Below are 44,227 nucleotides of genomic sequence, written 5' to 3'. Positions count from 1 at the left end.
TCAAAATGGTAATAAGAAGGCCGCTGCTTAACCCCTAAGCAGCTTAACTACGTGTCCACGATTTGCGGGCAACCCCAAAACCGACAAACGAGTCCACTACATCATGGACCCAATAACCGGCACCATCGCCTGGCTACACACCGACGGCACCTACCACATAGACCACCCGACAGGACCACTAGCCACCACAAACACACACTGGCACTACACCTGGAAACAATTCCTCACACACAAAAGAAACAAACACAACAACAAAAAATAAGAACCTATGATTCAGTACCGGAGTGGGGAATTGCGATGAAGTGCATCTAAACACGGACAAAGGTAAGGAAATTTCCAGATTCTTTGAATGTCGTTTAGCACTGTAGAATGGGTGCGGTATTTCTGTGCGAGTTCCAACCAAGAAAGGGTAGGACTGAATGTCGGAGCGCAACCAGCACGGCCGTAACGGCCGCGGACAAGACCGTCGGGGTCGAAATCCACGCAATTCGGGGGACCGTGTTTCTCGCGGAGGGGGAAAGAAGAAATCTTTCTCTCCACAGCGCTCTGGGTATAGGGAAGAGCGAATCAACCGGCGTATGACCGATCCGGATATTCCTGAAGAGGTTGATATCAATGACTTGGACCCATTGGTGCTCCAAGATTTGAAATCTCTCTCTAAAGAGAACTCGGAGGCCGTCGCCAAGCACATGATCATGGCGGCGACCTGGATGGACGATGATCCTAAATTGGCACTTCGACATGCGCGCGCGGCTAAGGACCGTGCGGGCCGCGTGGCTATCGCCAGAGAAGTTAATGGTATCGCTGCTTACCGTGCAGGCGAGTGGAAAGAGGCACTCGCCGAGCTCCGCGCTGCCCGCCGTATTTCTGGCGGACCAGGAATGCTTGCGGTTATGGCTGATTGTGAACGCGGGCTGGGGCGGCCGGAAAAGGCATTGGAGTTAGGACGCAGCGAGGAGGCCAAGGAGCTAGACAAAGAATCCGCTATTGAATTAGCGATTGTGGTGGCCGGTGCTCGCCTTGACCTCGATCAACCTGAATCAGCGGTGGTTACCATCCAGAGGGCACAACCTGACCGCAGCGATCGCGGAGTGAGTGCTTGTAGGTTGTCGTATGCCTATGCAAACGCTCTTCTCGCTGCGGGGCGCAGGGATGAAGCCCGCGAGTGGTTCGAGCACACTATCGCCATTGATGAGGGGGATTGGACCGATGCCGCAGACCGATTGGCGGAATGTAAATAATGAGTGTTTTGAGCAAACATGACGCCTTATTGCTGGACCTGGATGGAACCGTCTGGGAGGGCGGCCGTCCGCTAAGTAACGTAGTAGACGTTATTAATACGTGCGGCGTTCCCGCAGTATATGTAACAAATAATGCGTCGCGGAGCCCAGAAGCCGTCGCCACAATGCTGACGGATATCGGTTTGACTGCGGATTCTGGTGATATCGTCACCTCCGCCCAAGCGGTATTGCAGTTGGCCGCGGAGGAAATCCCGTCAGGTGCGAAAGTACTAATCATTGGCGCGGATTCTTTCCGGGACTTGGCCAAAGAGATGGGCTTTTCCGTGGTCTCGAGTGCTGATGATAAACCAGCAGCCGTCCTGCAAGGATTCGATAAGTCCGTTGATTGGGAACAGTTGACGGAGGGGGCGCTGGCTATCCGGGCAGGCGCGAAGTTTTTCGCCTCAAATTTGGATACGTCTCTTCCAATTGCGCGGGGGCTAGGCGTTGGCAATGGTTCCCTCGTTGCTGCTGTCCAGAAGGCGACGGGAGTAGAGCCCGTTTCTGCCGGCAAACCTGAACCAGCGATGTTCTTCCTCGCGGCCAAGAAGGCCGGTTCCAAGAAGCCATTGGCGGTGGGCGACAGGCTAGATACGGATATCGTTGGGGGTAACGCCGCAGCGATGAATACCTTCCATGTCTTGACCGGTGTATCGGGCGAGCTGGAGCTTATCGAAGCACCGGTGGAGGCACGGCCTAATTTTATTGGTGCAGGCATGCACGAGCTTTCATTGCCTATTTCGCAGGTGCGACCGGGACCGCAAGGAGAATTTACCGCGCGATGCGATGGGTATGATGTCCTATTGCAGGGGGGAAATGAATCCTCTACCTCGGTGCAAGCGCTGCGGACGGTCTTGGAAGTGGCGTGGTCGATGCCGGCACCGCCTCGGTATATTCAGCCGCGTAGCGAATTTGCGGAAAAGGTTGTGTCGAAATGGCGGTAAAGCCGCACGATTTTCGGGCCGTGAAAGAGCCTGAAGAGGTAGATTCGGAGATTTCGACAATTCTCGGCGAAGATGCGCAAACACTCGCAGAAGAAGTCGATCAACTGGACAGGGCGCATTCCGTATTGCGGAATGCTTTGCAGGAGAACTAATGCCACCACAACGCCGCAGGCTGGATGCAGAACTTGTGCGCCGAAAGATTGCGCGATCTCGTGAGCAAGCCCGCGAGATGATCAAGTCTGGCCGTGTGACGGTCGGCGGGTTCAAGGCAGAGAAGCCTGCAACTATCGTGGACCCTGAAGCCTCCATCAAGGTCGAGGAGTCTGAGGAAGACAAGTGGGCGTCTCGCGGCGCGCATAAGCTTTTGGGCGCACTAGCCACATTCGACGTCGACATGGCTGGCCGCATCTTAGATGCAGGGGCATCGACAGGAGGATTTACAGATGTGTGCTTGGCGTCTGGTGCGCGTGAGGTGCTATCCGTTGACGTCGGGTATGGGCAATTATTGTGGCGCCTGCAAAATGACGACCGCGTGACGGTTTTGGATAGGACCAATATCCGCACTATTAATCCGGAGATGACCAATGGCCTGTGCGATGGCATGGTCGGGGATTTATCTTTCATTTCCCTAAAACTGGTGCTGCCAGCAATTGTGGAGTGCATGAAGGACGGAGCGTGGCTGCTGCCGATGGTCAAGCCGCAGTTTGAGGTGGGCAAAGAGCGCATCGGTAGCGGCGGGGTGGTTCGTTCTCCGGAGATGCGCAAAGAGGTCACGCAGGACGTTGCTGAATTTGCCGTGTCTTTAGGCCTTAGTCTGCGCGGTGTTGTGGCTTCACCGTTGCCGGGTCCGAGTGGAAATGTGGAATATTTCCTGTGGCTGAAAAAGGACGGTATGTCCACGGACGTGGCTACAATGAAACAGATGATTGATACTGCCGTTGAAAAAGGTCCGCAGTAATGCGAGAGATATTGTTGGTTCCACATGCCAATCGCGCAGAGAACCTGCAGGCTACCTCCCGTGCAGCCGAGTTATTGGAGGAGGCAGGGATAACGGTTCGAGTTTGTGCGGACGAAACCGTCCTGCCAGGGCTACAGCACGTGCCGCATTCTGATGCTGCGGCGGAAGGATGTGAATTGGTTCTGGTTCTCGGCGGTGATGGCACCTTCCTGCGCGCGGCTGATATGGCACGCGCGGTTGATATTCCGGTCCTCGGAGTGAATCTAGGGCACGTAGGCTTCCTCGCGGAATGGGAAGTGGAGTCATTAGACCGTGCCGTCGCTCGCGTCATAGAGAAGAGCTACCGGGTGGAGGACAGGCTGACGGTGGATGTCTCTATTTCGGATGCTAACGGTCACCAACTGGCTAGCAGTTGGGCTTTGAATGAGGCCTCGGTAGAAAACCAGAACAGGTCGGGCGTGTTGGATGCGATTTTGGAGATCGACCGGCGCCCGGTCTCGTCGTTCGGTTGTGACGGCGTGCTGATTTCGACTCCTACGGGATCTACGGCGTATGCATTTTCTGCCGGCGGCCCAGTGCTGTGGCCATCGCTAGATGCAATCTTGGTCGTGCCGAATAATGCCCATGCACTCTTTACTAAACCTTTAGTGGTTTCTCCCAACTCTTTGGTGGCGGTGGAATCAACCATGCAAACCACACCGGCCGTAGTTATCTTGGATGGGTGCAGGGAACTTATTATGCCGCCGGGCGCCCGCGTCGAGGTGGTGCGCGGTAAGCGCCCCGTACGCTGGGTGCGGTTGGATGATCAGCCCTTTACGGATCGATTGGTCTCTAAGCTGCGGCTGCCTGTGGAAGGCTGGCGTGGACCGAAGGAGAAATAGTGCTTGTCGATATTTCTATCAATGATTTAGGAGTCATTCGCCATAGCTCTGCAGAATTATCGGAGGGCCTGACCGTATTGACCGGTGAGACCGGCGCTGGCAAAACCATGGTGGTTACGGGGCTTCGATTGTTGGCCGGCGGGCGTGCCGATGCCTCTCGGGTGCGCGATGGCGCTAAAAAAGCGGCCGTGGAGGGCCATTTTAGTTCCGCGAAGGAGAGCATCAGCCAGCTGGTGGACTCGGTGGGCGGTGAGCCAGATGAAAATGGTGAATTTATTGTCTCGCGCACGGTTTCGGCTGCGGGGCGATCGCGGGCGTATTTGGGAGGGCGAGCCGTACCGGCCGCCACGTTGGGAGATTTCGCGCGGGAGATAATTACCGTGCATGGTCAGAATGACCAATTGCGCCTCTTGGCCCCAGAGGAGCAACTCGCGGCCGTGGACCGTGCAGACCCGCAACTGGCTGGCGTTCGGGAAGACTATGCTGAGGCCTTTAAAAAGTGGCGCAGCCTGGCCAAGGACTATCGTCGGCGCACCGAGTCTCGTAGGGAGCTTGCCCAGGAAGCTGACCGCCTGCAATATGCCTTAGAGGAAATCAACGGTGTGGCACCCGAGCCAGGCGAAGACGCGGAGCTGGTGCAGTTGGTGCAGCGCTTGCAAGACGTCGACGGCCTGCGCGAATCCGCGCACACTGCCTTGGCAGCGATCGATGGTACTGAACAGCTTGATGAGGCTGCGTCTTCGCTGCTCGGGCGCGCGGGCTCGGCGCTGGTGGGATCCTCGGATAAACAGTTGGCGGATTTGGGCGAGCGCATCTCTGAGCTCACCTCGCAGCTAGGCGATATCTCGGCTGAGCTCGGCGGATACCTCGCGGGGCTGCCGGCGGATCCGAATCTGTTGGAAAAATCGCTGCAGCGCCAGCAGGATCTCCGAGCATTGACCCGGAAATACGCTAGCGATATCGATGGCGTATTGGCGTGGCGCGATGAGGCGGAGGCCAAACTGCAGTCGATGGATACCTCGACGGAGGTCCTCGAGGAGCTTAAGGCGCAGGTCAAAGAGGCCGAGCAGGAGATGAAGCAAAAGGCTGCGGAGCTTACGAAGGGTCGGCAGAAAGCCGCGGAAGCGCTGGGCAAGCTGGTGACTGAGGAGTTGCATGGATTGGCTATGCCCAATTCCACGTTGTCGGTGGAGCTTTCCACAGCCAAGTATTCCAAGACGGGTGCCGATGCCGCGGAGTTGCAGCTCAATGGGAAGCCGTTGGCCACCGCGGCCTCCGGTGGTGAGCTGTCTCGCGTCATGCTCGCCCTTGAGGTCGTGCTCGCCAGCGAAGACGGTGCGACCTTGGTTTTCGATGAGGTCGATGCCGGCGTGGGCGGGCGTGCGGCGGTGGAAATTGGGCGTCGGCTAGCGCGGCTGGCTGCGCATAACCAGGTTATCGTCGTCACCCACCTGCCGCAGGTAGCCGCGTATGCGGATGCGCATTTGCATGTCTCGAAGGATAAATTTACCTCTGGGGTAGCCGAGTTAACGGAGCAGGAGCGCGTGGAGGAATTGGCCCGCATGCTGGCTGGTTTGGATGACACGGAGACCGGGCGTGCGCACGCCCAAGAGCTTTTTGATCGCGCACAGAAGGAAGCTTCCGCGCGCCTTACCCAGCTGGCGGACTAAGCAAGGAACAATGGAGCCCATGGCTCTGTTTTCCCGTACCCCTGAGCAGCCCGGTGAGCATGCCGCATTGCGCGATTGCACGCCGGGTGCGAAAGGTCTTAAGAAGTTTTCTGCAGGTGATATCGCCGTTATTGATGCGGCGAATATTTCTCGGCCCGAGGCACAAACCCTGGTGGACTTACAGCCCTCTGCGGTGGTCAACGTCGCCAGGTTTTCTACCGGTTCCATTCCTAATTGCGGTCCGCACATGCTTCTCGATGCCGATATTGACCTTCTCGAGGGCCTCGGCGAGGGTTTTATCTCGGAGTTTAAAGACGGCAAAAAGGCGCGTATCGGCGAGGATGGAAAGGTCTACGTTGGCGATAAAGTAATCGGGACGGGGCAGAAGGTTTCCCGGGAGCGCGCAGACAAGAATTTCAAGGCGGCACAAAGCACACTCATTGACCACATGGAGTCCTATTTCGCAAGCTCCATTGACTTCATTAACTCTGAAGGCCCGCTGCTTATCGACGGCCTCGGTGTCCCCGCATCCGGTGCCGAGATAGCTGGCAGGAAGGTCATCGTTTTATCTCCCACCGAAGACCACCGAGCCCTGCTGAAAGACTTGCGGAATTTCATCCGGGAATATGAGCCGCTGCTCGTTGCGGTTGAGGAAGCCGCGGATTCCTTGCTGGAGCAGGGATATAAGCCTGACTTCGTTATTGGGGATCCAGCCAAGGTAAGCGATGAGGCGCTGCGCTGCGGCGCGCGCATCGTCGTACCCGCGGATCCAGAAGGCAGCGTGGAAGGCCTTGACCGCATCCAAGAGCTGGGTATTGGGGCCATGACGTTCCCGGCGGCATCGGAATCGGCCACGGATTTAGCGCTGCTCTTTGCGGATTACCACGGTGCGGGCCTCATCGTGCAGGCAGGCGGCGGCTTTGACCTCGATGATATTTTTGCCAACCGGGTGGCACCGTCTGCCGTCTTGTCTCGGCTGAAGGCTGGAACCAAGGCGGTTGATGCGGAGGCAGTAATCAACCTGTATTCCGCTCCGTCCTCGCACCTTGGTTGGCTATGGGCCCTCCTCAGCATCTTGGTCGCGATTGCAGCGATCATCTTGATCGTGGGCTTTGGCGGGAGCCAGGATTTCTTGAGTAATTTGAGCCAAACGTGGTCGAGCCTATTCTGAGCGGGGGTAGCAGTATGGCGAAAACGCAACTAATTACGGGCCTTGGACTCGGCGCGGCGGTCGGTGTAGCCCTCGGAGCCTTGGTGATCGCGCCCAACCTGACCACCAGCGTGGCCGACGATGACCCGATCCGTGCAGAACACCGCAAGGTGGTGCAAGAAAATAAGATCTTGCAGAATCAAAACGAGGCGAGCGATGACATAGTCAAGAACGTGGCACCAGACTTGGTGTCTGGGACGTTATCGCAGCGGCCAGTGCTGGTCATTTCCACCGATGATGCAAATAGCAGGGACCTGTCTGATATCACGAAGCTCTTAGAAGCCTCCGGGGCCACCAAGGCAGGAGAAATCAAGCTGAGCAAAGACTTCCTGCGCGGGGAAAGCAAAGACGATATCGTATCGATCCTTAAAGATAAGGCCCCGAAAAAGGCAGATCTTAAGGGGCTCGATAAAACCGTGGGAAGCTATGGCGGCGAGGCTTTGGGTGCGGCCTTATCCATGGACCCAGAAAGCACGGAGCCACTCGCAAGCGTGAAGGAGCGATCCGAGCTGCTGCGTGCTTTGCGCGATAAGGAATTTATTGATTATGAGGACGGGACCATCCTTCCGGCCCAGTCCATCATCATCGTCTCCGGCAGCGGGGTGCGCGGATATTATTCGGATACCTTGGCAGAGTTCGCCACCGCCTTGGACGAGGTCAATGGCAGCGTGGTACTGAGTGCGCGGGCCAAACAGACCCAAGATGAAAAGACAATAGAGCAGCTGCGCACCAAAGACCTGGATCTTTCTACCGTAGATGGCATTGAACGTGCGGTAGAGCGCATCGCCGTCATTTCCGCCGCCGAGGAACAGCTCAATGGGGGCAGGGGAGACTACGGTTCTGCAGAAAGCGCGGATTCCGCCCTACCTGAAGAGGAGAAAGAATAGTGGCCCACGATTTTCAAGTCTTGGATTCAGAGTTAATTTTTGATGCCCCTATCGTCGCCGTACGCCGCGATACGTTGTCCATGCCGGGAGGCAATACTGCGGATAGGGAAATCATTGAGCACCTGGGTGCCGTCGCGGTGGTGGCCCTAGATGAGGATCGGCGCATCGCGATGGTGCATCAGTACAGGCATAGCGTCGGCAAGCGGCTGTGGGAACTGCCGGCAGGATTGCTCGATGTGAAGGGCGAGGATGAGCTGTCCGGCGCGCAGCGCGAGTTGCAGGAGGAAGCCGGCCTGGCAGCCAAGGACTGGGAAGTTCTTACGGATATGGTGACCTCGCCGGGGTTTTGTGAGGAAGCCGTGCGGATTTTCCTTGCCCGCGACCTTAGTGAGGTCCCAGCGCTGCACGATACCGGCGATGAAGAAGCCGATATGGATTTTGCCTGGGTGGATCTAGACCAGGCGGTTGACAGGGTGCTGGGCGGCGAGATCGTTAACTCCGTCGCGTGCGCGGGTATTTTATCTGCATATGCCACGGTTGTTGGCGGGAAGCAGACGCGTTCGGTGGATGCGCCGTTTGATTTGCGCCCGACCCACATGGCTGCCCGCCGCAGCGGACCGGACCTGAAAAAGCAGTGACTGCCGCAAAGGACATAGCTCAGACCTGGTTGAATCACCTCGCCGTCGAACGCGGGGTTTCGGCTAATACACTGAGCAATTATCGGCGGGATATTCGCCGGTACGTGGACTGGCTGGCAGCAAATGGGGTCCAGGACCTGCGGCAGGTAACTTGGCCGATGGTGGAGGCCTATTTGAAGGATCTGCGCGAAAAGATGGCGGTGTCTTCTGCCAACCGTGCCCTCATCGTGGCGCGCGGGTTGCACAAATTCGCCGTTGCGGAGGGTGAAGTTGATAGCGATGTTGCCGCAGAGGTAAGCCCGCCTTCCACGGGGCAACACTTGCCCGAGACTTTGAGCGTGGATGAGGTGACGCGGCTTATCGAATCGACGCCGACGGAAACGCCGGTTGACCTTCGCGATAGGGCGCTACTAGAAGTGCTTTATGGCACTGGGGCGCGCATTTCTGAGGTAATTTCGCTGAATGTCGATGACGTAGCTACTGCCGATGACGTCCTAGTCCTGCATGGCAAGGGCGATAAGGAGCGGCTTGTCCCCCTCGGCTCGCATGCTCGCCAGGCCATCGATGCCTACTTGGTGCGCGCTCGGCCCGTGCTGGGAAAGGGCAAAACCGCTGCACTGTTTTTGAATACGCGCGGCGGTGCGCTATCGCGGCAAAGCGCCTGGTCAATTATTAAAACCGCGGCGCAGCGCAGCCAGTTGGATAAATCCATTTCCCCGCACACGCTGCGTCATTCCTTTGCCACGCATTTGCTCGAAGGCGGTGCCGATGTGCGCACCGTGCAGGAGCTTTTAGGGCATTCCTCCGTGACTACCACGCAGATCTATACCCACGTTACCGCTGATTCCTTGCGGGAGGTGTGGCGGACAGCGCATCCGCGGGCGTAGCTTTCAGCGTTTAAGTCAAAGTTAGAGGCTTGATATTTGCAAAGTCTCGGTAGTCATAAAGGGGAGCGGGTAGGCTATAGTTACAACGTTGTAAGCAACCCTATGCCAAATGTCATGGTCCATGACTTGGCGTCAAGGAAGAAGGTTTGACTGTGAGCGAAGAGGGTCTCTTTTCAGCCTCTGATGTTGAGACGGGGCTAACTGGCCGCCCTGTCCGCGAGCTGCCGGAACCCGCCCCCTTGGAAAAACATGGGCCCGCGACCATCATCTCGATGTGTAACCAAAAGGGCGGCGTGGGCAAGACCACGTCCACCATCAATATGGGCGCTTGCCTCGCAGAGTATGGGCGCAAGGTCCTACTGGTTGATTTGGACCCGCAAGGCGCCCTTTCCGCCGGGCTGGGATTAAACCATGATGACATCGAGGACTCGATTTATGACGTGATGCTGGATAGTCATACCTCTATCCACTCTGCCATTCATCACACCAGCGTGTCCGGCATGGACCTCGTTCCGGCCAATATTGACCTTTCCGCAGCAGAGATCCAGATGGTCAATGAAGTAGGCCGCGAGCACACCTTGGCGCGCGCCCTGCGCCCAGTGCGCCGGGACTATGACTTCATCATTATTGATTGCCAGCCTTCCTTGGGCCTGCTTACGGTCAACGCCCTAGCTTGTTCCCAGGGCGTCATCATTCCTATGGAATGCGAGTTCTTCTCGCTGCGCGGGCTTGCCTTGCTCACGGATACGGTGGAGAAGGTCTCTGACCGCATCAACTTCGATCTGGAAGTCATGGGCATTCTGGTCACCATGTTTGATCGGCGCACCAAGCATGCCCGCGAGGTAATGTCCCGCGTGGTGGAATACTTTGGGGACCAAGTATTCGATACCGTTATTACCCGTACCGTGCGCTTCCCAGAAACCTCCGTGGCCGGCGAGCCCATCACCTCGTGGGCGCCCAATTCGCAGGCCGCGCAGCAATACCGCGATCTGGCGAAGGAAGTCATCGAACGCTCGACCGTTTAAGCTACCGTGACGCAGCCAGAGATTACGGGCTTCCGCATTGCCCTGCGGAATTTCGAGGGGCCATTCGATCTGCTTTTGCAGCTCATCCAGGCCAAAAAGATGGATATCACGGATGTAGCCTTGTCTGAGGTGACAGATGAATTTGTGGGCTACACGCGCCAGTTGGGCGAGAACGCGGATTTGGATGAGACGACGGATTTCTTGGTCGTGGCGGCAACGCTCTTGGACTTGAAAGCCGCGCGGCTCTTGCCCCGTGGTGAGGTCGATGATCTAGAGGACCTGGAACTGCTGGAATCCCGTGATCTGCTCTTCGCCCGCCTTTTGCAGTACAAGGCCTATAAACAGGCGGCGGATCAATTTGCCCGTTGGCAACGGGAGGCACAGCGCAGTTACCCGCGAGCCGTGAGCATTGAAGAGCAATTCGCGGAGCTTTTACCTCCCGTAACGTTGGGGCATACTCCAGCGAGCTTTGCGGAAATGGCGGCGGGCGTCTTTCGCCCCAAGCCGCCGGAAGAAGTGGCAACGGGCCATATTCATGGCGTTGCCGTCTCCGTGCCCGAACAGGCAGGAAAGATCCTCGAAACGCTCAAACTCATGGGCGCAGGGCAGTGGACAAGTTTTTCCTCGCTTACCCGGGATTGCACCACAACCATGCATATCGTCGGCAGGTTCTTGGCGCTCTTGGAACTGTTTAAGGCCAAGGCGGTTGATGCCCAGCAGGAGGAGGCATTGGGCCAACTAGACCTTTCCTGGACCGGCTTGGACGTAGATCCTGCGGTCGTTGCCGCAGCAAATTGGGATTAGTGCTAGCACCGCCGTCCGTGGTTGTACTCTAAGGGGCATGGATCTTCCGTTCATTTCGCAATTGCGATCCCGGCTTGAATCGATCTTGCTGGTGCTCGATTCGCCGGCATCCGTAGAGTCCTTGGCGCGGGCGCTTAGCGTAGAACCTGCGGTCATTAGTGACTGCTTGCGGGCCATCCAACGCGAATTCGACAGCCGCGGCTCTGGAATTGAGCTGCGCGAAACGCCAGAAGGTTGGCGGTTTTATACCCGCCAGGAAAACGCCAGCGCGGTGGAGGAGTTTTTATTGGATGGGGCGCAAACGAAGCTCTCGCGCGCGGCCTTGGAAACCCTCGCCGTCGTGGCCTATCGCCAACCGGTCACGCGCCAGCAGGTCTCTGCGGTCCGCGGGGTCAACGTGGACGGCGTGATGCGCACCCTTAACCTGCGCGGGCTCATCCGTGAGCTCCCGCAGGACGAGTTCGAGGGGGCGTCGCACCGATATGAAACCACCGAGCTTTTCCTCGAACTGCTAGGTATAGACTCGCTGGAACGCCTTCCGGATCTGGCGCCGCTGCTTCCAGACGTCGATGCAATCGACGAAGAGTACTGAGGTGGGGTAGACTCACGCAGGTAATTTCATATCTTCGAGAGAAAAGGACACTTAAGTGACTCCTCCCGCTCGCCGTGACGGCACACCGGATAAGAAGCAGCGAGACAGCGATATCGTTGTCTCCAATGCCAAGCCGGCTCGTAATCAACACGTTTCCAAGAAAAAGCAGAAGGCCACCGCTGAATCGGTGGCGCGCGATTTGGGCGCTGACTGGCTGGTCGATGACGATAAGCCCAAAGGTGAGCGCCTGCAGAAGGTCTTGGCCAAGGCGGGCGTCGCATCCCGCCGCCACGCGGAAATCCTCATTGATGCCGGCCGCGTTGAAGTAAACGGCAATGTCATCCTCAAGCAGGGCGTGAAGGTCAACCCAGCCGTGGACGTCATCCGTGTCGACGGTGTTCGCGTCAACGTCAACGAGGACCAAGAATATTTCATCCTCAATAAACCCCGCGGAATGCAGTCGACGATGTCAGATGATCTCGGTCGCCCCTGCGTGGGTGACGTAGTGTCTGAAAAGGTTGCCTCGGGCCAGCGCCTATTCCACGTCGGCCGCTTGGATGCGGATACGGAAGGCCTGCTCATCCTCACCAACGATGGGGAATTGGCCAACCGCCTGATGCACCCCAAGTACGAGGTGAAGAAAACCTATCTGGCCACGGTACTGGGTGAGGCCGATAATAAGCTTGTGCGCCAGCTTAAAGAGGGCATCGAGCTAGAAGATGGCCTAGCCAAGGCCGATTTTGTGCAGGTAGTGGACAAGAATCAGGGATTCTCTTTGGTCCGAGTCGAGCTGCACGAAGGGCGCAAGCACATCGTGCGCCGCCTGCTGAAGGAAGCTGGCTATCCCGTGCAGCGCCTGGTGCGCACCAAGCTGCACACGGTCCAATTGGGCGATATGAAGCCCGGTGGGCTGCGCGCGCTAAATTCCAACGAGTTGACGAGCTTGTACAAGGCGGTGGGGATGTAATGATTTCGAATATGCCTGATGAAGGCCTGATCCTCGCGGTCGATGGGCCCTCCGGAACGGGAAAGTCCACGACCTGCCGGGCCTTGGCCAAGCAGTTGGACGCAAAATACATCGATACCGGCGCCATGTACCGCGTGGCAACCCTTGCGGTATTGCGCCACGGCGTGGATCCCGCGGACAAGCAGGCGGTGATTTCCGCGACGGCCAACCTGCCCTTGGAGGTTTCCGATGATCCGGATTCCACGCAGGTGCTTTTCGATGGCGCCGATGTCTCCCGCGTTATCCGGGAAGACGAGGTCACCCAGAACGTCTCCGCAGTATCTGCCATCCCAGAGGTGCGCGAGAACTTGGTGGCATTGCAGCGCACGCTTGCGCAACGCGCCCACCGCGCCATTGTAGAGGGCCGCGATATCGGCACCGTGGTGCTAGCCGATGCCCCGGCGAAGGCCTTTATGACGGCTTCCGCGGAAGTCCGTGCGCAGCGCAGGCACGATCAAAACGAAAAGGCCGGTATTGCCTCCGATTTTGAATCGGTACTGGCAGATGTGCAGCGCCGCGATGCCGCGGATTCTTCCCGCGCCACCTCGCCGCTTCGCCCCGCCGACGACGCCACTATTGTCGATACCTCTGACATGAGCCCGGAGGATGTCGTGCAGGCTCTTATCAACGTGGTTAAGGAGTCCCGCTCATGAGCAATAAAGATTTTGAGTCCCCAGAGGAAGAAGTCACGCAGTTCCATTACCCTGCGGGTAAGTTCGACGAGGAAACGGTAGAGACCTCGCCGGGGTGGGCTACGGACGATTTTGATGCCGAAGAATTCGACTACGACTTTGATGAGTCAGAGTTCGGCGAGGCCGACTACGGGGACGAGGACGACCTAGAGCAGCCTCTCAGTGAGGACGAGTGGGAGCAGCTCTCGCAGTCGCTGGGCTTTGCCGATGCCACCGAAGAAGCCCTGTGCACCATCGCTATTGTGGGCCGGCCGAATGTGGGCAAGTCTTCGCTGGTTAATCGCTTCCTCGGCCGCCGCGAGGCCGTCGTAGAAGACCACCCTGGCGTTACCCGTGACCGCGTGTCCTACGTGGCGGACTGGAATGGACAGCGCTTTATCGTGCAGGATACCGGCGGCTGGGATCCCAACGTCAAAGGCATGCACGCCGATATCGCCCGCCAAGCAGAAATGGCGATGGATACCGCCGATGTCATCGTGATGGTGGTAGACACCAAGGTAGGCATTACGGAAACCGATGAGGTCATGGCGCGCCGCCTGCAAAAATCCCCGGTTCCGGTGATCGTGGTATCGAATAAATTCGATTCCGATAACCAGTATGCGGATATGGCGCAGTTTTACGCCTTGGGCCTCGGGGATCCGTGGCCGGTTTCTGCGCAGCACGGGCGCGGTGGCGCAGACGTGCTGGATGAGATCCTGCGCAGCTTCCCCGAAGAACCGCGCGAGACCTCAATTACGTCGGGACCTCGCCGTGTCGCGCTCGTCGGCAGGCCGAATGTGGGCAAGTCCTCGCTGCTCAATAAGCTCACCAGCGAGGAGCGCTCGGTGGTAGATAATGTCGCCGGCACCACGGTAGACCCCGTGGACTCGCTGGTGCAGCTGGATGAGCAGTTGTGGAAGTTCATTGATACCGCGGGCCTGCGCAAGAAGGTCAAGAATGCGCAGGGCCACGAATACTATGCTTCCTTGCGCACCCGCGGCGTGATCGATGCTGCCGAGGTATGCATCATGCTTATCGATGCCTCCGAGGAGATCTCCGAGCAGGACCAGCGCGTGCTCAATATGGTGCTGGAATCCGGCAAGGCCTTGGTCATCGCGTTCAATAAGTGGGACTTGATGGATGAGGACCGCCGCTATTACCTCGATCGTGAGATTGACGAGCAGCTGCAGCACTTGCCGTGGGTCACCCGCGTTAACATTTCTGCTGAGACCGGTCGCGCCTTGCAAAAGCTGGAGCCAGCCATGATTGAAGCCCTAGATAGCTGGGATCAGCGCGTGTCTACCGGTCAGCTCAACAACTGGATGCGTGAGGCGATTGCGGCCAACCCGCCGCCGATGAAGAATAATCGTTTGCCGCGCGTGCTCTTTGCTACGCAGGCATCGACCCAGCCACCGACGATTGTTCTATTTACCACTGGTTTCCTCGACGCATCCTACCGGCGCTACCTTGAGCGCAAGTTCCGCGAGCGTTTTGGTTTCCACGGCACGCCCATCCGCATCGCCGTGCGCGTGCGCGAACGCCGAGGCAAAAAGCGGAAATAAGAGTTCACTGCGAATACGAGCGAAGCACTCACACATGTGGGGCTTCGCTCGTTTTTTATCTACCTCATTACGCTCGGTGTCATTGGCAGCTAAGCTTGAAAAGACATTAGATCATTGGCTTAGGCCCAGAAAGCAAGAAGGTAAATACGGTGTCACAGAAAATCGAGATCTTGCGCGGGCAACATATCACTCTCAAGGCGTTGAGCGTAGACCATACTTCTGGACTAGCTGAGGCGGTACAGGACGGGGAGTTATGGAAGCGGTGGTATACCAAGGTTCCATCACCGAGTGAGATGGAAAAAGCCGTGGAAGAACGCATTTCTTGGTATGACTCCCACGGGTCGCAGCTTTTTACGGTGTTCGATTCTGCTGGCAATACGGTAGGAATGACTGGTTATCAGGCCTTAGAACCAGATAACAGGCGGGCACAGATCGGATACACCTGGTACAGGCAATCGGCGCAGAATACCGCGGTTAATGCAGACTGCAAACTCGCCCTCATGGGCCACGCATTTGAGCAGCTTGATTGCTTATCGGTCTTCTTTACCACCAACTCCTTTAACCGCGAAAGCCGCCGCGCGTTGGAATCCCTAGGCGCGCATCTCGACGGGATCCTTCGTGGTCACCAGATACTTGATAACGGGTTGGTGAGGGACACCTGCGTGTACAGCGTGCTGCGGCATGAGTGGCCCGCAGTGAAAAATCACTTGCACTATAAGATTGACCTGAAGTTTGGGAAGGACAAGGCCTGAGGAATTGACAACGAAGTGCGCAACAGCTTTCGGTGTTGGCACGTGAGGTGTAGTTGAGCTTGTCTCGCCAGCAAAGCCGGAGCTCATTGTAGAGGCATCAGGGCGCCTCAAAACTACATAATTTCGCCGGTTAACCCGGTATTTTACCACTTAGGAGAGCAAAAGTGTCACCAACAATGGTGTGACACTTCGCTCTCCTTTTCGCTTCGGTGAAAGCATTATAGCGCCGATAGGATAAAACTTGTCAACCATTTACTTTCTGTTTGAAAGGCATGACATGTTAGCGAATGTGATTGCCCCGGATTCAGTCCTGGCTATCGTGCTTCAAGTCATAATCATTTTAAGTGCTTTGCTTTTGGGCACCCGGTATGGCGGGATCGGCCTCGGATTAATTTCTGGCATCGGCTTGATGTTGATGGTCTTCGTTTTTGGCTTGGCACCGGGCGAGCCCCCCGTGTCGGTCATGCTCACAATCATTGCCGTTATCGGCTGTGCAGCCACATTGCAACAAGCACAAGGTTTGGAAGTGATGATGCAGCATGCGGAGAAGTTCTTGCGTGCTCATCCAGAGCGCATCACCATTTTGGCACCACTGACTACTTGGTTCCTTACCGTACTTTGCGGCACTGGCCACGTGGTCTACACCATGTTTCCGATCATTGAAGACATCGCGCTCAAAAAGGGAATCCGTCCTGAGCGTCCCATGGCAGTGGCCTCGACCTCGGCGCAGATGGGTATTACCGCTTCACCGGTGTCTGTGGCTACCGTTTCTCTTGCGTCGATCCTTGCGGAAAATGCTGGAGCTATCGACAAGGCTTATTCGATTCCGCAGATTCTTACGGTGGCGCTACCCGCGTCCTTGTGCGGTGTTCTTCTCGCCGCGTTATGGTCGCTGCGTCGCGGCAAGGACCTGGACAAGGATCCGGCTTTCCAAGAACGGATGAAAGACCCAGAGTTTGCCGCCAGCATCAATGAGAGCGCCGATTCGCTCATTGGTAAGGAATTTTCCCGCGAGGCTAAGCGTTCAGTAGTCGTTTTCCTTGTCGCTATTGCCTGCGTGGTCCTCCTCGGCGCTTTTGAGTTCCTACGCCCCCTGGTTCCTGGTGATGATGGCGAGCTGAGCCCGGTATCGATGAATCTAGTGATCCAGATGGTCATGCTCGTCGCCGGCGCCATCATCCTTCTTAGCTGCAAAGTGGATACCAAAAAGATTGCGTCTACTCCAGTATTCAAGGCCGGCATGACCGCTGTATTTTCGGTCTTCGGTGTTGCGTGGATGGCAGATACGTTCTTTCAATCCCATATCGATGCCCTGGAAACGAACTTGGGTTCTGTCGTTGAGGCGGCCCCATGGACGTACGCCGTCGTGTTGGTGGTTGTGTCCAAGTTGGTCAATTCGCAGGCTGCTGCACTGGTAGCAATTGCCCCTATTGGCTTGCAATTGGGCATTGACCCGGCTGTCATTGTTGGTTTCTACGGTGCGGCGTATGGTTACTTCATCTTGCCAACCTATCCGTCTGACTTGGCCTGCATTGGCTTCGATCGCACGGGTACGACGCGAATTGGCAAATACGTCATCAACCACTCGTTCCTCATCCCCGGAGCGATCTCCGTATTTACCTCCTGTGTGGTCGGCTCCCTCTTGGCCCAGGTTCTCCTGTAATCAGTCCCTCGAGATAGACTCCGCTTCCCGTACCAGCACGAAAGCATCCGTGCGGTACGGGATGTGCAGTTTTTGCCCGGCCGAAAAGCCCATGTGCTCGTAGAGGTACCAGTTCAGGTTGTGGGTCATGCGCTCGTGGATGGCCTCGTTATTTCTGAGCCAGTATGAGCGGGTGTGCATGAGTTGGTGGAGCTGTTCTGGGGTAAGTTCGTGGGTCCAGCTCAGCCGGAGCTCGCGGTCTAAGGTCCAGGGCGCCGTGTATTCGGGATAGAAGCCGGGCTTATGCACGTCGCCAGAGTGCATGATGCGGCTTAAGCGAAGGATCCAGGGATCCGCGTGTACGTCGAGGGTATTCCACACTAAAAGGATGCGTCCGCCCGGCGCGAGGATGCGGTCCAGCTCGGCGGAAGCGGCAGCAACGTCGACCCAGTGCCAGGTTTGGGCGAGGCAGGCGGCGTTGAGGGAGGCATCGGCAAGCGCGGTGTGCTCGGCCGTGGCGCGGATGATGGGAATGTCCAAGCGGTGTTGGAGCACGCGGGCCATATCTGCCGATGGCTCGACCGCAAGCACGTTGGGGTTGGTGAGAGACTCAGTGAGTTTGCCGGTGCCGGCGCCGATATCGGCCACGCGGTGGGCACCGGCGATGAGTTCAGCAACCTCGGCCGGGTAATGGGGGCGGACGTCCTGATAGGTGTGCGCACCGTGGTGAAAGGCACGCGCTGCCTGGGTGCGCTGGGGATCGGTGCCAAAGGTAGGTTTCTGCTTCGCAGAGGGATTGCGGTAGCTGGGGAAGTGTTGGGGGTTGGGGTGGCGAGTCGACATAGGCTATCTAACCTACCGGGAATTAGAATGGCTTGTTATGGCAACACTTCCAGAACCATCAGATCCGCGGTGGTTGCTGAAAACCGTCTTCTCTAGGCCTGGGATGACAATCCCCGCCGCTGTGTGCATGGCTATCTCCTTCGTGCTCAACGGCACCACACCGGTCATCGTGGGCTATGCCATCGATGAAGCGGTGGTGGAAGGATCGATCGAGCGACTGTGGTGGTGGCTTGCACTCCTGGTCCTGGCCTTCGCGGTTAATGCCGTCACCGGGTGGTATGGCCGTGGGCTCAATGCGCGCAGCATGCTCGTTATCGGCCACGACGTGCGCATGGCCATTACGGATCGGATTATGGATCCCAAGGGGATGGGCGGTCCGAAACGCACGCCAGGCGAGTTATTGGCTATTGCCTCTACCGATGCAACCCGCGTACAAAATGCCGTGATGATGACGGTTTTTCCGGTGGCAGAGATTACGTCCATCATTTATGTTGCGGTGATGACCAGCCGGGTGAATCTCCCGCTAGGAGTGGCGATTCTATGCGGCGGTCCCATCGTGGTGTGGGGATCGCTGCGCTCGGCTGGTCCGTTGCGCAAGCGTTCTGGCATCCGGCAAGCAGCATTGGGCCGCGCCAGTGCGACGGCGACGGATATTGTCCATGGTCTGCGCATTATTAAGGGGATCGGTGCGATAGGTACCGTGCGTAAGCGTTATGCGGGTGATTCCGATGCCGCCTACGAGCGAACCGTTGAAGCCAATGCGGCGCAGGCAGGGCTGAATGCTTCTACCGAGGCGTTGGGCTCGATCTATGTCATCGCCGTCGCCGTTGCCGCCGGCTACCTGGCGCTGGACGGGCAGATGAGCATTGGTGAGCTTATTATGATCATTGGCCTTACCCAATTCATCATTACCCCGATGACCATGCTGGGCCGAAATATTGCCTCCCGGTGGGCCGCGGCGCAGGCGAGTGCGCAGCGAATAGTAGGCCTGCTGGGAGCTCCAGGGCTGCCCGGAGACTCTGCACCACAGGTGCCAGCGCTGCGGCCAGGGGTGACCGCCATTGATGGGCATGCTCCGGAGGAACTGCGAGAGCTGCCCCGGGAGAAATTCATCGTCGTGCCGCACGAGGTCATGCTGTTTGACGGGACCGTGCAAGACAATATTCATCCGGATGCGGATACGGCCGCACGGGCCCTAGAGGTGGCTGCGGGCGCGGATATTCCCGGTGGGCTTGACCGCGCCGTGGGTGAGCGCGGAAACAACCTGTCCGGCGGCCAGCAGCAACGAGTCGCCCTTGCCCGCGCTATTGCCGCGGATCCAGAGGTGCTGATTCTGTCTGATCCCACTACGGCGGTCGATTCCGTGACCGAGCAAGAGGTAGCCCACCGCATTGCGGACTACCGGAAAGATAAACCGACCATCGTCTATACGTCGGCTCCCGCCTGGCATGCAGTGGGGGTGGAGTCCTAATGCGTTTTCCCACCGCCACCTGGCCACAGGTAAGAAAGGTTGTGGCGCAGCAGCTCTCGGCCATCCCGCACGCGCGCCGGCGCGCCGTTATTGCCGTGGTGTTCTTGATCGCCGGGGCAGCGGCCAATGTCAGCATTGCGATTCTGCTCGGCAAGATCGTCGATGCCGTGACGACAGGCACCAGCATTGCCCTCCTCGGAGTCCTGCTCATCGGGGTCGCCGCCGTATCTGCCGCACTCTCGGCAGCGGGATTCTATGTCCTTTCTCAGCTGACCGAGCGCGTTATTGCGTCCCTGCGCGAGGATATGGTCTCTACGGCACTCGGCCTTCCCACACACCGCGTCGAGGATGCCGGAACCGGGGACTTGGTATCGCGTTCTACCGATGACGTGGCGGAGCTTTCCGCTGCGGTCACGGAGACGGTCCCCGTGTTGGCGAAATCCATTTTTGCCATTGCCTCGACGGGAGTGGCACTGCTTACGGTGGACTGGCAATACCTCTTGGTGATTGTTGCCGTGACCCCGCTGTATTTCTTAGCCGGCCGGTATTACTTGCGGCGTGCCCCAAGCAGGTATGCCGCTGAGCGCGCCGCTATGGCGGACCGCGCCCGCCGGCTTTTGGAGGCAATCCACGGCAGGGACACGGTGCGCGCGTTCCGCATGGAACATACGATGCACGATCGGATCGGCGCGGCTTCAACGCGCGTGGTGGAAGAGGGATATAACGCGCGCCGGACGATGATGGTGCTCCAAGCTCACCTCACCGGCATTGAACTGGTCTTATTGGCCAGCGGTTTAGCGGTGAGCTTTTGGGTGGTGCAGACCAATGCGCTTACTGTTGGGGCGGTCACCGCGGCGATGTTGCTGCTTATACGACTGCGCGGGCCACTGATGGGGCTGATGCGCGTGCTAGATACGGTGCAATCTGGGTATGCCTCGTTGGCGCGCATCGTTGGCGTGGTTATCGATCCACCCGCGCCGGTACCGGATAGCGGTGCACCGAGGGGCGATGGCAGCGTGGACATGCGGGATATTTCCTTCCGCTATGGCGATAACTCTTGGGCCGTTGAGGGACTCAACCTAAAGATTAAGCCGGGCGAAACGGTTGCCCTCGTCGGGGCGTCTGGGGCGGGGAAGTCCACAGTGGCAGCGTTGCTCGCGGGCTTGCGCGTCCCGGATAAGGGCACAGTGCTTGTCGATGGCGTTGAGGTTGCGCTGCTTTCCGATGCCGAGCGTATCCAGCGCCTCGCCCTTGTCTCCCAGGAGGTGCACGTCTTTTCTGGGAGCCTGCGCGAGGATCTTGCGCTGGCGGCGCCACAGGCTACCGATGCTGAAATGGTGCAGGCGCTGCGCCAAGTGCAGGCTGACTGGTTCTTCGATCTGGAGGCAGGTCTCGATACCATCGTGGGCGCGCAAGGCATTCCGCTAGACCCCGTGGCAGCGCAGCAATTGGCGCTTGCCCGAATCGTGCTGCTGGATCCGCGCATCATCATCTTGGATGAAGCCACTGCAGAATCAGGCTCGGTGGGCGCTGAATCCTTAGAGGACGCCGCAGAGTCAGTGATGGAGGGACGCACCGCCTTGGTGGTAGCGCACCGCCTGGATCAGGCCTCGCGTGCCGATGCCATCGTGGTCATGGATAATGGCCGGGTAGTAGAACAGGGTAGCCATGCAGAGCTGCTAAATTATGGAGGCCGTTATAAACAGTTATGGGCCGCTTGGCAGAAGGGACGAAAATCATGAGGCGGAGGCCGGTGCGCGCGACGTTGAGCACCGCAGTCTTGTGCTGCGTGGCGGTGCTGGGCGTGTCATGCGCAAATAATGAGGAAGAATCGGGCTCGGCGGTACGCAGCGAAAGCACGCAATCGCACGGTTCGGCTGCCTCGCAGCTCGGGATTCCTACCTCTGCGCCGCTCAGTGGCCCAGAACCCGGTTCCTATACGACGATTAACCTGCCGTCTGGTCGTTCATTTATTCTCAGCGTGCCGGAAAATTATACGGCCCAAAAAGAGTGGCCTGTCGTGATGGCTTTTCACGGGTGGGGGCAGTCCGCGGAAAACTTGCGCGACTATTCCCGCCTCGATGCGGCACAAGCTATTACCGTATTTCCTGCAGGAAAGGAAAAAGCGTGGAGCCCCGCGCCATATGCGGAAACCAGCGGGAGCGAGGACAAGAAATTCGTGCTCGATATCCTCGATTCCCTCCGCGCGACCTATAACGTGGATGATGCGCGGCTTTTTGCCACCGGCATGTCCAACGGCGGCGGTTTTGCTGCCTACCTGGCTTGTCAGATGCCCGGCACCTTCCATTCGGTCGCCACCATTTCCGCAGCATATTATGAAGATATCCTGAAAGACTGTGCCCATGAACCCGTAGGGCGCCTCGATATGCACGGCACCGATGACCCCGTCGTGGGCTATTACGGCGGAACCCGGCACAAGACCAAGTATTTCTCCGTTGAATCTGTCTTAGAGCAGGACCGCAAGCGCAATAAATGCTCGGAGAAGGTAGACACCAACCGCTTGGTCAATAATGCCCTCGACATGCATTGGCGGGGCTGCACCGCACCGCTGGAGCATATCCGCATCGGTGGCGGCTCCCACGTGTGGCCGGGTGGTCTTGGAGACAAAAATAATGAAGTAGGAAAGTTCTTCGCCACTGACCGCGTCTTGGACTTCTTCGGCATTCCGGGCAGACCCGACGGCACGCGCGAAACCTAGATCGCGCGGTAGGTCCGGAAAGAGGACCCAGGCACGGATCGCACGCGTTCGACGCAAATATCCGCGACGCTGAGAAAGCCTGCCCGGCGCGCCGCACTGTCCGGGGCAGTGGGCTCTGGAATTTGCACTAGGTGAAAGCTGCGCTCACCCTTATCCTCTCGGTTGAGTTCGATGACCGCCTGCGCCGTGGTGCCAGAGCCTGCGAAAAAGTCGAGCACCCGGGCATGGGCGCCGCCGCCAATGGCGATGAGATGCTTGATAAGGCGCACCGGCTTGGGGAAATCAAAGATTCCCTCCACGCCCATGACGTCCTCTGCGTCGCGGCGCCCAGTGCGCGTTACGCCAAACCTTTGCCCATCGAGGATGGATCGCGGCCGCGCCCCTGCTTTTTGATAGTTCTTGGTGTAGACGAATCCGCGCCGAAAGACCAGCTCATCGTAGCGCTTTTCCACCATATCTTTGCCCCAGCGCCAGCGTGCTACCTGGCTCTGGCCAGCCGGTTGGTCCGGCCAGTGTTGCGTGCCATCAGGCGCGGAAATGGGAAAATCAAGCGATGGCAGATACCCCAGAGTCTTAGAATCTAAGCGCACCAAGGAGTATTTGCCGCGTTCATCCTCGTGGTTATATTTGGTGCTCGTATAGCCCTCAGCATCTACATTGAATCCGGGGTTATCGGGGTTCTTGGCATAGCAGAGGATGTATTCGTGTTCTACCACCGCATACTTGGAATCGTTTTTCCCAGTGCCAGCCTTTTTCCAAATGAGTTGCCCGGCATAGCAGCCCTCGCCAAAAACCTCGTCTAAAACCTTGCGGGTATTAGCAGCCTCATCCTCTCCAATGGAGACGAATATAAAGCCGTTCTCCGCCAGAATTCGGCGCGCCAGGATGAGCCGCGGCAACATCATGGACAGCCATTCGGCATGCCATTGGGCATAGCTGCCGGAATTTACCTCTCGCCGCGTGCGGTAATTATCGCGATAGACAAAGTCCCGGCCGGTGTTATACGGCGGGTCGATGTAGATGACATCGAAGGTTTCGCCCGTGGAAGCCCAGTGCTGTAGAACCGGCAGGTTATCGGCCAAATGGATGCTATTGGGTGAGGTGGTAGAGCTGCTTAACGCAGTATCGAGCTCAAACTCGGCGGCTAGGGGAGTCTCCGCCGCACCGCGCGCGGCCTGCTTGCCAGGCCACACCAACCCAAAGAATTCCGCGGCGTTGTCATCTGCACCAGGGCTAGTGTGCGTCATTTTCTGCCTTTTCCGTGCGAGCTGGTCATTGATCTCATTAACGCTATCACTTTAGAACTTCTGACAACCTTTGGTGGCGAAGTCTCGGCAGTGTCATTATCGTGGGCAGTGTTGCCGGATGCGGCAATGGTTAGATGAAGTAAACAACGAAAGGATTAGCAATGGGTATTTTTGACAAGGCAAAGGAAGCACTGAACTCCGAAAAGGGCCAGGAAGTTACCAACGAAGGTCTGGACAAGGCCGAGGACTTTGCCAAGGACAAGCTGGGCGAAGACAAGGCAGACCAGGTAGACAAGGCCCGCGATGTCATTGATGACAAGCTCGGCACCAATAACGACGGTGACGACGAGAACAAGTAGTTCTCGCCCTAATTTCTAATTAAATATCGCTTAAGCCCCGTTCCAGACAGGAACGGGGCTTAAGCTTATGTCTATGGCCGATTTTTCTGGAAAACGCGGTCCAATTGGGCTGGGGAAAAATGCGCTTTTTAAATCCAGCCCTGAGTTTGGGCTTTCGTCGCAGCCTCGTAGCGATTATTTGCATCGGTTTTTGTCATGATACTGGACACGACGTTGCGCACGCTGCCAGGACTAAGATGCACTTTGCGCGCCAGTTCTGAGGAAGCCACCCCAGATAATAAAAGCCGCGCGATTTCTCGTTCCCGGGGTGTGAGCGGGTTGTCCGGGGTAAAAAGACTTTCTCGTGCTAAGGCAGGATCGATCACCCGCAGCCCAGCCTTCGCTCGGCGAATTGCCTCCGCGAGTTGTTCTGGGGGAGTGTCTTTGACTATGAATCCAGCGATGTCAGCATCAATAGCACGTTTTACATAGCCGCCGCGGCCAAAAGTAGTAACGATGAGGCATTTGCATGGACTGTCGGAGAGTTCTTCTGCTACGTCTAGACCGCTCTTTCCCGGCATTTCAATATCGAGTAGAGCTACCTCCACATTGTGCTTGGCGACGAGCCCCGCAACTTCGTTGCCCGTTGCGCATTGAGCAACTACCTCGATATCTGGTTCGGTAGCTAGGAGAGCGACAAGGGCACCGCGAACCAATGATTGATCCTCCGCGATGAGGATACGGATGGGTGGAGATGTCTCAGCCATCGGAACCAATTTCACTGTCCAAGGGTAGTAATTCGGTATCACCGTTCATAGTAATCAGCGCTACGGTGCGGTCGTCCTTCCTCATAATAATCAACTTTCCGCCGCTGTCCTCCATTCGCTTATGCAGCCCGTGTAGCCCGCCACTGTGGTACTGCTTGTCCGGATCGAAGCCGCAACCATCGTCTACGACTTGGAGCTTATTTTGGGTTATGCTAACCCAGCAGTGCTCTGCGCCTGAGTGGCGAATAACGTTAGTGGTGAGTTCGCGTAAGGCCCAAGAAAAGGCGGCGTCATAAAGTCCTACGGCTCGGACGTTGGCAGGAAGATGCGCTTGAATCCCTGTGGTATCGAATGCTCGGCCCGCTGCCTGAACTTCTCCCTCGAAGGTCGGCATGCGCATCCGGGTAACTGTGGAGCGGACTTCTGCCAAACCCATACGGGAAAGGTCACTTATTTCTTGCAGCTCGTTTCGAGCTCGAGTCGGATCTACGTCAACGAGCCGCTGTGCCAACTCAGATTTTAAATTGATGACGGTAAGCGAGTGGCCGAGCAAATCATGGACGTCGGTGGCAATGTCTTCGCGTTGGCGAGCGAGATCGAGTTGATGCTCTAAATCCGTGCGCGAGTCTTCTCTTTGAGACATTGTGCCTAGCAACACCAGCAATATTGGCCAGCCGAATATCACAATGAATGTCCCTAAGAGGTCCTGCGAATCGACGCTCCATAAGGCACCTGTGACTATGAGTCCGGTGAGAAGTACCCATAATAATGCCCGGCGCAGTGGTAATTGAAACCCGAGGAATGCAGCTAGATAGGGCACAAATGTGGTGGCATAAACTCCAAAGAAGGGTATGGAGATAAGTGCTATGAGCGCTAAGGCAGACCAGCGAGCGGCCAAGCGATAACGTAAGTTCCAACCCCGCGGGTAGTAAGTCACCGAACCAAAGCTGAAGAAATATAGGGCACTGAAAGCGATAACACAGGCCGTGGATCCTAGGCGCTGCGTAGCGTCCACACCAGGCTGAACGAAATTGAGAATTAAGCCGAAGAACAGAAATATAAGCCAAACGCTGGCAATCACCGCATTATTTGTAGCGAATCCCTTGAAAGGCGAGTGGAATGAATCCATTACATTCGTGATTTGTCGCGGTGGAGCAGCAGTGCGCAGGCTCCGACGAAAATTGCGGTCCATACGGCGAAGTTTAGTCCTGCGCTCCACAAGGAATGGTTAACCGTGCCATCGGCATCATTTAGCAGTTGCATCCCTTCTGCCAATGGCCATTGAGCCAACACGACAGGGCCAAAAAGGGGTGTAAAGCGGCCAAACGCCATAAGTGAGGAAGATAGGGGGATAAAGACATTGGCGGCGAACAGCAGGAGGACAATAGAGGAAGAAGCAATGGCCACGGAGTTATCCGTCGGTACAGCAAGTGCCCATATCATCCCATATAAGCCAAAGGGAATAGAGACAACAGCGCACGCAAGAAAGGACAGAACCCATTGGTGGGGCTCCATGTCAGCTTTAGTTAATGCACCAGTGAGAAACACTGCTGCAATGGGAAGCAGAGCTTGCAATGCTATGGAGGTGATATTCGCCCAGAGGATCTGGTGAGGGCGCAGCGGAGTAAGCGCTAGTTGGCGTCTCCAACCGGACCTGGCATCAGTGACTGAAGCAGCAGCGGCTCCCACCGCACCGGCGACGCCGCCGTACAGTGCCATGCTGATCATTTGGAGAGCTGCAAAGTTACCGTTGTGAATGGGAAGGCTGCCAAAGTCCATTAGCGTGCCGAAAAGTAGATAGAAAAATACCGGCAAAATGGTGGTGAAAAATAGCGGGGCGAGGTTGCGGCGCAGCCGGAGGAAATTGTACCCAGCAAAACGCATTGTGTTACTAAACGCAGGCGCGGTGGAACTATTAGACATGGTTGGAATCTTTCGTTGGGGGGCTGGCGGGAGGAGAAACGGGTTAGCTGTGCTCATCGGTGAGCGCGAGGAAAGTATTTTCCAGACTATGAGCGCTAATGGTGAGGTCATAAGCGCCTGTGTGGTTAAGAAGATGGCGGGCCAGTGAATCCGAATCTGAGGTAGTCATTTGAATGTGATCTCCAGTGCGGGTGACTTCGGTAACGCCTGGTAGCGCACTCATTGGAGGAATACTGCCGTCAAATTGGGCCGTAATTCTTCGGACCTCGCCGCGACTACGTATGTCAATTACCTTGTCATCGGCCACAACTTCCCCTTTGTGCAAAAGCACTATCCTTTCAGCAAAATTGTCTGCTTCTTCGAGATAGTGTGTCGCGAAAAAGATGGTGCGCCCGAGTTCAGCCTGGTGCTGCATGGACGCCCAAAAATCCCGGCGAGCGCCCGGATCCATACCGGCAGTCGGTTCGTCAAGGATGAGTATCTGCGGGTCGCCCAGGAGCGCAAGCGCGAAACGAAGACGTTGTTGCTCGCCGCCGGAGCACTTGCCCACTCGTCGAGACAATATCGGTTCTAAGTTGGTATGATGTGCGACCTCGCCAATGTCTAGGGGCTGAGCAAAGGTAGCGGAAATCATCTTTAAGGTATCGCTTACGGTGAGCTCGGGGAGAAGACTTCCGGATTGAAGTACCGCTGCTAGCTGTGCGTTGTTGATCGCTTCCTGGGGGCTTTTGCCTAGGACTGCGACAGTGCCGGAAGATGGTTCGGTAAGGCCTAAGATGAGGTCAATGAGTGTGGACTTTCCAGCGCCGTTGGTACCTAGCAACGCTATGATTTCTCCGGGGGCGATGGAGACTGATACGTCATTAAGTGCTCGCACTGAATGCGAGGAATTTGCTGCGAAGACTTTTTCTACGTCGCGTACCTCAATCGCTGTTGAGGAACCTGAGTTAGGGATACGTGTAGTTTTCATGTCTTGCACTTAACTACGTTTGCGCTTTTAATAGCAGGGATCGTGTCACGAAGTTGCCATGACAATTGTCATCGGTGGATACGTTAAGCTGATTATGTGATTACTACTCTCGCATCCGCAATCGTCTTATTTATCGTCACCAATATCGACGATATCGTTGTTCTCTCGCTGTTCTTTGCCCGTGGCGCGGGCAGGAAGGGCACGACCAAAGCCATTCTTTTGGGTCAATACCTGGGATTTTTGGGGATCCTCGCGGTCTCCGTGGCACTTGGTCTGGGACTTAGCGCCATCCTTCCGGAAAACTGGATTCGCTTTTTCGGGCTTATTCCCTTGGCCATTGGCCTCTGGGCGGCCTGGGAGGCTTTTCGCGGGGAAGACGACGATGACGTTTCTGGAAAGAAGCTCAGTATCGCTGCGGTAGCCGGGGTCACCTTTGCCAATGGCGGCGATAATATCGGTGTGTACTTGCCGGTATTTACCACGTCTTCGCCCGCAGATATCGCGGTGTACTGCGTCGTATTCCTCGTCTTGGTCGCAGGCCTTGTAGCGGCGGCGAAATTTGTGGCCACACGGCCAGCCGTAGCAGAAGCACTAGAGAAGTGGGAGAGCGTTTTATTCCCCACGGTGCTTATACTGCTTGGTCTCGCCATCCTATTTGCGGTGTAGGCGAGGCACACAGAAAATCCCACGGCCGTGAAGTAAATCCATAGCCGTGGGATAATTTGTCGGGCTAACAGGATTTGAACCTGCGACCCCTACACCCCCAGTGTAGTGCGCTACCAAACTGCGCCATAGCCCGGCGTCGCATTATTTGTTGCGACTGCCCTAGATTACATCAGGATAATTCCACAGTGAAATCAAGGCCATGACCTGCATCAAAGCTCGCCGGTGGAATAGACCCATGCGCCATTCAGGCGCCGGAAAGACGATCGCTCCCGCTGGGAGCCCACTGCCTCGCCCTTGTAGAAGGCCTCAAATTCCACGATGCCTTCATCGTCTACAAGACCACCGCCTTCGGTATCGAGGATATCGAGGCGGTAGAACCGGATGGGGGAGTCAGCCAAGTCCAATGAGCTCGGCCGAGTCACCGGATCCCAGGTGCGCAGGAGGTAGTCCTCATCGCCGCTGACGAAGGCGCTAAAGCGTGACCGCATCAAGGCCTCGGCTGTGGGAGCTTTGGCACCGGCATGGTACTTGCCGCAGCATTCGCCAAAGCTCAGCCCGCTCGTGCAGGGGCAGCGGCGGGAATCGGCGATGGGATTGAGGACCACCATTAGTTGGAGTCCACGATATCGGTGATGGTGGCGCCGGCGGCCATGCGCTCGACATCGGTATCACGCGCGGCTGCGCGCAGTGCATCGATATCGGAATCGCTCAAGGAGCCTTTTAGTTCGATGCGGCGCTCGAAGGAGGTGGTACCGGTCTGGGTGATGGATACGTGGACATCGTCAAGCGCAAGCTTCTTGCCGGCCTCCTTGATGGCCTGGGTGGAGGCAGCTGCCAAGGCCGACATGAGCAGGCCGGTTGCGGTAAAGCCCTTGCCCTTGCCGCCTTCCTTTTTGGTGCGGTCCGCGGTCACGGAGTGATCATTGTGGCGCACCACGACGCCGAACTTGGTGCCGGTAGCGGGACGGGCAACGGCGGCGTCGGTGCCCACTTCCTCGGGCTCATAGTCGGGAACAATAAATTGCTGGGACCAGGCACCGATCAGATCAGCGGCGCGGGCTGCGGTTCCCTGCTTGGTGAGCAGGTGATCGGCCTTATCCAGCGAAACGAGGGATTTGGGGTAGCGGGTCATGCGGAAGATATTTTGCGCATTGTCGATGCCCACCGTCTGATCGATGGGGGAATGCAGGGACAAGAGGGGCTTGCGCAACCGCGGTAGGTATTCTTCCGGATTGGTTTCTGCCAGATCCTCCAGGAATTTACGCGAAATGGTCAGGGCCCTGCCTCCCAAGACGACCTCGACCTCGCCATTAGCGTCTACCTCGCCGATCTTATCCGCGTAGTGCAGCACGGAGTGCGCGGGATCGAAGGGGGCGCCGATGGTGGCCACGGCGCGAATCTTTTTCATTGCCGTGGCGGCCTTGAGCACCGCTGCGCCGCCCAAGGAGTGACCAATGAGCATCTGTGGTGCGGAATAGTGTTCTTCTAGCCAGTCCGCGGCGGCGCGGATATCGTCGACATTCTGGTTAAACGTGGTGTCCGCGAACTCGCCTTCTGATTGCCCCAAACCGGGAAAATCAAAGCGCAAGGTGGCGATACCGAATTCCGTTAATTGCTTCGAGGTGCGGGCCGCGCCAGGGGTATGGCGCGAGCCGGCAAAGCAATGCGCGAAGACGGCGAAGGCGAGAGGGGGAGCATCAGGAAAGTCGATGGTTCCTGCCATCTCGGTTCCTCGGCTGGACGGCAGCTTAACATTGACGGATTGCATGGCACCTACAATAACGGCCCCATAAGTTCCAAGCCAGATGAGGTTGACTAGAGTCGTAGGCAGCCAGTCCCTAAAGGAGGAATTGTCGTGGGAGCATTCGATTGGTTCTGGAAAGCGATGGGCTCGCAAAGCGAGCGAAACGATAAGAAATCCAAGGCCATCGTGGATGAAGCTCGCTCCGCCGCGGACAAATTCGCGCAGAGCGACGATGCTGCCGTGGCCCAAGCCGCCCGCGATGCGGTGCGCGGCGGCGAGGTCGCAGACAAGGCCCAATTCCTGGGTGCCCTTGCCGTAGCGTGTGAACGCACCCTGGGCCTGCACCCATTCACCGTGCAATCGCAGGCGGTACTGCGACTGCTTACCGGCGATGTCATTCAAATGGCTACCGGTGAGGGCAAGACTCTCGTTGGCGCGATGGCCGCAACGGGTTTCGCGCTAACTGGGAAGCGGGTCCACGTCGTGACGGTCAATGACTATCTGGCCAGCCGCGATGCTAAATGGATGCGGCCTGTCGTGGAATTTTTTGGGCTGCAGGTAGCCTCCGTAACGGAGGGTATGAGCGAGGATGAGCGCCGCGCGGCGTATGCGCAGAATATTATTTACGCCCCCGTTAATGAATTGGGCTTTGATCTTTTGCGCGATAATCAGATCACCGAACGCGCACAGACGGTGCAGGCTCCTGGCGATGTCGCCTTGGTGGACGAGGCCGATTCCGTCCTAGTGGATGAGGCCCTTGTACCGCTGGTGTTGGCCGGAAATCGCCCCGGTGAGGCTCCCACGGGGCACATTACCAATGTGGTCTCCCGCCTCCGAGAGAACCACGAGTACGTCATCTCAGATGACGGGCGCACGGTGCAGCTTACCGATGTAGGCGCAGCCCGCGTAGAGCGAGAGCTCGGCATCGATTCCCTTTATTCCGAGGACAATATCGGCACCGTCCTCGTCAAGGTTAACTTGGCGCTGCACGCAAAGGCGCTGTTGATACGCGATATTCACTACATCGTGGTGGACGGCAAGCTGCAGCTTATCGATGCCTCCCGTGGTCGCGTCGCCGATCTGCAACGCTGGCCCGACGGGCTGCAGGCAGCGGTAGAGGCCAAAGAGGGCTTGGAAGTCTCTGAGGGCGGGCGCATCCTCGATACGATTACACTGCAAGAACTCATGCGACGGTACCCGCTGGTCTGTGGAATGACGGGTACTGCGGTAGAGGCCACCGACCAGCTGCGCCAATTTTATGACCTGCACGTTTCCGTTATCGATCGGAATAAGCCACTGCAGCGCTTCGATGAACAAGATCGCATTTTTGCCACCATAGGGGAGAAGTCAGCGGCCATCGTCGAAGAAATTGCCCACCTGCACGAAGCCGGTCAACCAGTACTTGTGGGAACCCAAGACGTGGCGGAATCAGAAAATTTAGCTGAGGCCTTGCGCGATCGCGATATTGAAGTCAACGTGCTTAACGCCAAAAATGACCGCGAAGAGGCACAGATTGTCGCCGAAGCCGGCGATATTGGGCGGGTAACCGTCTCCACACAAATGGCCGGCCGCGGTACGGACATCAAGCTCGGCGGCGCCGATGAGGCCGACCACGATGAGGTGGCTGAGCGCGGCGGCCTTGCCGTGATCGGAACCTCTCGGCACCGCACCGCGCGGCTCGATAATCAGCTGCGCGGGCGTGCAGGGCGCCAAGGAGACCCAGGCTTGGCGCTATTTTTCGTCTCGCTGGAAGACGACGTGGTGCAACAAGGCGGAGCTGGGGAAAAGGTCAGCGCGCAACCTGGCCCTAGCGGGCTCATCGAATCCAAACGGGTGCAGGACTTTGTAGCCCATTGTCAGCGGGTAACAGAGGGCCAATTGCTAGAAATTCACGCCCAAACCTGGAAGTATAACCAGCTCTTGGCGGACCAGCGCATCATCATCGATAAGCGCCGTGCAGCGCTATTGGATACAGACCAAGCGTGGCAAGAACTAGCTGAGCGGGCCCCAGAGCGGGCTAACGAGCTTGCGGAACTCCCGGGGTCGGTGCGAATTCAGGCGGCGCGGGAGATCATGCTGTATCACCTCGACATGGGCTGGGCCGATCACCTCGAGCTGCTCGATGATGTGCGCGAATCCATTCACCTGCGCGCCATCGCGCGCGAGACCCCAATTGACGAATATCACCGCATCGCGGTGCGCGAATTTAAGGACTTGGCGCAGCGGGCGGTAGATCAGGCCGTAGAGACCTTCAGGCAGGTGCCTATTGACGCCGAGGGGGCACACCTAGCAGACTCTGGGTTGAACCGTCCAAGCGCAACGTGGACCTATATGGTCTCTGATAACCCCCTTGCGGGGCAGGGAAATTCCGTGTTGAGCGGCATCGGAAATATTTTTCGGTGAAATAATTGCCCACTGAGAGATCAAAGACTCGGTAGAGTCGCTATTATTGGTATAAGTAACTCAAAACTAATCCCCGGAGGTAACAATGAGCGAGAACACCGGAACCCCGGAACCACAGGTGGAGACCACCTCTGTATTCCGCGCTGACCTGCTCAAGGAAATGGAAAATGGCACCAAGGGAACCGAGACCTCTGCGGTAGGTACGGAAAACTTGGAGGACGGCCAGGCGTTGCTTGTGGTCAAGCGTGGCTCCAATGCCGGTGCCCGCTTCCTGCTGGATCAGGACACCACCACGGCAGGGCGCCACCCGGAGGCAGATATCTTCCTGGATGATGTCACCGTCTCCCGCCGCCACGCTGAATTCCGCAAGAATGATGAAGGCCAATTCGAGGTAGTAGACGTGGGATCCCTGAACGGCACCTACGTCAACCGCGAGCCGCGTAACTCGCAGGTGCTCGAGGTTGGAGATGAGATTCAGATCGGTAAATTCCGCCTCGTCTTCATCACCAAGCAGGACTAAAACGGCAGCAGACAAACCGTTTTGCCGTCCTTGGTTAAGGCGGTTTAGTCTCCTTTTTATATCCAACGACTACTGAGACACTTTTAAAGAGATAGACACAGTGAGCGCAGCAGAATCCGCGGCGGCATCAGCTCGCCGCAAGAGCCCGAACACGAAGAAGGCTAAGACCATGTCCATTGGCGTGGTCTTAGAAACGCTGAATCAGCAGTTCCCTGATGTCACTGTGTCTAAAATCCGCTTCCTCGAGTCAGAGGGGCTGATTTCTCCCCAGCGCACTGCCTCCGGCTACCGCCGGTTCACGCAGGAAGACGTGGATAGGCTGCGCTATATCTTGACCACCCAGCGGGATAATTACACCCCGCTTAAGGTCATCCGCGAGCAGCTGGAAGCGATGGATTCTGGCCAGGTCACCGCCATTGTTTCTGCTGGCAATGCGGAGACCTTGCTGTCCCCGCAACAGTTCAAAGCACCCGCGGTAACGCGCTTGACCGATGCCGAGGTAGCAGAGCAAGCCGGAGCATCCGAGGCGGATATTGCCACCTTTATCAAGGACAAGCTCATTAAGCCGGACGCCGCGGGATTTTTCAATACCGACGACGTGGCCATTGCTTCTGCCGCGGTAGCGTTGCAGGCCTTCGGCTTTAGCGCTAGCCAGCTGAAGTCCCTGCGCAATAGCGCACGCCGCCAAGCAGATTTGATTTCGCAGGTTGCGGCCCCCGTGGCGCACTCGAATTCCGATACCGCGCACCAGCAGGCAGAAGAGCTCTCCCAGCAGATGACGGCACTGGTCGTTTCTTTGCACGCCACCTTGGTAAAGACGGATTTGCGCCACGAATTTAACGCCTAACTCACCATGGCAGCCTCCCGTGTGGGAGAGTGGTAGCTATGAGTGATGTAACCCTTGAATTTCACGGCATTCACCAGCTAGGGCCAGAAGATGATGTCTGCGCGCTGCTGCGTTGGCCCGAAGAGAATCGCCTCATCCCCGTCTGGCTTTCAGCCGTAGACGGAATTCAATTGGCCGGTGTTTTTGCTGACCCCCGCCCAAACCGCCCAACGACCCACGATCTTCTCTGTGAGGTTCTAGAGGCGGCAGGTGGCGTCGACGCCATCGAGATTGTCAACCACCATCAAGGCACCTTCATGGTGGATATTCAGACCGCGCAAGGTGAAGTTTTTGATGCGCGTGTAAGCGATGCCTTGGCGGTAGCCGAGTACTTTAAGGTGCCCATCGTTGCCGAATCTGCGCTCTTGGCGCAGGTATCCGTCTTCGCCAGCGAGGAGGACATTAAGGAATACTTCGACCTCGAGCTTCCTACCCCCACACAGGAATGGGAAGACAGCGATGCCTCCTCCGCCGAGGAAAGCACCTCTGCATCCGGAAACGCGCAGGCCGATGCCGATTTCGAAGAGATGATGCGCAGCCTTGGCATGGATGAATCCGATTTCCACACGGGGGAAGAAGACGAAAAAAATTAATGACACGCGTGTGACTAATGGTGACAATGTGGTTTTTAAAGTCTAAAGTTGTACTCGAAGGTTAAGCAGCCACCGCTTGACGGGGGTGTGCGCTTGGCATTTAATTGATCTTTAGAGCTTCCAACAAACCCCATTGGAGTAATTACGTGAGCATCACCGAGGACACTCAGTCCGAGTCCCAGTACGTCCAAGAATCCCTCTTTGATGTGGGACCGGACGAAGAAGTGGGGTACCGCGTGCCCATCGCCTGCCAGGTTGCTGGCATCACCTATCGCCAGTTGGACTACTGGGCACGCACCAACTTGGTCAACCCCTCCATTCGCACCGCCCGCGGCTCGGGTTCACAGCGCCTTTATTCTTTCAAGGACGTCTTGGTCCTCAAGATTGTCAAGCGCCTGCTCGACACCGGCATTTCCCTGCAGAATATCCGTTTGGCCGTGGAATCGTTGCATGACCGCGGCGTTAACGATTTGGCTGAGCTCACCCTCGTCTCTGATGGCACTACCGTGTACGAGTGCCGCTCCAATGATGAGGTCATTGACCTTCTCGCCGGCGGGCAGGGTGTCTTCGGCATCGCAGTGCCGGGAATCTTGAAGGAACTGTCCGGCACGATTACGTCCTTCCCCGCAGAGCGCATCGAGGAATTGCCCGATGACAACGTGGTTGGCTTGGATGAGCTCGCCGCTCGCCGCAACCGCAAGAGTTCCTAAGTCCTCTTAATAAGTTCTCCCTCCAGACCCCAGCTCACGGGGGTGGAGGGAGAACTTTTTTGTTTAAACCCCAGCGGCCTTATCCATCGCGGCGTTGAGGTCCTCCTGCGTACCCGCATCGACGCTAGTGAAGTTGTCAGCGGCGTTCTTTAGCTGTTCATCGATAGCCCCTGGGCCCACGTGGACGACGGATAGCTCTACGTTGTCTGACTTCGCGCCGTCAAGAGCGGCGGCAAACTGGGCATCGTCCATATCGAGCTCGGTGCCCGTTGTCACGAGGAGCACCCGTGCCTTCCGGTTGGTACCGGCGGCCTGATCCGCAGCGGTGTTCAGCGCGGCAATTGTGGCGCTGCGCGATTGCGGCACCCCACCGGTGCCGAATGCCGCGAGTGTCTTCGGCACCGCAGGGCCATTGCCGAATCCGAGGTTATCGCGGTACCCCACCGACGCGGCCTCCGAAATGGGGGACGAATAGTTCCACAAGGCTACCTGGCTATTGTTGTCACTCAATTTTTCCGCGGTGCCAGATAGCGCCTGTTGCGTTGCATCAAACATCGCGGTCATATTCGCAGAAGTATCAACGAGCAGGAGAGTATTGGGGGCCATCTCCACGGTGGAAGAGGAAGCCGAGCCCGAAGCCTCTTCGCCGTCGTCCGGCGTACTCGGAGCGGAGGAGGAGACTCCTGGGCTGCTTTCCACAGGGGATTGGGACGCGGTTTCTGCGGCCGTAGGCTCTCCAGAGTCACCCCCAGCGCGCAACAGGAAAATCAAAGGTGCGATGACAGCAAGGATTGCGATGATGATAACCGCGATAACCCAGCCAGCTAGTGCGAATCTGTTTTCCCCGTTTGAGTGCCGTGCCATGTAGTGCCTTTCTCCAAAACTCCCGAGCCAGCGCATGATGCGTTTAATCTAGTGTAACTGGCAATAAGCCCTTTCCATTACTGCGACAAGCCGCTCGCGCAGCGGTTGCGCTCGCTGCGCGAGGCCCCGTTGACGGTTGACATACGTCGCCTTGCCCTCTGGTGTTTCAATAGGAACTACCCCAAGGCCCCAATTACGGCAATCGTACGGGGAGGCCTCCATGTCAAGGATGCGGGCATCGATAGCCAGATCCAGGCAATCGAGGAAGAGATCGCCTGGGACCAAGGGCCCCAGCTTCCACGCCCATTTATAAAGGTCCATGGTCACGTGCACGCAGCCTGCTTGGTCATTGGCAGGTTGATCCTCACGGTGGAGCACCGTCAGATTGAGCGGGCGCGCCGGCAGAGTAAAGAAACGGAACGCATCATAATGCGAGCACTTTAGGGAATGAGTATCAACGACGCGGTTGGTTCCTTCTGCGCCTAAGCGCAGCGGGAGATCATGGCGTGGGGAATCGGTGTGGTAAACCATCGCCCATTCATGCAGACCAAAGCAATCAAAGTGCACCGGGTTGGTGGCAGAGCGCCGCAGCAGATCCAAAATATAGTCAATCGAACTTCCGCGGCGTTGCATATAGGACTCCACGTCCACGGTGATGCCGTCCGCAGTCTCGTGGTAATCGCGCCAGCTAGCCTGCGGCGCGTCACCCTCGAGCGCCGTGTCAATGCCGGGGTGCCAGCGCTTTAGGTGCGACGGGCGGACAGGGTAATACTCAAAGAGGAAATCAAATACGGGATGATAGCTGCCCGGATGGCGAAACCTCTCCAGTCGGTCCGCCGCCCGCCGTTCGTGCTCATCCATGCGGGCGGTCCAGTCAGTGGTAGATAAAACCTGCACGGGCCTATCCTCCTTTCTATTGCGCCAGCGCTTAACGACGCCGCCCCTTACCCCTCCTGGCACCACCAACCGGTTTCTTCTGCTGGCGTGGGGGTTGTTTCTTTTGTTGCTGGCCCGAGCCGTGCGAACCGTCTTGGCCCGGTGGGGGAAGGGCTGGTCCGTGGGGTTTGCGGGCGCCGGTGACCGTGCGCAGCTCGGGAGCGCCGGCCGGGTTATCGCGGTGGGAAATATCGTGTTCGGTAGCGCTCACACCGGCCTTTTTGATGAGGGCAGCTACCTCTGAACGCTGTTCATCGGTGACCAGGGTAACCACCGTGCCTGTGGCGCCGCCGCGCGCCGTTCGTCCGGCGCGGTGCAGGTAGGCCTTGTGTTCGGCCGGCGGATCCACGTGGACGACGAGGGAGACGTCTGCGATATCGATGCCGCGTGCTGCGATATCGGTGGCAACGAGGACTGGAATGGAGCCATCGGCAAAGCCAGAAATGGCGCGGGTGCGCGCACCTTGACCCTTATCCCCGTGGAGTGGATAGGCGTTGATGCCGGCGCGCCTTAGCTTTTTCACCTGCCTATCCACGCCGTGCTTGGTTCGCATGAACATAATGGTCTTGCCCGCGCGCGCGGCGATGCGCATAACCACCTCGTTGCGGGCGGGGCGATCCCCGACGAAAAACAGGTGGTGCGACATCGATTCCACCGCCGCGGTCACCGGTGCGGTGGAATGGACTACGGGATCGTGCAGGAATTGCTCGACGAGCTTATTGACGTCTCCGTCGAGGGTCGCGGAGAAAAGCAACCGCTGACCGGTGGGCGGGGTGTAGTTTAAGAGCTTGCGCACTTGGGGAAGAAACCCCATATCGGCCATCTGGTCCGCCTCGTCCAAAGTGGTGATCTGCACCTTGTCAAAGGACAACCTGCCTTGGGCGATGAGATCCTGGGCGCGACCAGGTGTAGCGACCAAGAGATCCACTGGGCGCGCCAAAGACCGAATGTGGTGGTTGATATTGACGCCGCCGACCACCGCGAGGACGCGCAGCCCTAATGCGGTGGCGGGCTCATCAAGGCGTTGTTGGATCTGCGTCGCCAACTCGCGGGTGGGGGCGAGGACGACCGCACGGGGGTGGCCGGGGGTCGAGGCACCCGAGCCAGCCAATCGGGCCAGCGTGGGAAGCCCGAAGGTAAAGGTCTTTCCGGATCCGGTAGGCCCGCGGCCGAGTACGTCCTTGCCCGCAAGTACATCCGGGATGGCTGCGGCTTGGATGGGAAATGCTTCCGTGATTCCTTGGTCGTTCAAAACGTGAACCACGCGCTGAGGTAAGCCGAGTTCGGCAAAAGTAGTCATCGTTGGGCAATTCTAACTGGTGGGTGCGCAAAATTCCGCATCGGCCAGCGCACGATTGGGCACCGTCTTTATGAGTGAGAAATGCCATAGCAAAAATAGGGCTCTACTTTAGGTATTTCACTGGTTATTACCTAACGTGGAAGGTGGTGCTGGGAAGCACACACGATTTATTCCTTCACTCACCGGCCCATCCCAGGGCCACAACGAACTGTTAAGGAGTCGTCTCCATGGCTCAAGCACAAGCATCCACAGCCAGTTCTTCTTCCCACTCCTCGCCGCAGGAATCTACCGAACCCACGAAAAAGGAGAAATTTCACCTTGATGCCGTGTGGTTCGCGCTGGCCTTCCTGGCCCTCGCGGCCGTCTTACTTATCCCGATCCCGGGGCTCGATTGGCCCGCTAAAGTGGCCCTAGGCATGCTGGCCTTCGCGGTGATCATGTGGGTGACTGAGGCCGTGAGCTATCCGGTGAGCGCACTGTTGATCGTCGGCCTTATCTCCCTACTTTTGGGCCTCGGGCCGGATCCAGAATCCGATGGCATCTACGGCACCTCTAATGCCCTCAAGGTCGCGATGGCGGGATTTTCCTCGTCCGCGGTAGCGCTCGTGGCCGCGGCGCTGATCTTGGCCGGAGCAATGCAGGCCACGGGACTGCATAAGCGGATTGCCCTGTACGTGCTGAAAATCGCGGGGGAGAAGACCTCCCACATCGTTATCGGCGCCATCGCGATCGCCATCATCTTGGCCTTCTTCGTTCCCTCTGCCACCGCGCGTGCGGGCGCCGTGGTGCCCATCTTGCTCGGTATGGTGGCCGCCTTCGGCCTGTCCTATGAGTCGAAGCTGGGCGCGCTACTCGTCATTACCGCAGCGCAGGCCGTATCGATCTGGAACGTGGGCATCAAGACCGCCGCCGCCCAAAACCTCGTGGCGGTGGGATTTATCGAGGATCAAATGGGGCAATCGGTCTCGTGGGGCCAATGGTTCATTTGGGCCGCGCCGTGGTCCATCCTGATGTCCATTGCGTTGTATTTCATCATGCGCGCCGTCATCAAACCGGAAACGGAGCGCATTGAGGGAGGAAAGGAGCTCATCGCCAAGCAGCTAGAGGACCTTGGGCCCACCTCACCGGAAGAGAAAAGGCTTATCGGGTTTTCCCTCCTCCTGCTCTTCTTCTGGGCCACGGAGGGACTGCTGCACCCGATTAGCTCGGCCGTCATTACCGCGGTGGCCGTAGCACTCATGCTGCTGCCGAAGATTGGCGTATTTACCTGGCCTGAGGCGCAAAAGTCCGTGAGCTGGGGTACCCTCATCGTCTTTGCCATCGGCATTTCCCTCGGCTCCTTCCTGCTGGATACGGGCGCTGCCACGTGGCTATCAGAAAAGACCTTTGGGCTTATGGGGCTGGATTCGCTGCCGATTCTGGCAACGATTGCGTTGGTATCGCTGTTTAATATCCTCATCCACTTGGGCTTTGCCTCCGCTACATCGCTAGCCTCCGCGCTCATCCCGGTCTTTATTGCCTTGGCCGCCACGCTGGATGTGCCCAACGGTGGCATCGGCTTCGTGGTCATCCAACAGTTCGTCATCTGCTTCGGATTCTTGCTTCCTGTCTCGGCGCCGCAGAACATGCTGGCCTATGGCACCGGTGCCTTTAGTACCAAGCAATTCCTGCGCTCCGGTATCCCGCTGACCATTGTCGGGTACCTGCTCATCCTGCTGCTGTCTGCCACCTACTGGTCGTGGCTGGGCTTGGTCTAAATCCAGAGACGAAAAAGGGGAGGGCCTGCACCGTGCAGGTCCTCCCCTTTTATTTGCAGTACTTAGTCCGTCTGCGTCAGGCTGCGGTCGCCGGACCACTCGACGTGGAAGGTGCCCGGCTTATCGGTGCGCTTAAAGGTGTGTGCACCAAAGAAATCGCGCTGGCCCTGGATCAGGGCGGCGGGCAGGCGCGTGGCGCGCAGGCTGTCGTAGTATGACAGCGAGGAGGCAAAGACCGGAGCCGGCAGGCCCATCTGGGTTGCAGCGACGACGACGCGGCGCCACGGTTCGATGAGGTCTTCCAGCTCACCCTTGAAGTAGGGATCCAGGATGAGGGCGGGAAGCTCTGGATTGGTATCAAATGCCTCGCGGATGCGGTCCAAGAACTTAGCGCGGATGATGCAGCCGCCGCGCCAGATGGTTGCTAGGTCGCGCGGATCGACATCCCAACCGAATTCGGTGGAACCAGCCTTGATCTCATCGAAGCCCTGGGAGTAGGCGATGAGCTTGGCGGCATACAACGCACGGCGAACGTCTTCGATGAAGGCATCCTTGTCGATGTCGAAGTCCGCGTTCGTGCCTGCCGGAAGCTGGCCCTCCTGCGCGGCGGCGCGCTGCTGGCTCGAAGAAGACAGTGCGCGGGCAAAGACGGACTCGGCAATGCCGGTAATCGGCACGCCCAATTCGAGGCCGTTGATGGCAGTCCAGCGGCCGGTACCTTTCTGGCCGGCGGCGTCCAAGATGACATCGACAAGCGGGGCGCCCGTGTCCGGATCCTTCTGGGCCAGTACCTCGGCGGTGATCTCAATGAGGTAGGAGTCCAGGTCGCCGGAGTTCCATTCCTTGAAAATCTCCGCAATCTCGGCAGGCTCCATGCCAGCGCCGTAGCGCAGCAGCTGGTAGGCCTCGCCGATGACCTGCATATCGGCGTACTCGATGCCGTTGTGGACCATTTTGACGAAGTGGCCGGCGCCATCCGGGCCGATGTGGGTCACGCACGGGGTGCCATCGACCTCCGCGGCGATGGACTCCAGGATGGGGCCGAGGGTCTCCCAGGACTCAGCCGGACCACCAGGCATGATGGATGGGCCGTTCAAGGCGCCTTCTTCGCCGCCGGAAATGCCAGCGCCCACGAAGTGCTTACCGCGCTCGGCCACTTCCTTTTCGCGGCGAATGGTATCCGTAAACAGCGCATTGCCGCCATCGATGATGATATCGCCGTCATCCATGGCATCGGCAAGCTGGTCAATGACCGCATCGGTGGCTTTGCCCGCCTGCACCATGATGATGGCCTTGCGGGGGCGCTCCAAGGAAGCGACGAAATCCGCGATGGACTCGGAAGGGATAAAGTTTCCTTCGTCGCCGTGGGTCTCAATGAGGGCGTGAGTCTTTTCTGGGCTGCGATTATAGACGGCGACGGTATTGCCATTGCGGGCAAAGTTGCGGGCTAGGTTGGAGCCCATTACCGCTAGGCCGACAACACCAATGTGCGCGAGTTCGTTCTTTTCAGTCATGGTGCCTATCCTACGTCACCGCCTCACTTTCGCCGCGCTGGCGGCTAAGCTTGAAGGCTATGTCAGATACCCAGATACTCAATGACTTACTCCATACCGCGCATACGCGCCTGCTCAACGAGGAGGAACTGGAGAAACTAAATTCGGTTAACGGCGGGCTTGCTGAGTTCATCGGGCTCACCTTCGACCGCGTGGGCCCGACCGAGGCCCGCGCACACCTCACCGTGACTCCTCAGCACCACCAACCGTGGGGCGTGGCGAATGGCGGGCTATATTGCACCATCGCGGAAACGGTGGCCTCCCTTGCCAGCGTCGCGGCTGCCGATGCCCCAGCGATGGGGGTCAATAACTCCACGGACTTCATCAAGGCGACAGGTGAGGGCGAGCTAGAAGCTGTGGCCACCCCCATTCAATTGGGCACGCGGACCCACGTGTGGAGCGTAGAAATGCGCCAAGGAGACACCCTAGTTGCACGCACCACGCTGCGCACCATGATTATGGATAAGCGCAGCTAGAGCCAGTGGTTCTTCCGGAACCACGCCCACAGTCCGCCAACGACTGCGACCATGATGATTATTGCCATGGGATACCCAAAGGCCCAGTGCAGCTCCGGCATGATATCGAAGTTCATGCCGTAAATACCGGCGACTAAGGTCGGCGCAGCCCACATGCCGACGACCGCGGAGATGGTGCGCATATCGGAGTTTTGCTGCATGGTGACCTTGGCCACCGAGGCATCAATAAGCGAGGTCAGGCGTTCATCGAAGCTGGCCACCAAGTCATTGACCACGAGCTCGTGGTCATAGACATCGCGCAGGTAGGACCGGATCTGTTTGGAGATGAGGTCCTTGTGATCCGAAACCATTGCCTTTAGCGCCGCAGACAGCGGGTAAATGGCGTGCTTCATTTCCAAGACTTCGCGCTTGAACATATAAATGCGGTCGACGTCGAATTTGAGATTGGGGGTAAAGATTTCCTCTTCGAGTTCATCGACTTCATCGCTAATAAGGCGCGCGACTTCGGAGTAGCGGTCCACCATCATGTCCAGGATCTTCCAGGCCATGGCGACGGGGCCGAGCTCCACCAAGTCCTGCTCGTCTTCGACAGTCTAGGCCCAGAAGGGCAGCTTTGCACCGTGGCGGACGGTGATGATGAAGTTAGAGCCCATGATCATCTGAATTTCGCCCGTAGAAATGATATGGCGCTTATCTTTCACCTCATCGTGGTCGCGGTAATTCACCGAGCGCGCCACCACAAAGAGCTGGTCATCGTAGCGCTCCAGCTTCGGTCGCTGGTGGGCCATAACGGCGTCTTCCACGATGAGCTCGTGGATGCCAAATTGCGAAGCGATCTTCGTCATCTGGGATTCATAGGGCTCATGCAGGCCCACCCAGACAAACCCGCGGCCATATTCCGCCACGGTTTCCAGGGCGGAATGCGCGGAATACTCGCCGGGTAGGGCCTCACCATCGACGAAAACGCGGCAGTGCTCGATGGCGCGCTCCGCGGGAACCGGTGGGAAGGAAGGCTGACTAGGAGGCGTGGGTTTCTTTCGGCCCCTAAAGGGCGTGGGTACGGACGGCATCGTTTCAGCCTCCTTTGCACGGTAGTGCGGATAGTAACGCAATCAAGTAGTAAAACGGGCCACGTTTTAAGCAGCGGGTAAAGCCTACACCGACGGTGGGTAATATAATCGAATCTATGCCTACGTGGAAAGAAGTTACCGAAGCCAATCCCGCCCACTCCCATAATTTCGCCCGCAAATGGAAGATGCTTGAGGCGCAGGGCAAAGACATTCATGGGGAGGCCCGGCTTGTCGATGCCATGGTGGAACGCAATTCCACCATCCTCGACGCCGGCTGTGGAACCGGCCGCGTCGGCGGGGAATTGCTGCGCCGCGGACACAGCGTGGTGGGCATCGACGTAGATCCCATTTTGATCGAACACGCCGAACATGATTTCCCGGAAGGCGAATGGTTCGTCGGAGACCTGTGCACCGAAGAGGTTCCTGAAGGACCCTTTGACCTCGCTGTTTCTGCGGGAAACGTCATGGGCTTTTTGGCCGTGGACGGCCGTGAGGAAGCCCTGCGAAATATTTTTAACTCTCTGACCCCCGGCGGGCGCTTCGTCACTGGCTTTGGGGAAGGCCGCGGTTGGGATTTCCAGGACTTCCTCGATATGGCGCAGAAGGTGGGCTACCGCGTTGACTTCACATTCTCTTCTTGGGACATGAAGCTATTTTCGGAGCATTCTACCTTCTTGGTCGCCGTGCTTTCTAGGCCTGGCGCGGATCTATTGGCTTAAGGTTTTAAAAGCGCCGGTCCGCTTGGTCGAAGAAATCGACCTCGTGGATGCTGGCGCTGATAAAGGCGCGCTCGGCACGGGTCCGAGTGGCCTCATCCGCCTTTTCTAAAGTTTCCTCCACAATCTTGATGCTCTCGCGCACCCCGGCGAGGAAATCTTCCCCGCCGTAGACCTCCAACCAGGCATGGTAGGGGTGATCGGGCGAGTCGAATTCCGCCAAGTGCAGGCCTACCTCTGCATACAGCCAGTAGCAGGGAAGTACCGCCGCGATGCCAACCGCATAATCATCCGTGTGCGTGCTGCGGATGAGAAAATCCGTGTATGCGCTGGTGACCCGCGATGG

General features: G+C 57.7%; 44 protein-coding genes, 1 tRNA gene and 1 pseudogene (1 of these 46 only partly in view). 31 read left to right on the top strand and 15 right to left on the bottom strand.

What is annotated here, in order from left to right:
- Positions 1 to 578: 578 nt before the first annotated feature.
- The 18 genes from ABRP88_RS02590 (at position 579) to ABRP88_RS02505 (ending at position 17,430) form a co-directional block, all read left to right on the top strand.
- Positions 579 to 1,241 (top strand): hypothetical protein, encoded by a 663-nt coding sequence (locus ABRP88_RS02590; RefSeq protein ID WP_284782907.1) that lies wholly within the window; start codon positions 579 to 581, stop codon positions 1,239 to 1,241.
- Positions 1,241 to 2,224 carry an HAD-IIA family hydrolase gene (locus ABRP88_RS02585; protein ID WP_349836034.1) on the top strand — a complete coding sequence of 328 codons (984 nt, stop codon included), beginning with the start codon at positions 1,241 to 1,243 and terminating at the stop codon, positions 2,222 to 2,224. The genes ABRP88_RS02590 and ABRP88_RS02585 overlap by 1 nt, the downstream gene beginning before the upstream one ends.
- Positions 2,215 to 2,376, top strand: coding sequence for a hypothetical protein (locus ABRP88_RS02580; RefSeq protein ID WP_284785089.1), 162 nt, complete (start codon positions 2,215 to 2,217; stop codon positions 2,374 to 2,376). The genes ABRP88_RS02585 and ABRP88_RS02580 overlap by 10 nt, the downstream gene beginning before the upstream one ends.
- Positions 2,376 to 3,182, top strand: a complete 807-nt coding sequence (locus tag ABRP88_RS02575) for a TlyA family RNA methyltransferase (protein WP_349836031.1) — start codon at positions 2,376 to 2,378, stop codon at positions 3,180 to 3,182. Before ABRP88_RS02580 ends, ABRP88_RS02575 begins: the two co-directional genes overlap by 1 nt.
- On the top strand, positions 3,182 to 4,063 hold the full coding sequence (locus ABRP88_RS02570; RefSeq protein WP_284770715.1) for an NAD kinase: 882 nt from the start codon (positions 3,182 to 3,184) through the stop codon (positions 4,061 to 4,063). Before ABRP88_RS02575 ends, ABRP88_RS02570 begins: the two co-directional genes overlap by 1 nt.
- Positions 4,063 to 5,733, top strand: coding sequence for a DNA repair protein RecN (gene recN / locus ABRP88_RS02565; RefSeq protein WP_349836029.1), 1,671 nt, complete (start codon positions 4,063 to 4,065; stop codon positions 5,731 to 5,733). Before ABRP88_RS02570 ends, recN begins: the two co-directional genes overlap by 1 nt.
- Before the next feature lie 10 nt (positions 5,734 to 5,743).
- The gene (steA, locus tag ABRP88_RS02560; RefSeq protein WP_349836028.1) at positions 5,744 to 6,904 is read left to right on the top strand and encodes a putative cytokinetic ring protein SteA; all 1,161 of its coding nucleotides are present in this window, start codon (positions 5,744 to 5,746) and stop codon (positions 6,902 to 6,904) included.
- A 14-nt stretch (positions 6,905 to 6,918) separates the two neighbouring features.
- On the top strand, positions 6,919 to 7,830 hold the full coding sequence (locus ABRP88_RS02555) for a copper transporter (RefSeq protein WP_278723268.1): 912 nt from the start codon (positions 6,919 to 6,921) through the stop codon (positions 7,828 to 7,830).
- The gene (locus tag ABRP88_RS02550) at positions 7,830 to 8,468 is read left to right on the top strand and encodes an NUDIX domain-containing protein (RefSeq protein ID WP_284638385.1); all 639 of its coding nucleotides are present in this window, start codon (positions 7,830 to 7,832) and stop codon (positions 8,466 to 8,468) included. The genes ABRP88_RS02555 and ABRP88_RS02550 overlap by 1 nt, the downstream gene beginning before the upstream one ends.
- Positions 8,465 to 9,355 carry a site-specific tyrosine recombinase XerD gene (xerD, locus tag ABRP88_RS02545; RefSeq protein WP_349836025.1) on the top strand — a complete coding sequence of 297 codons (891 nt, stop codon included), beginning with the start codon at positions 8,465 to 8,467 and terminating at the stop codon, positions 9,353 to 9,355. The genes ABRP88_RS02550 and xerD overlap by 4 nt, the downstream gene beginning before the upstream one ends.
- Before the next feature lie 152 nt (positions 9,356 to 9,507).
- Positions 9,508 to 10,380 (top strand): ParA family protein, encoded by an 873-nt coding sequence (locus ABRP88_RS02540; protein WP_023022236.1) that lies wholly within the window; start codon positions 9,508 to 9,510, stop codon positions 10,378 to 10,380.
- 6 nt (positions 10,381 to 10,386) lie between these two features.
- Positions 10,387 to 11,184: a segregation and condensation protein A gene (locus ABRP88_RS02535; protein WP_023017549.1), complete on the top strand. Its 798-nt coding sequence runs from the start codon at positions 10,387 to 10,389 to the stop codon at positions 11,182 to 11,184.
- A gap of 37 nt (positions 11,185 to 11,221) precedes the next feature.
- Entirely contained in the window at positions 11,222 to 11,776 is a 555-nt protein-coding gene (scpB, locus tag ABRP88_RS02530; RefSeq protein ID WP_005279288.1) for an SMC-Scp complex subunit ScpB, read from the top strand.
- A gap of 55 nt (positions 11,777 to 11,831) precedes the next feature.
- Complete coding sequence (locus tag ABRP88_RS02525) at positions 11,832 to 12,743, top strand: pseudouridine synthase (protein ID WP_005279286.1); 912 nt, start codon at positions 11,832 to 11,834, stop codon at positions 12,741 to 12,743.
- The gene (gene cmk / locus ABRP88_RS02520) at positions 12,743 to 13,435 is read left to right on the top strand and encodes a (d)CMP kinase (RefSeq protein WP_284624110.1); all 693 of its coding nucleotides are present in this window, start codon (positions 12,743 to 12,745) and stop codon (positions 13,433 to 13,435) included. Before ABRP88_RS02525 ends, cmk begins: the two co-directional genes overlap by 1 nt.
- On the top strand, positions 13,432 to 15,015 hold the full coding sequence (gene der / locus ABRP88_RS02515; protein WP_349836023.1) for a ribosome biogenesis GTPase Der: 1,584 nt from the start codon (positions 13,432 to 13,434) through the stop codon (positions 15,013 to 15,015). The genes cmk and der overlap by 4 nt, the downstream gene beginning before the upstream one ends.
- Before the next feature lie 149 nt (positions 15,016 to 15,164).
- Positions 15,165 to 15,767, top strand: a complete 603-nt coding sequence (locus ABRP88_RS02510; RefSeq protein ID WP_349836022.1) for a GNAT family N-acetyltransferase — start codon at positions 15,165 to 15,167, stop codon at positions 15,765 to 15,767.
- Positions 15,768 to 16,044: 277 nt separating this feature from the next.
- Entirely contained in the window at positions 16,045 to 17,430 is a 1,386-nt protein-coding gene (locus tag ABRP88_RS02505) for an anaerobic C4-dicarboxylate transporter (protein ID WP_284641759.1), read from the top strand.
- On the opposite strand, the gene ABRP88_RS02500 is transcribed toward ABRP88_RS02505, so the two are convergent.
- Positions 17,431 to 18,252 carry a class I SAM-dependent methyltransferase gene (locus tag ABRP88_RS02500; protein ID WP_284853951.1) on the bottom strand — a complete coding sequence of 274 codons (822 nt, stop codon included), beginning with the start codon at positions 18,250 to 18,252 and terminating at the stop codon, positions 17,431 to 17,433.
- Positions 18,253 to 18,289: 37 nt separating this feature from the next.
- Here ABRP88_RS02500 and ABRP88_RS02495 point away from each other — a divergent pair, with 37 nt between their 5' ends.
- Genes ABRP88_RS02495 through ABRP88_RS02485 form a run of 3 tightly spaced genes read left to right on the top strand, consistent with a single transcriptional unit; the run spans position 18,290 to position 22,442 of the window.
- A complete protein-coding gene (locus ABRP88_RS02495; protein ID WP_349836020.1) occupies positions 18,290 to 19,723 on the top strand; it encodes an ABC transporter transmembrane domain-containing protein in 1,434 nt (477 codons plus the stop codon).
- On the top strand, positions 19,723 to 21,465 hold the full coding sequence (locus ABRP88_RS02490) for an ABC transporter ATP-binding protein (RefSeq protein WP_349836019.1): 1,743 nt from the start codon (positions 19,723 to 19,725) through the stop codon (positions 21,463 to 21,465). Before ABRP88_RS02495 ends, ABRP88_RS02490 begins: the two co-directional genes overlap by 1 nt.
- Positions 21,462 to 22,442: a CE1 family esterase gene (locus ABRP88_RS02485; protein ID WP_284853948.1), complete on the top strand. Its 981-nt coding sequence runs from the start codon at positions 21,462 to 21,464 to the stop codon at positions 22,440 to 22,442. Before ABRP88_RS02490 ends, ABRP88_RS02485 begins: the two co-directional genes overlap by 4 nt.
- Here the strand turns inward: ABRP88_RS02485 and ABRP88_RS02480 are convergent.
- A complete protein-coding gene (locus ABRP88_RS02480; protein WP_284853947.1) occupies positions 22,439 to 23,689 on the bottom strand; it encodes a site-specific DNA-methyltransferase in 1,251 nt (416 codons plus the stop codon). The two genes, ABRP88_RS02485 and ABRP88_RS02480, sit on opposite strands and share 4 nt — an antisense overlap.
- A 161-nt stretch (positions 23,690 to 23,850) precedes the next feature.
- Here ABRP88_RS02480 and ABRP88_RS02475 point away from each other — a divergent pair, with 161 nt between their 5' ends.
- Entirely contained in the window at positions 23,851 to 24,048 is a 198-nt protein-coding gene (locus tag ABRP88_RS02475) for an antitoxin (protein ID WP_023022261.1), read from the top strand.
- A 128-nt stretch (positions 24,049 to 24,176) separates the two neighbouring features.
- Here ABRP88_RS02475 and ABRP88_RS02470 read toward each other — a convergent pair whose 3' ends face one another.
- The 4 genes from ABRP88_RS02470 to ABRP88_RS02455 all read right to left on the bottom strand — a co-directional run bounded on the left by ABRP88_RS02470 (position 24,177) and on the right by ABRP88_RS02455 (position 27,687).
- Positions 24,177 to 24,794: a response regulator transcription factor gene (locus ABRP88_RS02470; protein ID WP_284782857.1), complete on the bottom strand. Its 618-nt coding sequence runs from the start codon at positions 24,792 to 24,794 to the stop codon at positions 24,177 to 24,179.
- Positions 24,787 to 25,923 carry a sensor histidine kinase gene (locus ABRP88_RS02465; protein ID WP_410756181.1) on the bottom strand — a complete coding sequence of 379 codons (1,137 nt, stop codon included), beginning with the start codon at positions 25,921 to 25,923 and terminating at the stop codon, positions 24,787 to 24,789. Before ABRP88_RS02465 ends, ABRP88_RS02470 begins: the two co-directional genes overlap by 8 nt.
- A complete protein-coding gene (locus tag ABRP88_RS02460) occupies positions 25,923 to 26,678 on the bottom strand; it encodes an ABC transporter permease (protein WP_284853960.1) in 756 nt (251 codons plus the stop codon). The genes ABRP88_RS02465 and ABRP88_RS02460 overlap by 1 nt, the downstream gene beginning before the upstream one ends.
- Positions 26,679 to 26,760: 82 nt before the next feature.
- On the bottom strand, positions 26,761 to 27,687 hold the full coding sequence (locus ABRP88_RS02455) for an ABC transporter ATP-binding protein (protein ID WP_284770698.1): 927 nt from the start codon (positions 27,685 to 27,687) through the stop codon (positions 26,761 to 26,763).
- 96 nt (positions 27,688 to 27,783) lie between these two features.
- On the opposite strand from ABRP88_RS02455, the gene ABRP88_RS02450 reads away from it, so the two are divergent.
- Entirely contained in the window at positions 27,784 to 28,353 is a 570-nt protein-coding gene (locus tag ABRP88_RS02450) for a cadmium resistance transporter (RefSeq protein WP_284770697.1), read from the top strand.
- A 59-nt stretch (positions 28,354 to 28,412) separates the two neighbouring features.
- On the opposite strand, the gene ABRP88_RS02445 is transcribed toward ABRP88_RS02450, so the two are convergent.
- The 3 genes from ABRP88_RS02445 to ABRP88_RS02435 all read right to left on the bottom strand — a co-directional run bounded on the left by ABRP88_RS02445 (position 28,413) and on the right by ABRP88_RS02435 (position 30,121).
- Positions 28,413 to 28,486: transfer RNA gene (locus tag ABRP88_RS02445), tRNA-Pro, on the bottom strand.
- Positions 28,487 to 28,562: 76 nt separating this feature from the next.
- Positions 28,563 to 28,961: a YchJ family protein gene (locus ABRP88_RS02440; RefSeq protein WP_284853946.1), complete on the bottom strand. Its 399-nt coding sequence runs from the start codon at positions 28,959 to 28,961 to the stop codon at positions 28,563 to 28,565.
- Positions 28,961 to 30,121, bottom strand: coding sequence for a bifunctional alpha/beta hydrolase/OsmC family protein (locus tag ABRP88_RS02435; protein WP_284770695.1), 1,161 nt, complete (start codon positions 30,119 to 30,121; stop codon positions 28,961 to 28,963). Before ABRP88_RS02435 ends, ABRP88_RS02440 begins: the two co-directional genes overlap by 1 nt.
- 87 nt (positions 30,122 to 30,208) lie before the next feature.
- Between ABRP88_RS02435 and secA2 the strand changes: the two genes are divergently transcribed.
- The 5 genes from secA2 to ABRP88_RS02410 all read left to right on the top strand — a co-directional run bounded on the left by secA2 (position 30,209) and on the right by ABRP88_RS02410 (position 35,209).
- Positions 30,209 to 32,500 (top strand): accessory Sec system translocase SecA2, encoded by a 2,292-nt coding sequence (gene secA2, locus ABRP88_RS02430; protein ID WP_284853945.1) that lies wholly within the window; start codon positions 30,209 to 30,211, stop codon positions 32,498 to 32,500.
- 85 nt (positions 32,501 to 32,585) lie between these two features.
- Positions 32,586 to 33,020: an oxoglutarate dehydrogenase inhibitor Odhl gene (odhI, locus tag ABRP88_RS02425; RefSeq protein WP_284853944.1), complete on the top strand. Its 435-nt coding sequence runs from the start codon at positions 32,586 to 32,588 to the stop codon at positions 33,018 to 33,020.
- Positions 33,021 to 33,120: 100 nt separating this feature from the next.
- On the top strand, positions 33,121 to 33,867 hold the full coding sequence (gene ftsR / locus ABRP88_RS02420; protein ID WP_023030770.1) for a transcriptional regulator FtsR: 747 nt from the start codon (positions 33,121 to 33,123) through the stop codon (positions 33,865 to 33,867).
- A 38-nt stretch (positions 33,868 to 33,905) separates the two neighbouring features.
- Positions 33,906 to 34,499, top strand: coding sequence for a bifunctional nuclease family protein (locus tag ABRP88_RS02415; RefSeq protein ID WP_284853943.1), 594 nt, complete (start codon positions 33,906 to 33,908; stop codon positions 34,497 to 34,499).
- A 146-nt stretch (positions 34,500 to 34,645) separates the two neighbouring features.
- Positions 34,646 to 35,209, top strand: a complete 564-nt coding sequence (locus ABRP88_RS02410) for a MerR family transcriptional regulator (protein WP_005282882.1) — start codon at positions 34,646 to 34,648, stop codon at positions 35,207 to 35,209.
- Between the two features lie 63 nt (positions 35,210 to 35,272).
- On the opposite strand, the gene ABRP88_RS02405 is transcribed toward ABRP88_RS02410, so the two are convergent.
- From ABRP88_RS02405 to ABRP88_RS02395, 3 genes are all read right to left on the bottom strand, one after another.
- Positions 35,273 to 36,073, bottom strand: coding sequence for a vWA domain-containing protein (locus tag ABRP88_RS02405; protein WP_284853942.1), 801 nt, complete (start codon positions 36,071 to 36,073; stop codon positions 35,273 to 35,275).
- A 48-nt stretch (positions 36,074 to 36,121) separates the two neighbouring features.
- On the bottom strand, positions 36,122 to 36,934 hold the full coding sequence (locus ABRP88_RS02400) for a 3-methyladenine DNA glycosylase (RefSeq protein WP_410763203.1): 813 nt from the start codon (positions 36,932 to 36,934) through the stop codon (positions 36,122 to 36,124).
- A 67-nt stretch (positions 36,935 to 37,001) separates the two neighbouring features.
- Positions 37,002 to 38,309 carry a DEAD/DEAH box helicase gene (locus tag ABRP88_RS02395; RefSeq protein WP_284853940.1) on the bottom strand — a complete coding sequence of 436 codons (1,308 nt, stop codon included), beginning with the start codon at positions 38,307 to 38,309 and terminating at the stop codon, positions 37,002 to 37,004.
- Positions 38,310 to 38,536: 227 nt separating this feature from the next.
- Between ABRP88_RS02395 and ABRP88_RS02390 the strand changes: the two genes are divergently transcribed.
- Positions 38,537 to 40,066, top strand: coding sequence for an SLC13 family permease (locus ABRP88_RS02390; RefSeq protein WP_349836016.1), 1,530 nt, complete (start codon positions 38,537 to 38,539; stop codon positions 40,064 to 40,066).
- Between the two features lie 62 nt (positions 40,067 to 40,128).
- On the opposite strand, the gene gnd is transcribed toward ABRP88_RS02390, so the two are convergent.
- Positions 40,129 to 41,580 (bottom strand): NADP-dependent phosphogluconate dehydrogenase, encoded by a 1,452-nt coding sequence (gnd, locus tag ABRP88_RS02385; protein WP_349836015.1) that lies wholly within the window; start codon positions 41,578 to 41,580, stop codon positions 40,129 to 40,131.
- Positions 41,581 to 41,639: 59 nt separating this feature from the next.
- On the opposite strand from gnd, the gene ABRP88_RS02380 reads away from it, so the two are divergent.
- Positions 41,640 to 42,095, top strand: a complete 456-nt coding sequence (locus ABRP88_RS02380) for a PaaI family thioesterase (protein ID WP_349836013.1) — start codon at positions 41,640 to 41,642, stop codon at positions 42,093 to 42,095.
- Here the strand turns inward: ABRP88_RS02380 and corA are convergent.
- Positions 42,092 to 43,165 (bottom strand): annotated as a pseudogene (gene corA, locus ABRP88_RS02375) (magnesium/cobalt transporter CorA). The gene ABRP88_RS02380 and the pseudogene corA overlap by 4 nt on opposite strands.
- A gap of 116 nt (positions 43,166 to 43,281) precedes the next feature.
- On the opposite strand from corA, the gene ABRP88_RS02370 reads away from it, so the two are divergent.
- Positions 43,282 to 43,884, top strand: coding sequence for a class I SAM-dependent methyltransferase (locus ABRP88_RS02370; protein WP_284624125.1), 603 nt, complete (start codon positions 43,282 to 43,284; stop codon positions 43,882 to 43,884).
- A 4-nt stretch (positions 43,885 to 43,888) separates the two neighbouring features.
- Here the strand turns inward: ABRP88_RS02370 and ABRP88_RS02365 are convergent, their stop codons facing one another.
- Positions 43,889 to 44,227, bottom strand: the end of a protein-coding gene (locus ABRP88_RS02365; RefSeq protein WP_349836011.1) for a bifunctional hydroxymethylpyrimidine kinase/phosphomethylpyrimidine kinase. Its footprint extends 1,197 nt past the window's final position; 339 of the gene's 1,536 nt are visible here — the last part of the coding sequence; its start codon lies beyond the right edge, outside the window; its stop codon occupies positions 43,889 to 43,891.

The sequence above is a fragment of the Corynebacterium sp. KPL2734 genome (assembly GCF_040225595.1).
Lineage (GTDB): Bacteria > Actinomycetota > Actinomycetes > Mycobacteriales > Mycobacteriaceae > Corynebacterium > Corynebacterium rhinophilum.
Note: the sequence above shows the minus strand (reverse complement) of the source record. Positions and strands in the feature narration are given on the sequence as shown.

Bases quoted from the DNA above. Each gene is read 5' to 3' on its own strand.
- ABRP88_RS02580 (WP_284785089.1), top strand. From the start codon at position 2,215: ATGGCGGTAAAGCCGCACGATTTTCGGGCCGTGAAAGAGCCTGAAGAG.
- ABRP88_RS02395 (WP_284853940.1), bottom strand. From the start codon at position 38,309: ATGACTACTTTTGCCGAACTCGGCTTACCTCAGCGCGTGGTTCACGTT.
- cmk (WP_284624110.1), top strand. From the start codon at position 12,743: ATGATTTCGAATATGCCTGATGAAGGCCTGATCCTCGCGGTCGATGGG.
- ABRP88_RS02465 (WP_410756181.1), bottom strand. From the start codon at position 25,923: ATGGATTCATTCCACTCGCCTTTCAAGGGATTCGCTACAAATAATGCG.
- ABRP88_RS02585 (WP_349836034.1), top strand. From the start codon at position 1,241: ATGAGTGTTTTGAGCAAACATGACGCCTTATTGCTGGACCTGGATGGA.
- ABRP88_RS02575 (WP_349836031.1), top strand. From the start codon at position 2,376: ATGCCACCACAACGCCGCAGGCTGGATGCAGAACTTGTGCGCCGAAAG.
- ABRP88_RS02370 (WP_284624125.1), top strand. From the start codon at position 43,282: ATGCCTACGTGGAAAGAAGTTACCGAAGCCAATCCCGCCCACTCCCAT.
- ABRP88_RS02470 (WP_284782857.1), bottom strand. From the start codon at position 24,794: ATGGCTGAGACATCTCCACCCATCCGTATCCTCATCGCGGAGGATCAA.
- der (WP_349836023.1), top strand. From the start codon at position 13,432: ATGAGCAATAAAGATTTTGAGTCCCCAGAGGAAGAAGTCACGCAGTTC.
- ABRP88_RS02415 (WP_284853943.1), top strand. From the start codon at position 33,906: ATGAGTGATGTAACCCTTGAATTTCACGGCATTCACCAGCTAGGGCCA.
- ABRP88_RS02495 (WP_349836020.1), top strand. From the start codon at position 18,290: ATGGCAACACTTCCAGAACCATCAGATCCGCGGTGGTTGCTGAAAACC.
- ABRP88_RS02490 (WP_349836019.1), top strand. From the start codon at position 19,723: ATGCGTTTTCCCACCGCCACCTGGCCACAGGTAAGAAAGGTTGTGGCG.
- ABRP88_RS02400 (WP_410763203.1), bottom strand. From the start codon at position 36,934: ATGGATGAGCACGAACGGCGGGCGGCGGACCGACTGGAGAGGTTTCGC.
- ABRP88_RS02590 (WP_284782907.1), top strand. From the start codon at position 579: ATGACCGATCCGGATATTCCTGAAGAGGTTGATATCAATGACTTGGAC.
- steA (WP_349836028.1), top strand. From the start codon at position 5,744: ATGGAGCCCATGGCTCTGTTTTCCCGTACCCCTGAGCAGCCCGGTGAG.
- ABRP88_RS02405 (WP_284853942.1), bottom strand. From the start codon at position 36,073: ATGGCACGGCACTCAAACGGGGAAAACAGATTCGCACTAGCTGGCTGG.
- ABRP88_RS02480 (WP_284853947.1), bottom strand. From the start codon at position 23,689: ATGACGCACACTAGCCCTGGTGCAGATGACAACGCCGCGGAATTCTTT.
- ABRP88_RS02570 (WP_284770715.1), top strand. From the start codon at position 3,182: ATGCGAGAGATATTGTTGGTTCCACATGCCAATCGCGCAGAGAACCTG.
- ABRP88_RS02500 (WP_284853951.1), bottom strand. From the start codon at position 18,252: ATGTCGACTCGCCACCCCAACCCCCAACACTTCCCCAGCTACCGCAAT.
- ABRP88_RS02440 (WP_284853946.1), bottom strand. From the start codon at position 28,961: ATGGTGGTCCTCAATCCCATCGCCGATTCCCGCCGCTGCCCCTGCACG.
- ABRP88_RS02390 (WP_349836016.1), top strand. From the start codon at position 38,537: ATGGCTCAAGCACAAGCATCCACAGCCAGTTCTTCTTCCCACTCCTCG.
- ABRP88_RS02455 (WP_284770698.1), bottom strand. From the start codon at position 27,687: ATGAAAACTACACGTATCCCTAACTCAGGTTCCTCAACAGCGATTGAG.
- gnd (WP_349836015.1), bottom strand. From the start codon at position 41,580: ATGACTGAAAAGAACGAACTCGCGCACATTGGTGTTGTCGGCCTAGCG.
- scpB (WP_005279288.1), top strand. From the start codon at position 11,222: ATGGATCTTCCGTTCATTTCGCAATTGCGATCCCGGCTTGAATCGATC.
- ABRP88_RS02505 (WP_284641759.1), top strand. From the start codon at position 16,045: ATGTTAGCGAATGTGATTGCCCCGGATTCAGTCCTGGCTATCGTGCTT.
- ABRP88_RS02380 (WP_349836013.1), top strand. From the start codon at position 41,640: ATGTCAGATACCCAGATACTCAATGACTTACTCCATACCGCGCATACG.
- ABRP88_RS02485 (WP_284853948.1), top strand. From the start codon at position 21,462: ATGAGGCGGAGGCCGGTGCGCGCGACGTTGAGCACCGCAGTCTTGTGC.
- odhI (WP_284853944.1), top strand. From the start codon at position 32,586: ATGAGCGAGAACACCGGAACCCCGGAACCACAGGTGGAGACCACCTCT.
- ABRP88_RS02555 (WP_278723268.1), top strand. From the start codon at position 6,919: ATGGCGAAAACGCAACTAATTACGGGCCTTGGACTCGGCGCGGCGGTC.
- ABRP88_RS02475 (WP_023022261.1), top strand. From the start codon at position 23,851: ATGGGTATTTTTGACAAGGCAAAGGAAGCACTGAACTCCGAAAAGGGC.
- ABRP88_RS02460 (WP_284853960.1), bottom strand. From the start codon at position 26,678: ATGCGTTTTGCTGGGTACAATTTCCTCCGGCTGCGCCGCAACCTCGCC.
- ABRP88_RS02435 (WP_284770695.1), bottom strand. From the start codon at position 30,121: ATGCAATCCGTCAATGTTAAGCTGCCGTCCAGCCGAGGAACCGAGATG.